The sequence below is a fragment of the Microcoleus sp. S13C4 genome (assembly GCF_036700865.1).
Classification (GTDB): Bacteria; Cyanobacteriota; Cyanobacteriia; order Cyanobacteriales; family Microcoleaceae; genus Microcoleus.
This window is the reverse complement of record NZ_JAUBPS010000056.1, coordinates 1-42071: the sequence shown is the minus strand read 5'-3', so window position 1 is coordinate 42071 and position 42071 is coordinate 1. Positions and strand designations below refer to the sequence as shown.

The 42071-nt window shown below is 45.4% G+C and carries 44 protein-coding genes and 1 tRNA gene; 32 read left to right on the top strand and 13 right to left on the bottom strand.

All coding sequences use genetic code 11. The annotated features are described in order from the left end of the window. The first annotated feature begins 143 nt into the window (after positions 1-143). Positions 144-548, top strand: a complete 405-nt coding sequence (mutT, locus tag QT996_RS21150) for an 8-oxo-dGTP diphosphatase MutT (RefSeq protein WP_333048713.1) — start codon at positions 144-146, stop codon at positions 546-548. A 54-nt stretch (positions 549-602) separates the two neighbouring features. On the opposite strand, the gene QT996_RS21145 is transcribed toward mutT, so the two are convergent. Continuing rightward, positions 603-1841, bottom strand: a complete 1239-nt coding sequence (locus QT996_RS21145) for a histidine kinase (protein ID WP_333048712.1) — start codon at positions 1839-1841, stop codon at positions 603-605. 88 nt (positions 1842-1929) lie between these two features. On the opposite strand from QT996_RS21145, the gene QT996_RS21140 reads away from it, so the two are divergent. The 3 genes from QT996_RS21140 (at position 1930) to QT996_RS21130 (ending at position 6459) form a co-directional block, all read left to right on the top strand. Beyond that, entirely contained in the window at positions 1930-3618 is a 1689-nt protein-coding gene (locus QT996_RS21140) for a DUF2079 domain-containing protein (protein WP_333048711.1), read from the top strand. Positions 3619-3868: 250 nt separating this feature from the next. Beyond that, positions 3869-5056 carry a glycosyltransferase family 4 protein gene (locus QT996_RS21135; RefSeq protein WP_333048710.1) on the top strand — a complete coding sequence of 396 codons (1188 nt, stop codon included), beginning with the start codon at positions 3869-3871 and terminating at the stop codon, positions 5054-5056. A 158-nt stretch (positions 5057-5214) separates the two neighbouring features. Further along, positions 5215-6459, top strand: a complete 1245-nt coding sequence (locus QT996_RS21130; protein WP_333048709.1) for an MFS transporter — start codon at positions 5215-5217, stop codon at positions 6457-6459. 149 nt (positions 6460-6608) lie between these two features. On the opposite strand, the gene QT996_RS21125 is transcribed toward QT996_RS21130, so the two are convergent. Next, positions 6609-6682: transfer RNA gene (locus QT996_RS21125), tRNA-Arg, on the bottom strand. Positions 6683-6760: 78 nt separating this feature from the next. On the opposite strand from QT996_RS21125, the gene moaC reads away from it, so the two are divergent. The 3 genes from moaC (at position 6761) to QT996_RS21110 (ending at position 7995) form a co-directional block, all read left to right on the top strand. Next, positions 6761-7282, top strand: coding sequence for a cyclic pyranopterin monophosphate synthase MoaC (moaC, locus tag QT996_RS21120; protein WP_333048708.1), 522 nt, complete (start codon positions 6761-6763; stop codon positions 7280-7282). An 88-nt stretch (positions 7283-7370) separates the two neighbouring features. Continuing rightward, positions 7371-7628 (top strand): 2TM domain-containing protein, encoded by a 258-nt coding sequence (locus QT996_RS21115; protein ID WP_006633890.1) that lies wholly within the window; start codon positions 7371-7373, stop codon positions 7626-7628. A 64-nt stretch (positions 7629-7692) separates the two neighbouring features. Further along, complete coding sequence (locus QT996_RS21110; RefSeq protein WP_333048707.1) at positions 7693-7995, top strand: DUF3181 family protein; 303 nt, start codon at positions 7693-7695, stop codon at positions 7993-7995. 74 nt (positions 7996-8069) lie between these two features. Here QT996_RS21110 and murJ read toward each other — a convergent pair whose 3' ends face one another. Next, positions 8070-9683, bottom strand: coding sequence for a murein biosynthesis integral membrane protein MurJ (gene murJ / locus QT996_RS21105; protein WP_333048706.1), 1614 nt, complete (start codon positions 9681-9683; stop codon positions 8070-8072). A 67-nt stretch (positions 9684-9750) separates the two neighbouring features. On the opposite strand from murJ, the gene QT996_RS21100 reads away from it, so the two are divergent. Both QT996_RS21100 and sfsA read left to right on the top strand, forming a co-directional pair. Then, on the top strand, positions 9751-10923 hold the full coding sequence (locus QT996_RS21100; RefSeq protein WP_333048705.1) for a DUF3095 domain-containing protein: 1173 nt from the start codon (positions 9751-9753) through the stop codon (positions 10921-10923). 74 nt (positions 10924-10997) lie between these two features. Then, positions 10998-11720: a DNA/RNA nuclease SfsA gene (gene sfsA, locus QT996_RS21095; RefSeq protein WP_333048704.1), complete on the top strand. Its 723-nt coding sequence runs from the start codon at positions 10998-11000 to the stop codon at positions 11718-11720. A gap of 84 nt (positions 11721-11804) precedes the next feature. Here the strand turns inward: sfsA and QT996_RS21090 are convergent, their stop codons facing one another. Continuing rightward, on the bottom strand, positions 11805-12635 hold the full coding sequence (locus QT996_RS21090) for a PEP-CTERM sorting domain-containing protein (protein WP_333048703.1): 831 nt from the start codon (positions 12633-12635) through the stop codon (positions 11805-11807). Positions 12636-12970: 335 nt separating this feature from the next. Between QT996_RS21090 and QT996_RS21085 the strand changes: the two genes are divergently transcribed. The 4 genes from QT996_RS21085 (at position 12971) to QT996_RS21070 (ending at position 16705) form a co-directional block, all read left to right on the top strand. After that, positions 12971-14293: a 3-isopropylmalate dehydratase large subunit gene (locus QT996_RS21085; protein ID WP_333048702.1), complete on the top strand. Its 1323-nt coding sequence runs from the start codon at positions 12971-12973 to the stop codon at positions 14291-14293. Positions 14294-14327: 34 nt separating this feature from the next. Then, a complete protein-coding gene (locus QT996_RS21080; RefSeq protein WP_333048701.1) occupies positions 14328-15236 on the top strand; it encodes a hypothetical protein in 909 nt (302 codons plus the stop codon). After that, complete coding sequence (locus QT996_RS21075) at positions 15233-15994, top strand: HIRAN domain-containing protein (RefSeq protein ID WP_333048700.1); 762 nt, start codon at positions 15233-15235, stop codon at positions 15992-15994. The genes QT996_RS21080 and QT996_RS21075 overlap by 4 nt, the downstream gene beginning before the upstream one ends. 222 nt (positions 15995-16216) lie before the next feature. Beyond that, positions 16217-16705 carry a gluconokinase gene (locus QT996_RS21070; protein ID WP_333048699.1) on the top strand — a complete coding sequence of 163 codons (489 nt, stop codon included), beginning with the start codon at positions 16217-16219 and terminating at the stop codon, positions 16703-16705. Positions 16706-16931: 226 nt separating this feature from the next. Here QT996_RS21070 and QT996_RS21065 read toward each other — a convergent pair whose 3' ends face one another. After that, positions 16932-17909, bottom strand: coding sequence for a carbohydrate kinase (locus QT996_RS21065; protein WP_333048698.1), 978 nt, complete (start codon positions 17907-17909; stop codon positions 16932-16934). Positions 17910-18353: 444 nt separating this feature from the next. On the opposite strand from QT996_RS21065, the gene QT996_RS21060 reads away from it, so the two are divergent. The 4 genes from QT996_RS21060 (at position 18354) to QT996_RS21045 (ending at position 21463) form a co-directional block, all read left to right on the top strand. Beyond that, a complete protein-coding gene (locus QT996_RS21060) occupies positions 18354-18629 on the top strand; it encodes a photosynthetic electron transport-dependent transcriptional regulator PedR (protein WP_006633901.1) in 276 nt (91 codons plus the stop codon). A gap of 34 nt (positions 18630-18663) precedes the next feature. Beyond that, complete coding sequence (locus tag QT996_RS21055; RefSeq protein ID WP_333048714.1) at positions 18664-18945, top strand: hypothetical protein; 282 nt, start codon at positions 18664-18666, stop codon at positions 18943-18945. A 137-nt stretch (positions 18946-19082) separates the two neighbouring features. Then, positions 19083-20357, top strand: a complete 1275-nt coding sequence (gene hisS / locus QT996_RS21050) for a histidine--tRNA ligase (RefSeq protein WP_333048697.1) — start codon at positions 19083-19085, stop codon at positions 20355-20357. Between the two features lie 956 nt (positions 20358-21313). Beyond that, positions 21314-21463: a hypothetical protein gene (locus tag QT996_RS21045; RefSeq protein WP_333048696.1), complete on the top strand. Its 150-nt coding sequence runs from the start codon at positions 21314-21316 to the stop codon at positions 21461-21463. 23 nt (positions 21464-21486) lie between these two features. On the opposite strand, the gene ald is transcribed toward QT996_RS21045, so the two are convergent. Beyond that, positions 21487-22575, bottom strand: coding sequence for an alanine dehydrogenase (gene ald / locus QT996_RS21040; RefSeq protein ID WP_333048695.1), 1089 nt, complete (start codon positions 22573-22575; stop codon positions 21487-21489). A 103-nt stretch (positions 22576-22678) separates the two neighbouring features. Beyond that, complete coding sequence (locus QT996_RS21035; RefSeq protein WP_333048694.1) at positions 22679-23524, bottom strand: class I SAM-dependent methyltransferase; 846 nt, start codon at positions 23522-23524, stop codon at positions 22679-22681. Between the two features lie 437 nt (positions 23525-23961). Between QT996_RS21035 and QT996_RS21030 the strand changes: the two genes are divergently transcribed. From QT996_RS21030 to QT996_RS21000, 7 genes are all read left to right on the top strand, one after another. Then, entirely contained in the window at positions 23962-25500 is a 1539-nt protein-coding gene (locus QT996_RS21030) for a DEAD/DEAH box helicase family protein (RefSeq protein ID WP_333048693.1), read from the top strand. 93 nt (positions 25501-25593) lie between these two features. Then, on the top strand, positions 25594-25770 hold the full coding sequence (locus QT996_RS21025) for a hypothetical protein (RefSeq protein ID WP_333048692.1): 177 nt from the start codon (positions 25594-25596) through the stop codon (positions 25768-25770). Between the two features lie 54 nt (positions 25771-25824). Continuing rightward, positions 25825-26286 (top strand): DUF3598 family protein, encoded by a 462-nt coding sequence (locus QT996_RS21020; RefSeq protein WP_333048691.1) that lies wholly within the window; start codon positions 25825-25827, stop codon positions 26284-26286. Between the two features lie 15 nt (positions 26287-26301). Next, positions 26302-27516 carry a DUF790 family protein gene (locus QT996_RS21015; protein WP_333048690.1) on the top strand — a complete coding sequence of 405 codons (1215 nt, stop codon included), beginning with the start codon at positions 26302-26304 and terminating at the stop codon, positions 27514-27516. Between the two features lie 177 nt (positions 27517-27693). Continuing rightward, on the top strand, positions 27694-28413 hold the full coding sequence (locus QT996_RS21010; RefSeq protein WP_333048689.1) for a DUF2786 domain-containing protein: 720 nt from the start codon (positions 27694-27696) through the stop codon (positions 28411-28413). Between the two features lie 70 nt (positions 28414-28483). After that, positions 28484-28690: a DUF433 domain-containing protein gene (locus QT996_RS21005; protein WP_333048688.1), complete on the top strand. Its 207-nt coding sequence runs from the start codon at positions 28484-28486 to the stop codon at positions 28688-28690. Positions 28691-28740: 50 nt separating this feature from the next. Next, positions 28741-28941, top strand: a complete 201-nt coding sequence (locus QT996_RS21000; protein WP_333048687.1) for a DUF2281 domain-containing protein — start codon at positions 28741-28743, stop codon at positions 28939-28941. Positions 28942-28996: 55 nt separating this feature from the next. On the opposite strand, the gene QT996_RS20995 is transcribed toward QT996_RS21000, so the two are convergent. Together QT996_RS20995 and QT996_RS20990 are read right to left on the bottom strand one after the other, a co-directional pair. Continuing rightward, positions 28997-30031, bottom strand: a complete 1035-nt coding sequence (locus QT996_RS20995) for a tetratricopeptide repeat protein (RefSeq protein ID WP_333048686.1) — start codon at positions 30029-30031, stop codon at positions 28997-28999. A 2-nt stretch (positions 30032-30033) separates the two neighbouring features. Further along, entirely contained in the window at positions 30034-31428 is a 1395-nt protein-coding gene (locus tag QT996_RS20990; RefSeq protein WP_333048685.1) for an ATP-binding protein, read from the bottom strand. A gap of 252 nt (positions 31429-31680) precedes the next feature. Between QT996_RS20990 and QT996_RS20985 the strand changes: the two genes are divergently transcribed. Next, positions 31681-31869, top strand: coding sequence for a hypothetical protein (locus tag QT996_RS20985; protein ID WP_333048684.1), 189 nt, complete (start codon positions 31681-31683; stop codon positions 31867-31869). Positions 31870-31928: 59 nt separating this feature from the next. Here QT996_RS20985 and QT996_RS20980 read toward each other — a convergent pair whose 3' ends face one another. Further along, the gene (locus QT996_RS20980) at positions 31929-32489 is read right to left on the bottom strand and encodes a Uma2 family endonuclease (protein WP_333048683.1); all 561 of its coding nucleotides are present in this window, start codon (positions 32487-32489) and stop codon (positions 31929-31931) included. Between the two features lie 229 nt (positions 32490-32718). After that, positions 32719-33435 (bottom strand): GUN4 N-terminal ARM-like repeat domain-containing protein, encoded by a 717-nt coding sequence (locus tag QT996_RS20975; RefSeq protein WP_333048682.1) that lies wholly within the window; start codon positions 33433-33435, stop codon positions 32719-32721. On the opposite strand from QT996_RS20975, the gene QT996_RS20970 reads away from it, so the two are divergent. Beyond that, a complete protein-coding gene (locus QT996_RS20970; protein ID WP_333048681.1) occupies positions 33434-33607 on the top strand; it encodes a hypothetical protein in 174 nt (57 codons plus the stop codon). The genes QT996_RS20975 and QT996_RS20970 overlap by 2 nt on opposite strands. Before the next feature lie 60 nt (positions 33608-33667). Here QT996_RS20970 and QT996_RS20965 read toward each other — a convergent pair whose 3' ends face one another. After that, a complete protein-coding gene (locus tag QT996_RS20965; RefSeq protein WP_333048680.1) occupies positions 33668-34240 on the bottom strand; it encodes a hypothetical protein in 573 nt (190 codons plus the stop codon). Between the two features lie 266 nt (positions 34241-34506). After that, positions 34507-34716, bottom strand: a complete 210-nt coding sequence (locus tag QT996_RS20960) for a hypothetical protein (protein ID WP_333037644.1) — start codon at positions 34714-34716, stop codon at positions 34507-34509. 1076 nt (positions 34717-35792) lie between these two features. Here QT996_RS20960 and QT996_RS20955 point away from each other — a divergent pair. The 6 genes from QT996_RS20955 (at position 35793) to aroF (ending at position 41850) form a co-directional block, all read left to right on the top strand. Continuing rightward, positions 35793-38429 carry an AAA-like domain-containing protein gene (locus QT996_RS20955; protein WP_333048679.1) on the top strand — a complete coding sequence of 879 codons (2637 nt, stop codon included), beginning with the start codon at positions 35793-35795 and terminating at the stop codon, positions 38427-38429. 66 nt (positions 38430-38495) lie between these two features. Then, positions 38496-38753 carry a type II toxin-antitoxin system RelN family antitoxin gene (locus QT996_RS20950; RefSeq protein WP_333048678.1) on the top strand — a complete coding sequence of 86 codons (258 nt, stop codon included), beginning with the start codon at positions 38496-38498 and terminating at the stop codon, positions 38751-38753. Between the two features lie 211 nt (positions 38754-38964). After that, on the top strand, positions 38965-39588 hold the full coding sequence (gene ruvA, locus QT996_RS20945; RefSeq protein ID WP_333048677.1) for a Holliday junction branch migration protein RuvA: 624 nt from the start codon (positions 38965-38967) through the stop codon (positions 39586-39588). Positions 39589-39737: 149 nt separating this feature from the next. Then, complete coding sequence (rpsO, locus tag QT996_RS20940; protein ID WP_190742031.1) at positions 39738-40007, top strand: 30S ribosomal protein S15; 270 nt, start codon at positions 39738-39740, stop codon at positions 40005-40007. A 95-nt stretch (positions 40008-40102) separates the two neighbouring features. Then, positions 40103-40576 carry a PAM68 family protein gene (locus QT996_RS20935; protein WP_333048676.1) on the top strand — a complete coding sequence of 158 codons (474 nt, stop codon included), beginning with the start codon at positions 40103-40105 and terminating at the stop codon, positions 40574-40576. A 212-nt stretch (positions 40577-40788) separates the two neighbouring features. Next, positions 40789-41850: a 3-deoxy-7-phosphoheptulonate synthase gene (gene aroF / locus QT996_RS20930; RefSeq protein ID WP_333048675.1), complete on the top strand. Its 1062-nt coding sequence runs from the start codon at positions 40789-40791 to the stop codon at positions 41848-41850. Positions 41851-42071: the final 221 nt, after the last annotated feature.

The following is a 42071-nucleotide window of genomic DNA, read 5'->3' as shown; positions in this document are numbered from 1 at the left end:
TTAGATTTTAGATTTTAGATTTTAGATTTTAGATTTTAGATTTTAGATTTTAGATTTTAGATTTTAGATTTTAGATTAAATAATTATTGATATTATTCTTAAATTCCCCCTACCCAATTCCCAATACCCACTTCCCAATTAATATGTCTCTTTCTCCTTTGGCCCACAAAGTTATCGGCGTTGCTGCAATCTGGAACGATCGCCAACAAATTTTGATTGACAAGCGCCGACAACATGGACTGCACGGGGGTTTCTGGGAGTTTCCGGGCGGAAAAGTAGAGCCTGGGGAAACAATCGAAGCTTGCATAAAACGGGAAATTATGGAGGAGTTGGGGATTGTCGTAGAAGTTGGCGATCGCTTGATTACAATTGACCACGATTACACTAAATTTACAGTTAGACTATACGTGCACCACTGCCGCTACGTCAGTGGGGAACCGCAAACGATCGAATGCGATGAAATTCGCTGGGTGACACTCGACGAAATTGACCAATTTACTTTTCCCAAGGCAAACGCACAGATTATTGCTGCACTGCGGAAAAGTTGAGCTGTAATATCAAATTCGGTTGCTACGGACAACTGACAAATCTACAGCTAAGTTTTATTTTTGAACCGGCAGAGTAAAGTGAAAACAACTGCCTCTATCGGGTACAGAATCTACCCAAATTTGACCGTAGTGGGCGCGGATGATGCCTTGACACAGAGACAGTCCAATGCCGTAACCGTCTGTGGATTTATCTCGCTGCAAGCGAAAGCTGTCTTCAAAAATGCTCGCACAATCTTCTTCAGGAATTCCCGGGCCGCTGTTGCAAATGCTGACTTGAACTTTGTAAGCGGTGCGGTGGAGAATTGAAAGATTAACAGTTCCTCGGTCTGGGGTGTACTTGCTGGCGTTGTCAAGCAGGTTGACTATGACTTGTTTGATGCGATCGGGATCTGCATAAACCAAGGGCAAATCTGCGGGAATGTCTGTTTCTAAGTTCAGACTTTTCGCCTGAAATTTGTCTTGAAACTGCAAGATTACATCTTGACAAATCGCCCCCAGTTCGATTCTTTTTGGTTCAATGTGGAGTTGAGCGTTTGTACCCCGGGCTGCTTGCAGGATATCTGTAATCATACGATCGACAATTCGGATTTGGCGGCGGGCTTGTTTCATCAAATGAGCCGCCAGACTCGGTGTCAAACGCGACTTTTCCCCCTCTTTCACCTTCTGACTTGACTCCAAAGTCTCCAAAGCCAAAGATGCTGCCGTCAAGGGATTACGCAAGTCGTGAGCTAGCATCGCAATAATCCGGTCTTTCAACTGCAACTGCTCTTGCAGGTGTTCTTTTTCCTGTTTGAGGCGAAAAACTTCATCAGAAAGCTGCACAATTTCGGCGGCGCAAGCCACGGAATAGATGGTTTTTGGGTTAGTCAGGCTTTCCGCAAGTGCTGGGGCTGACTGCTGCTGAGCTGCGTATTCTTCTACAGAACGCTTCCAGCGGGGCCACCAGTGTTCTAGTTGGGCGATCAAATTGCTGCCGGCGAGAGTTTGTCGCGGCTCAGGATGAATTTTGAGCAGCGAGGGAGTGGCTACAAGTTTAAAGTGTTCGGCTAAATCGGGCTGTTCTCCTACGTCGATGATTTGAAGCTCAAAGTCGCACTCTGCCTTCAAATCCTTTAGGGACTTGCGGATGTGTCTGGTCTGTTCCCGGGAAGAGGAACGCTTGTCTACAAACAGCAAAAGCTGTAAAAGCGGTGCGGAATTGACCTGCTGTTCGGGAGAACAGTCAGTGCCGCTGGTGTCGAGTGTGGGATGGACGCTGTTGAGCTTTTCGATCGGGTGAAAATAATTGAGCATTGCCGAGCCGAGTTATTTCACTTCTACTTTAATTTAATACTTACTTTAGATTTATGCTATTGTCCGATAATTTCATTACGGCGGGCCGATGATATTTTTGAGATGGAAGAAAAATGAGTCGCTGCGGGTGGTGGTTCAAGTGGCGGCCGCCTTTTTTGTGCTGTGCCTGTTGCTGACGCTGCACCGCTACTACAGCTTTTACGCTACTTACGACCAAGGCATTTTCAATCAACTTTTTTGGAATGGCACTCGGGGTCACTTGTTTGAGAGTTCCCTCTCTTCGGCTTTGTCCACTAATGTGGTTCACCAAAATCAGCTCCCGTCCGTATCTTACTATCGGTTGGGGCAGCATTTTACCCCGGCGCTGATGCTGTGGCTGCCAATTTACTCCCTGTTTCCCTCGCCCGTCACTTTGACTGTGTTGCAGGTGACTTTAATTACGGCGGCTGGAGGAGTGCTCTATGCTCTCGCCAGACACTATCTGGAACCGAGGCTGTCGGCGACAATTGTTGTGAGCTATTACTGCGCTAACGCGGTTATCGGCCCGACTTTGGGCAATTTTCACGATATTTGTCAAATGCCGCTGTATGTCTTCGGCTTGCTGCTGGCGATGGAGAAGCGCTGGTGGTGGCTGTTTGGGATTCTGGCAACTTTAATTTTGGCCGTGCGAGAAGATGGGGGAGTTGTTTTATTTGGCGTTGGAGTTTACCTGATTTTGAGCCGGCGCTACCCTTGGACTGGTTTAGCTGTCTGCATACTCAGTTTTGGTTATATGATCGTCCTGACTAATCTGATTATGCCTTTGTTTTCTGCTGACATATCGCAGCGGTTTATGATGGAGCGCTTCGGTCAATATGCCGATGGAGATGAAGCTTCGACTCTTGAAATTATTTGGGGAATGGTGAGCAATCCCGGACGGTTGGTGGCTCAGTTATTTACGCCGTTTTTTGCTAAGATTAGATACCTGGTTGGCCAGTGGTTGCCATTAGCTTTGGTTCCTGCTTTCGCGCCTGCGTCTTGGATGATAGCTGGATTTCCGCTGCTGAAGCTATTTTTAGCGAAAGGAGAGTCGGTGCTGGCGATTAATATTCGCTATGCGATGACTGTGGTTCCAGGGCTTTTTTATGGGGCTATTCTGTGGTGGGCCGATCGCCAAAAGGAAGAAGATCAAATTAGAAGCGGACAAAAAACAATCTTGCGCTTTCCTTCTGCAATGTTTCCTTTCCCTTCTTCTTCAAAGTTTCGCCGCTTTTGGGCGTTTTGCATCTGTTTGTCGCTATTTTTTACCTTCACTTCTAACCCAAATCGGACTTTTTCTTTGATTTTGCCCGATGCGATCGACCCTTGGGTGCAGGTTCCTCTCGTCAGACAATGGCAGCACGTTTTGCAAGTGCGGCCGCTGTTGGCTCAAATTCCTGCTGATGCTAGCGTGGCAGCGACGAATACTATTGTGCCGATTTTGTCAAGCAGGCGGGAAATTCTCAGGTTTCCGATGTTTGAACTCCGCAATGATGCGGGGAAGGCAGTGAAGATGCAATATGTAATTGCCGATCTCTGGCAGTTACAGCAATATCAGGCTGCGTTTCGCGGGGAACGGGGACAGTTGCAGGAGATTGTACCGGCGATCGATCGAATGTCCAAATCTGGAGAGTACGGAATTGTTGGCTTTGAAGATGGCACGATTTTGATGCGTCAGGGTGCTGTTTCTAATTCTGCATCTGCTGCTGCTTGGACCCGTTTTCGCGGCGAATTAGAGCCGATTTTGAAGAAACCGTAAGCGGGTAGGCGCGATCGCCATTGCTTCCCTCAGTGGCTCAAATCTTGAGGAAACCTGTTTTTTTCAGGTAATGGCGATCAAGCAATTTCCTGCAAAAACGAGGTTTAGGCATGATTTTCCGTCTTTGTTGCTGTCAACAGTCAGGCATTGGGCCTAAACTTGCGAACCACTCAAATTTGAGGCTGGTTATTATACAATAAATCTGTTAATCCTAAACATTAAGATATATAAATTATTTGGAGGGAGAAAGATGAAAATTTTGGTATTGGCATGGGAGTTTCCTCCCAGAATCGTAGGCGGTATCGCCCGCCACGTATCGGAACTGTATCCTGAATTGGTAAAGCTGCGCCACGAAATACACTTAATTACAGTAGAGTTCGGCCACGCGCCTATGTACGAAGTGGTGGAAGGAATACGGGTGCATCGGGTGGTAGTGGGGCACGCCAGGGACTTTTTTCACTGGGTGGCGAACCTCAACCAAAGCATGGGCCACCAAGGTGGCAAACTGATGCTTGAGGAAGGCCCCTTTGATATCATCCACGCTCATGATTGGTTGGTGGGAGATGCGGCGATCGCCCTCAAGCATACCTTTAAAATACCGCTAATTGCCACCATCCACGCCACCGAATACGGCCGCTTCAACGGCATCCACAATGAAGGGCAGCGCTATATTAACGCCAAGGAAAACGACCTCGCTTACAACGCTTGGCGAGTAATTGTTTGCAGTGATTATATGCGGCGGGAAGCCGAACGGGTACTATCAACTCCGTGGAACAAAATAGATGTAATTTACAACGGAATTAGACCAGACAAAAAGCCCCGGTGGCACGAATTTGACGCGATGGATTTCCGCCGCAGGTTTGCTGCTGATGATGAGAAAATTGTCTATTATGTAGGAAGAATTAGCTATGAAAAAGGCATTGGTGTATTTCTAAATGCTGCACCTAAAGTAATTTGGGAAATGGGGGGTAAAGCAAAAATTGTAATTGTTGGTGGCGGCAATACAGACCATCTAAAACATTTAGCTTGGCATTTAGGAATTTGGAATAAGTGTTATTTTACTGGGTTCATGTTTGAGGAACATCTTGACAAATTCCAGACGGTGGCTGACTGCGCGGTTTTTCCCAGTCTTTACGAACCTTTTGGGATTGTAGCGTTAGAAAGCTTTGCTGCAAGAGTGCCTGTGGTCGTTTCGGATGCGGGCGGACTTCCAGAAGTGGTGCTGCACACTAAAACTGGCGTTGTTACTGAGGCAAACAATCGGGATTCTTTGGCCTGGGGAATTTTGGAGGTTTTGAAAAATCCAGGTTACGCGCAGTGGTTGCTTGACAATGCTTATCAGGATTTGGAACGCCGATTTAGTTGGCCGAAGTTGGCGATAGAAACCGAGTGGGTTTATGAACGGGTGCTGAAGGAAAGGGCTGAGGTTGATTGGTAAGAATGTTGACGGTTGACGGTTGACAGTTGACGGTTGACAGTTGACAGTGAGTCGAATATCAACTTTTTTGGTCCAAAGCTTAAGAATTTGTAACACAATGATAGAGACACTCGAACTTACTTTGAGTGCACTCGGAAGATTTAAAGGGAATTGGCATCTTGAATATTTTTAGGGACATCGATCCCCAACCCAGACGCAGCTTGCTGACTTTATTCACCGCAGGTCTGCTATTCTGGTCGAGTTTGGCTTCGCTGCTGCCAACTTTGCCGTTGTACGTTCAATCTGTGGGCGGCACAAAACAGCAAATTGGCTTTGTGATGGGTGCATTTGCGATCGGACTTTTGCTATCGAGGCCGCAGTTGGGTAAAATAGCCGACAGCAGGGGACGAAAACAAGTTTTGCTTCTAGGTGCATCAGTCGCTGCGATCGCCCCTTTGGGCTACCTGTTAGCTCAATCTATCCCCTTACTGTTACTTATCCGGGCTTTTCACGGCATTAGCATAGCCGCTTTTACCACAGCTTATAGCGCTTTGGTAACAGATTTTTCGCCACCAGGAAAGCGGGGCGAATTAATCGGTTACATGAGCTTGGTGAGTCCTATTGGTCTAGCAGTTGGGCCGGCTATTGGCGGATTTGTGCAAGTTTGGGTAGGTTACACTCCTTTGTTTGCGATGTCGGCGGCTTTCGCTGTAAGTGCTGTATTTTTCACCTGCAAAATTGCGGAACCTAATTTTGCAGATTTAACAAAATCGGACTCGCTATCGGAGGACAAAAATAGCCAAAAATACTGGAAAATGCTGTGGAATCCTAGAGTACGGATTCCGGCTTTAGTGTTATTGGTGGTTGGTTTAGTATTTGGAACTTTGAGCACTTTTATGCCTTTGTTTATCCAAGAAACCAAGGCTAATTTGAATCCGGGATTATTTTATTCTACGGCGGCTATCGCCAGTTTCGGTATGCGGTTAGTTACGGGACGGGCTTCGGACAAATACGGCCGCGGCTTGTTTATTTCTGGCGGCTTAATCTGTTATGCCGTATCTATGTTATTGTTGTATTTTGCTAACAACAGCAATGCTTTTTTAATAGCAGCTTTGGTTGAAGGTTGCGCCGGCGGTACTGTTTTGCCGATGATGGTAACGCTGATGTCGGACAGGTGCGAACCTCATGAAAGGGGTCGCTTGTTTTCCCTTTGTATTGGCGGATTTGATTTGGGGATTGCGATTGCTGGGCCGACTTTAGGCTTTGTTGCTGAACAAGTTGGCTACAGAAATATGTTTGGTTTTGCGGCTGGCCTCGCTGGCTTGGCTTTGCTGATTTTTATTACTCAGTCTAGCAAGGGCTTATCTAATTCGATGAAATTTGCGATCGGTCGAGGCAAAGATATTTATGCTTTGAATCGATGAGTTAGCAGAAAAACAGGCTTTCGGGCCTGTTGCACACACAGTGAGGTTGGTTGTAAAATACAAATTAAAAAAGTTATGAGTCTTGAATCGCGGGTTGAATTAATTTCTTAATTCAAAACTCCTAACTCAAAATTCATAACTTTTAGTAGTGGGCTTGGAGGGATTCGAACCCCCGACCTCATGGTTCGTAGCCATGCACTCTATCCAACTAAGCTACAAGCCCCTGTTGAGTTGAGATTTAATCTAAAATTGATTAAGTTCTTTTCTCACAGAATCTAACAGTAACACCATTACAAAAATAATGCAAGACCTTTCGCAAACTTTTTCTAAATTGCCCGATGTGGCACAGCTAACTCACCTCGACAACAGCGGTGAAGCCCAAATGGTGGACGTTTCAGCGAAGGTGCCGACTGTGCGGCAAGCTGTAGCGGCTGGCAGGGTGCGGATGTTACCGGAGACGTTTGCGGCGATTGAAGCGGGGAATGCGCCGAAAGGTGATGTGTTGGGCACTGCAAGGCTGGCTGGAATTATGGCGGCGAAACAGACTGCACATTTGATTCCTCTGTGTCACCCTCTGCCGCTGAGTAGCGTGGAGGTGCAGGTGATAGCGGATGCTGGGTTGCCGGGGTATCAAATTCGGGCGACGGTGAAAATTAAGGCGGAAACAGGGGTGGAAATGGAGGCGCTGACGGCGGTTTCGGTGGCGGCGCTGACTTTGTATGATATGGCGAAAGGATTGGAAAAGTCGATCGCCATTGAGTCAATTCGCCTGGTGAGTAAAAGTGGCGGCAAGTCTGGAGACTATGAAAATGTAGAGGCATAAGTTTCATGCCGAAAGAGGGATGCAGCATTCAAAAAGCTGCACTTATGATTAAAATAGGCACAGAACTACTAATATCAAGTGAAAAACTATGCCTCCTCGTTGGCCCCGCAAACCCGATCGCAATGATCCAGAGTACCGCCGCTTAGATGACCGGATGAATTTTGCTATCCACGTCGGTCTTTTTTCTGCTACCAATTCTGGTTTGTGGTTTGTTCACAATTTGCAAAAGGCGGATTGGCCTTGGGCAATTTCGGTAACGGGTGGATGGGCTCTAGTAGTTTTGGCCCACGCGATTTACCATTTTGCGATCGCCGATTATTCGCCCCTCACCAAAGATTCTGGCTGAAGGCAGTTGGCGGCGATTTGTTAAGTCTTTTGATTGATAACAAATAACTTTCGGCTTTTTTGATATGGCTAATACTACACAGGCGATCGAATCCTTAGCAGCCGAAATCGGCGAAAATGTCTACATTGACATTGCCAAGTGGCATTTGTATCTGAGAGATGCCCACCTGCATACCGTTGTTGCCCAACAACTTTATTCCATGCTGGAAGATGGCAATTTAGATACTGACAAAGTTGGACAAGTTTTGCAAGGAATTCCAGTCAAGTTGGGCGGTGGCAAGCGGGAAGTGCCACTGGCAGATTTGATTCCGATGCAGTGTCAAGTTCAATTGATGGATGTTCTTGAGGAATTTCAGAAGAAAATGTAAAGTAAAGGGCGGGTTTTGTACGCAGATTGTGGGCGTTGTGCCTGGTATTTCGCCTTTAACCCGCCCCGACAATTTTATTTGCGAAAACGCCCCCGAATGCGATCGACAAACATATCAACTTCCGGCAACTTCATCTGGCTGACAAACACGGCAAAAACTCCTAACCCTACAAAACTTGCCACACTCAACTGCACTAATTGAATTACCAAACCTTCAGTACCCAAAACTCTTTGACAGGCTTGCAGAGTAGCCAAGGTAACGAAAGCAGTTAGACAACTGCCTGAAGTTAACCCCAGAAAAGGTAAACTCCACTCCCCCCAAGGCAGGCCACCTAGCTTTTTATCTAATAAGTACAAAAGCATAACCATCGAAAGACAATTCACTCCCACCGTCGCCAAGACTAATCCGGGCGCGCCAAAAGCTCCTACTAACAAATAATCCAGCAGTCCGTTCAAAAAGATATTGATAATACTGACACGAAAAGGAGTTTCTCCGTCTCCCAAAGCGTAAAATACCCGTACCACAACGTCGCGTCCCAAATACACAAACATTCCAATACTGTAAGCCATCAATATCGGCGTGACAAACTGCGATGCTGACCGATCAAAAGCATAGCGTTCGTAAACCACGCGGACGATCGGCCCAGCCAGCGTTACCATTAAAGCGCTCAGTGGCAGCATCGTAATCCCGGTCAAAACTAAAGATTGACGAATTTTATCTTTTAATTCCGGCCAGTCTTTGGGTTCGGTGAGGCGAGAAAATATCGGCAAAAATGGCACTAAAATTACATTAGAAATGATGCCTAAAGGCGTCATAACTAACAAGCCGCTGTAACCCATTGCAGAGGCAGCTTGAGGGATGTAGGATGCGAAAAATAGGTCAGTATAAACATTAATTTGCAGCATTCCTGATGATAAGGTAGCAGGAACCATCACCTTAATTACTTCTTGAACTCCGGGGCGTTTAAAATTAAACCGCAAGCGCAATGTTCCCAAGCCGGCGCGCCACTGCGCTACCAGTTGCACCAACCACTGCAAAACAGCACCCGCTAAAGTTCCCCAAGCTAAAACTAAGCCGCCAATTAGTGCGGATTCTGGCTGAATAATTTTGTCTCCGAGTTGCAGTGCGAGAATCCCCAAACCGCCGACAAGTGCAACGCTGGAAAATAAAGGACTAATTGATGGCAACCAGTACATATCGGCCGCGTTGAGAGTGCCGAAACCAATGCCGATTAAGCCTGAAAGTAATGCCATCGGTGCCATAATCCGGAATTGCTGGACGGCAATTGCTTTTATTTGTAAACCTTCTGCTGTTCTATTTAATCCCGGTGCTACCAAATCGATCAGGGGATCGGCAAAAATAATTAAAGCTACTGTTACCAACAGCAGCAAGCCGCCGACTAAGGTGGTGATAGTCTCGACTAAGGGTGCTGCTTCTTTTTTATCCCGGCGGGCTAAAACGCTGACTATGGCACTGTGAAATGGCCCGTTAATCCCTCCGAGCAAAATAAATAAGAAACCGGGGATGACGTAGGCATAGTTGTAGGCATCGACGGCGATACCGACTCCAAAGGCTGCGGCGATCGCAATTTGGCGCACCAATCCAAAGACTTTGCTAATGAGAGTGGCGACTGCGACAATGCCCGCAATGCCTGCTAGGGAACGAGAGGGCTTCTGTAATTCTGCCACAAATGGTTACAAACGCTAATGCTAAAAGGATTCACTTATTTTAATAGCGAATCGGGAGAATCATATCATGAATTCAGAAAACTTCTATTCCGAATTGCGTTTAGTGGACAATTTTATCGATATTACTGACTTGGGGAATTTTGTTGATGTACCCGATGACTGGTACATTATTGTCACAGATATTCGCGGTTCTACCAAAGCGATTGAAGCTGGACGCTACAAAGAAGTTAACTTATTGGGAGCTAGTTCGATCGTTGCTGTTTTGAATGTAGCAGGCAAAACGGAGATTCCCTTTGTCTTTGGTGGCGACGGCGCTACTCTTTTAATGGGGCCATCGCTTCTACCCGCTGCTAAGATTGCTTTGCTCGCCACTCAACAAATGGCTAAAACTCAATTTGACATGGATTTGCGAGTTGGAGCTGTGTCGGTTAAGGTTGTGGTTGCAGCTAATTATCCGGTTAAAATAGCTAAGTTTAAAGTTTCCGAAAATTACAGCCAAGCTGTTTTTATTGGCGGCGGATTAACCCGTGCTACTGAACTTATTAAAGACCCTGCGGCGGGTAATATTTACAGTATTAAAAATAATGGCAGTTCTGAAACTGCCGATTTTTCGGGGTTGGAATGCCGATGGCAGGATATTCCCAGCAAGTACGGGGAAATAGTAACGCTGCTGGTAATGGTTCATTCAGATTGGACTCAGCAGAACCATCAACGTTATAGAAAAATTTTAGAAAAAATCGAATCAATTTACGGCAAAGAAGATTGCTTGAATCCTATTAATGGTAAAAATCTTAATTTGACATTGAATAGCGAAAAACTGATTAAAGAAATTCAAGTTAAAGCGTACAATGCTAGTTGGTTTGACCGCCAGATAGATTTATCAAAAATACAGTTAGAGACGGCACTTGGCTCCCTGCTAATGAATTTAAAAGTTAAGACAGAAGAGTTAGATTGGGGAGTTTATAAAGATATTGCGATCGCCGCTACGGATTACCGCAAATTTGATGATATGTTGAGAATGGTAATTTCGGGGAATGGGTGGCAGCGAAAAAAATTGACGGCGTACTTGGAAAATAATTACCGAGAAGGCAAGCTGGTGTACGGTTTGCACGTTGCTGACAGAGCGTTGATGACTTGTTTGGTGTTTGAACGCAACGGTCGCCAAGTACATTTTGTAGATGGCGCTGATGGAGGTTATACTTTAGCTGCAAAGGATATGAAACAAAGAATGAAGGAATAAGTAAGCCTGGCTAAACTACCAACCGTCCTTTCATGCTATGATGCCTCAATCTAAAATCTAAAATCTAAAATCTAATGACTGGCTTAATTTACAAATATCCCCCTCTTTTATCAGGCCTTTTAATCAAGCGGTACAAGCGATTTTTTGCCGAAATAGAACTAGATTCGGGAGAAATAATCACCGCGCACTGTCCGAATACTGGCCCGATGACTGGTGTTTACATTCCCGGCAATCCAGTGCTGGTATCTCCCAGCGACAATCCTAAACGCAAGTTAGCTTATACTTGGGAATTAATTAAAGTTTGCGACACTGTGCCAACTTGGGTGGGAGTTAATACTGGGCTGCCAAATCGAGTAGTTAAATTAGCTTTGGAATTGAACTTGTTTCCAGAGTTGGGCAATTACAGTTTAATTCAACCGGAGGTTGTTTACGGCACTGATAAAAAAAGTAGAGTGGATTTTTGGCTAACTGGTGAGGAAAAACCGATTTTTCTGGAAGTTAAAAATACAACTTGGGTAAAAGAGGAGTTGGCTCTATTTCCCGATACAGTGACGGAGAGAGGACAGAAACATTTGAGAGAATTGATAGAAGTGGTGCGGCAGGGATCGAGGGCTGTAATGCTGTATTTTATTAATCGCGGGGATTGTACTGATTTTGCTCCGGGGGATAGTGCCGATCGCCTTTATGGAGAATTGTTCAGACAGGCGAGGGGTGAGGGTGTCGAAGTTTTGCCTTGCCGCTTTGACGTGACGCCCGAAGGGATTCGCTATTTGGGATTGGCAAAGCTTGATGTGTGAGGCCACGAGCGTCTTATATTATTAAATTTTTTGCCTCCATAATTAAAACCCGATCGCCATCAACAACCGGGTCTGGTAAAACTATCATTTAACCAAGAGCGATCGCCTCTTAATTTTGACGACCAACAATCCCAATCCTGCAACAATCATGGCAGCCATATTGCTGGGTTCTGGCACTGCTTCGGCAATGCTGAGGGCATTAATCCCCAACGCGCGAGATCCCTCAGAACTGGTATAGACGAGCCGCGAAATGTTGGCAGCATCGCTGCGAACGCCGAGAAATTGGGCCGAATTATCCAGTGCTAATGAGGATGTTCCTTGTGTTGAGAAACTGCCTAACAAATTATTATTACTGTCAAATGCCGAGATCAATGCAGTGAATAAAAAAGTATCATCTACCGCTATTTGCGTCCCGGCGGCCGCTACGGGGCGATCGAAGGTAATTGTCAGTGGGCCTGGGTTTCCTACTGCTGGCGGCGGGCCTGGTCTTAAACCTGTAAACAAAATGAAATCACCGCTGGCAAAGCTGGTGGGAATACCCGGTGACGGTAAGGTTTGAAACAGTAAGGGAGGTGTCACTCCTGGGGCTGCTGCGGGGGGAATGCTGACATTAATTCCGAGTCCTTGTTCCGAGGTGACTGAGAAGAAGTTGGGCAATACTTGGAACGGGGGCGGGACTGGCCCTAAAATCGACCAATCAACGCGATCTGTACCTCCCAAGGCCGCGCGATCGCTCACGAAGGTAAGATTAACAGCTTTAACCGGCGGTGCGAATAGGATTAGCAGAGTGCCGATCGCGGTTGCCGCAGCGGATATTTTTAGCGATCGGGTTTTGGGGGCGATCGCTACGAATTCCGAAGTGCGATCGCTTTGTAATAGCTGCACTTTGAAATGTTGAACTTTTTCGCCAATCATAGTAATTTCTCCCTTCGACCTCTCGATAAATTATTACCAAATTTGGGTCATGCCAAAACTGAATGTTTAAATTAAGTTACGATCCAATATACTTTAGATTTTGATAATAGACCCTAATTATTTAACAACACATAACATTACGCATAATTTCTTAAGGTGGGGATTTCCCGCCCTACAATTAATATTCAATGCAATTGAAAACTGCTATAAAGCTGGACAGTTCCCTAAAGTTGGAAGTACATCAGAGACATTTTCTTGCCTCAGTATCCTCGGTAACAGGGAATGTTTCGCTTACAATACACTTGTAGCATCTCACAAAAAAGAGCGATCGAACTATGGGAATGACTCTGACCGAAAAAATATTAGCCAAAGCATCAGGCCGCACTAAAGTCGAGCCCGGAGAAAATATCTGGGTAGAAACAGATGTGTTGATGACCCACGATGTCTGCGGACCCGGCACCATCGGCGTTTTCAAACGCGAATTCGGTGAGAATGCTAAAGTCTGGAATCCAGACAAAATCGTCCTAATTCCCGACCACTACATTTTCACCAACGACGAACGCGCTAACCGCAACGTCGATATTCTCCGCGATTTTGCCAAAGAACAAGGGATAAAATACTTTTACGACATCACGGATCGATCGGACTTCAAAGCAAATCCCGACTACAAAGGAGTTTGCCACATCGCGCTAGCACAAGAAGGCCACACCAGACCAGGCGAAGTGCTCTTCGGCACAGATTCCCACACCTGCAATGCCGGCGCTTTCGGACAATTTGCCACTGGTATCGGCAATACAGACGCGGCTTTTATCATGGGAACCGGCAAACTGTTAATCAAGGTTCCGGCAACCATGCGGTTTGTGTTCAACGGCGAACTGCCGGATTATTTGTTAGCAAAAGACCTGATTTTGCAGATTATTGGTGACATTAGCGTTGCTGGTGCTAACTACCGGACAATGGAATTTGCCGGCGATACAGTTGAGCGTTTGACGATGGAAGAACGGATGACGCTGTGCAATATGGTAATCGAAGCTGGCGGTAAAAATGGCACGGTTGCGCCCGACAAAACTACGTTTGATTACGTTACTTCTCGGACTGACAAACCCTTCGATTCATTTTACAGCGATGGGGATGCTAAATTTTATAGCGATCGCACCTACGATGTCACCAAATTAGAACCAGTCGTCGCCAAACCGCACTCCCCCGACAACCGCGACTTAGCCCGCAATTGCCGCGATGTCAAGATCGATCGAGTTTACATCGGTTCCTGCACCGGCGGCAAAACCTCCGACTTTCTGAATGCCGCCCGCATTCTCAAAGGAAATCAAGTCAAAGTTCCGACTTATTTAGTACCAGCAACTCAGAAAGTTTACGAAGATTTGTTTGTCACAAAATACGACGGTCAAACGCTTTCGGAAATCTTCTTAGCAGCAGGATGTATCGAACCGGCAGCGCCTTCTTGCGCCGCTTGTTTGGGCGGCCCGAAAGATACTTTCGGGCGGATGAACGAACCAGAAATTTGCGTGTCTACAACTAACCGCAATTTCCCCGGTCGGATGGGGAACAAAGAAGCGCAAGTTTATCTAGCTTCGCCTTACACGGCGGCGGCGTCTGCGCTGACTGGGTATGTCACCGATCCGCGCGAATTCCTGTGTTAAATAGTTGCTTTTAGCATTCTGTAAAGTTGACACAATGGCTGAAAAGTTCCCTATTATTGTAGTTCCAGAAGCAGCCTATGAGCTATCTGAAACCGAGACTATGGGAACTAAGTACAAGTTCTGGTTTGACGATCCAAATTTAGGGCGTTGCTTGTACAAACAGTCTCGACAAAATACAGGTGAAGATTGGGCGGAAAAAGTTGCAGCCGAGTTGTGCAAATTGCTCGGACTGCCCCATGCTCAATATGAACTGGCAACTTGGAGAAGTCAACGCGGAACTGTCTCACCATCATTTTTGCCCGATGGTGGCAGTTTCATTCCGGGGAATCAAGTTTTGTCTGCGAACGCACCGCACAGAGTTAATATTGTGTTGAATGCGATCGCAGACAATTCTGTTAATTTGCCCCTCGATTGGGTTCCGCCAGTCGGGATAGAAACAGCAGTAGAAACTTTGGTCGGATATTTGCTATTAGATGCCTGGATTGGCAATACAGACCGTCACTCAGAGAATTGGGGTGTATTAGATAAACCCGAAAGCGCTCCTACTTTAAATATCGCCAGATATCTAGCACCAACTCACGACCATGCCTCTAGTTTGGGAGTGCGGATATCTGATGAAGAACGCCAAAATAGACTGATTACAAAAGATACTGGCTATTCTGTCCAAGCTTATGCTAAAAGAGGCTCTTCTCAGTTGTATGCTAGCGATAATAGACCAAAACCTCTCAAGACTTTTGAGGCATTCCGCTCCGCAGCGCTAGACTATCCCGAAGCAGCCGAAATTTGGCTTAATTGCCTTGAGAAGATTTCAGCTAATGATACGCTCGCCATTTTTAAGCGGATACCGCGCGATCGAATTTCACAAATTACCATTGACTTTTCTCAACAAATACTTGAATTTAACAGAGAAAGGCTACTTGAATTCACTGGAGATTTGCTTTGAAAACACTATTTTTGGCTTGGGAAGAGTCAGGCAGCGGTTCTTGGTTTCCGATTGGTCGATTAACATTTAACGGTAAAGAATACCAGTTCAATTATACAAAGGGTGTTCTAGAAGCTAAACTTAAGTGCTGGTTTGAAGCCTTGCCATCTTTCCCTGATTTCAATAAGGTTTATACTTCACAGAAACTGTTTCCCTTGTTTTCCAATCGAGTGATGCCGCGATCGCGCCCTGACTACCCTGAATTTGTAAAGTGGTTGAATATCCCTAAACACGAAGATGACCCAATTGCTTTATTGGCCCGCAGCGGAGGGAAACGGGTAACTGATAAATTTGAGGTATTCCCCTGTCCCGAACCGGATGAAAATGGACGTTACCGCATCCATTTTTTTGCACATGGACTGCGACACCTTCCCAAGCTGGCAATTGAACGGATTAACCGGCTTAAAGTGGGCGAACTTTTGTATTTATCCCACGAATTTCAAAATTCGCACGATTCCTCTGCTTTGCTTCTGTGTACGAAAGATCGCGGGATTGTAGGCTATTGTCCGCGCTATCTTTTGGAGGACATTTTTCAAATTATCTCGCAGGATCGAGAACTGGTGCGCGTAGAAGTCGATCGCCTCAACCAACCCCCAACGCCGCTACAGTTCCGGTTGCTGTGCAAGATGACGGGCGATTGGCGAGACTTCCGCCCTTTCCAAAGCCCGATGTACCAGCCGGTTAGCAGTGATGTTTTGGCTGCAAGTGCGATCGGATAATCAGCAACAAGAAGTAAAATTATCATCACAAAGTTAGGGCAGAACCCAAGTTAATTATTGTGAATTCATTAGACCCACTCTGGAATAAAATTGCTCTATAATTAGAAATAGACTGGGTTGGTGGAATTGTTTATAATTGTATCATTCATCGGGTAACTAAAGAAACCCGGTTTCTCGATCGCATAACTCGATCAAATTGCAAGTATTCGGTAAATAGGCGCCATGATTACGATCGTGATGGGAGTCTCAGGTTCTGGCAAAACTACTGTTGGCAAGTTGCTGGCGCAATCTCTCAATTGGGATTTCAGCGATGCCGACGATTTTCACCCATCCGCTAATATCGAGAAAATGAGTCTGGGCATTCCTTTAGAAGATGCGGATCGCCTTCCTTGGCTGTTACAATTGCAAGCTGCAATAGACAGGTGGCTGTTAGAAAATAAAAATGTGGTTTTGGCCTGTTCTGCTTTAAAAGCATCTTACCGCGAAATGCTCTGCCGCGACCCACAGCGGGTGAAAATAGTTTATCTGAAATGTTCTTTTGAGATATTGGCAGCCCGCTTAACAAGTCGGGAAAATCACTACATGAAAACCGACTTGTTGTTAAGTCAGTTAGACACTCTCGAAGAACCAGAAGATGCAATTATCATAGATGCTTCGCAGCCGCTAGAGGTAATCTTGCGCCAAATTAGAAATCATCTCATGTACAGTTAATTGCCCCGAATAAAACCTCTAATCCCCCAGATGGCTTAACTTAAATACCTCTTTATTTCTGAGTTTCTCTCAGCTAGGAGGATAGTTTGTATAGTACCGATTTCAATCGCCTAGTCCGAGGTTTTTTAAGGCGGATTTAGTATAAGAGTTATTTTTTTTCTGATTAACCGAGTTCCTGAACCAAATTTAGCCCCCTCTCCGTTTCCATGCTGATAGGTTTGCCGTCCTAATTTTTGTACAAATACAAGAAAGCTTCTACTTCAGGGGCGGTTGGTTGAGCCGCAATTGCACCCGGTTTCATCGCTGTCATCGAACCTACCGCACTCGCATAAGTTACCACTTTTTTTGTTATTTCTGGAGTGGCTAAACTCTTAATTCCCACCTTGCACAATTGGCTGACAAAACCAGCCAGGAAACTGTCGCCTGCACCTGTTGTATCCTCAACATCTACTTTAAATGCGGGGATTTTTCCTTCATTTTCCGAGATACAATAGGCGCAACCTTTCTCGCCCGCCGTCACCAAAACGCCTTCTACAGTATCGAGGCGGTAGGTAATAGCTCCTGCGTCGCTAGTGTCAAACAACCATTCGGCTTCATCGTCAGATAACTTGACAAAATCAACTTTTTTTAAGATTTTTCTAATGTGCGCTTTTGCTTCGTCTGGATTTGGCCAAAACACCGGACGCCAATTGATGTCAAGTATAATTTTAACGTCATACTGTTCTGCTAGTTCGATCGCTCTGGCGATCGCCTCTCGACTTTCAGGATAAGCTAATTCTAAAGTGCCTAGCACTAAATATTCGGCATTTTCAAACAACACCTCCGGTAGTTGTGCAGCGAGGAGGTGGGTGTCTGCAAAGTCCGCAGTATCAAATTTGCCAAAACCGGCAAAATTTCGATCGCCCGCTTCATTCCGCAAGACATAAACTTGCCGCGTTGGCGCACTTGTATGTCGCTGAACTCCAGCGATATCAACCCCTACTTCTTGCAATACCTGCACTAGGGAATTCCCCAATTCATCCCCACCTACAGCACCGATAAATCCCGCCGCCGTCCCCAATTTAACCAAAGCACAGGCAACATTAGCAGGAGCTCCGCCGGGATATTCCGTCCAAGATTCTACCTCTTGGAGAGATACTCCGGGTTTGTCTGCTAAACAATCAAATAAAACTTCACCCAGACACAGAACGCGAGGATAAGTCATAGAAATTTTAGATTTGAGATTTGAGATTTTAGACCAGAAGTAGACAGGTCAATAATGATTTTTAACCCATCCCAGAAAAATTGCAAGCTATTTTTTTATGGCTGCTCCTATAATATCAGACTTACTGAAACTGGCAGTTACTCCCTAAAGGTTGAAATATAGTGCGGGCTTATCATTTAATTGTTTTACGCGCAAACATCTGGAGGTTGGGCCCGGATGTCAGATGGGCGTAGGTAAAGGCAGCACACGGCAAGACGCACAGCCACTTGCACTGCTTGTGCGTCTTGCCGTGTGCGCGCTGGGTTTGCACTCCTGGCGATTCTGCAAGCGAGTTGGTGCTTCGGATCCGAAAGAGTAGCACAACAAATTTAATTTTCTCTTCATACTCGATCCCTCATCCTTTAGAATTGTAGATAGGTAAATATGCAGACATAGGAAAAATTTATGAGTGGGATTGTCTCTGGAACCCCTGTCACCCTGTCGGACAGAGAATTGCAAGTGGTAGAGTTAGTAGCGGCGGGATTGACTAATGAGAAAATTGCCGAAAAGTTAGAGATTAGCAAGCGTACAGTTGACAACCACATTAGCAATATCTTGAACAAGACGCGCGCTGACAATCGAGTTACGCTTGTACGCTGGGCGTTGCAGTGGGGAAAGGTATGTTTGGACAATATTAACTGCTGCCCTTTACCGCGGCCGATCGATAAAGAAGTATCTTAAGTAGGGATTCTGGTTGGGGACAGGCAAAGAAATGATGCAAACGGCACAAGAAAAACAACTCCGCTATCAAATTCAAAGCCCTGGATTGCCGCTGGCGGTGTATCGCGAAGTGGCGATCCATTTGCGTCAAGTTGAAGGGGTGCAAACCGGTTTAATTCCGCAGCAGTCGCAGCGGTTTGATTACTGCGACAGCCAAGTTGGGGGTTTGTGGATACAGTATCCTGAAGGGTTCGATTTGGCAGGTCGCGAGCGGGTCGATCGCATTTTGGCTTATTATGGCGATCGTTACGGAGCGTGGGAATTATTAAGTCATTAGTTATTGTTAAGTGTTGACTGTTGACTGTTGACTGTTGACTGTTGACTGTTGACTAACAACTAATAACCGTTAACTAATGACTAATGACTAATGACTAATGACTAATGACTAATGACTACTGACTACTGACTAACAAAATGAGTGCAATTAAAACTTTACCGGGAACGCGGGATATTTTGCCCGCAGAAATTCAATATTGGCAAAATATAGAAGAAGTCGCTAGAACCATTTTAAAAAAAGCGGTTTATCGAGAAATTCGGACGCCAATTTTTGAACAGACATCTTTATTTGAACGTGGCATCGGCGAAGCTACCGATGTTGTGGGCAAAGAAATGTACACTTTTAAGGATAAGGGCGATCGATCGACTACTTTGCGCCCAGAAGGCACCGCCGGAGTAGTTCGAGCTTTTATTCAAAACAGTTTGTACGCCGCAGGAGACGTACAGCGTCTGTGGTATGCGGGGCCGATGTTTCGCTACGAACGCGCGCAAGAAGGAAGACAACGGCAGTTTAATCAAATTGGCGTGGAAGTCTTGGGAAGTGCGAATCCTCGTGCGGATGTCGAGGTAATTGCGATCGCCTGCGACATCCTGCAAACCCTGGGTTTAAAAAATTTGCGCCTCGATATTAATTCTGTGGGAAATAAGCAAGACAGACAAAATTATCGGCAAGCATTGATAGATTATTTTACACCGCACAAAGACGAATTAGACGCCGATTCTCAAGACCGCTTAACTCGCAATCCGCTGCGGATATTGGACAGCAAAAATCAGCGCACTCAAGAAATTGTAAGTGGTGCGCCTAGCATTTTAGAATATTTGGGAGAGGAATCGCGATCGCACTTCGAGCAAGTGCAGCTTATGCTCACAAATTTAGGAATTAGCTATCACTTAAATCCCAGATTAGTGCGCGGTTTAGATTACTATACCTACACCGCATTTGAAATTATCTCCGACGATTTGGGAGCGCAAGCAACAGTTTGCGGAGGCGGCCGCTACGACGGTTTAGTTAAGGAATTGGGCGGCCCAGATACGGCAGCAGTTGGCTGGGCAATGGGTATCGAAAGGTTAATTATCCTGCTGCAAAAGTTGCAACCTTTGCCTGTACCCAAGTTGGATTTTTATTTGGTATCCAGGGGGGAAAAAGCAGAACAGCAATCGGTATTGTTAGCTCAAAAATTGCGAAGTGCCGGGTTTAGCGTCGAGATAGATTTGAGCGGCAGTGCGTTCGGGAAACAGTTTAAAAGAGCCGACAGAAGTGGTGCTGTTGCGTGTTTAGTTTTGGGAGATGCGGAAGCTGAAAACCAGACTGTACAATTGAAGTGGTTGGCGAGTGGTGAACAAAGTGCGATCGGGCAATCGGAACTACTAGCAATGACAAACGAGCTACAGCAGAGGATTAACAACCCTTAGAACGATCGCTTGTAGGCTAGTCTCGATCCCCCTTAATAAGCGGGATGGATTAATTGTCAAGAGAACAAACCAATATCAGAGGCTATTTGCTGACGCTCGCGTGAAGGATGTAACTGGTTCGTCTCGGTTAGAGAAACCCAAAAACAACTGACTAAGATTGTCAATTTGATTAGCCATCAATCTTAAAGCTTGTGGAAGAGTATTCGTACCACTCATCCTCGCCAAAGATACTAAAAATTGTCACCCCCCTTGCCCAATTAGCTGCTGCGTTGCCGCGACCATGAATACAGTTATCCTCCTTTAACGTCACATCTTTAACCCCATGCACTCGATTCTCAATTAGCCAGTGTCCTGGAATTGCCTCGGCTTGCTTGACTAGCTGACCAGTCCAGACTACTTAAATAATAGTGTGATTCATGAAAATTAACTAATCGACGCCGACTTTTTTTACCTTTCCATCTGCTGCCACTTCTGAGGATTGCAATTATGTGCTTAGCCCCCGCCCACAAAGGTAATAATTGAGAACTCATGGCATAAATTGTGGTTCTTCGAGCTGTACTGCGTCCATGTAGGTGTTCATCAGCTTGATGTGACTCGATCGCACCTACAAAATTTACTACTTTCTGAGCTGTTTTACAGCAATTTGAGCTCAAACCCGGCACAAAGAGGGTAAACTTTCAAGATGTAAAAAAGGAGATAATTTAGAAATGGCAACATATTCTCTAGCAAGTCTATTTGAGTCATGAATGTAGACCAACCTGAAACGCTTGTGATGATTGAATAGATTGTTTACAAATCAAATGGTTTTGCTATATTCGAGCTATTTCCTCAGAGCGACATCAACGCTTACTAAAAACTCTGAGTGATTATCTGGTGAATTAGGGAGAAGGGCGATCGCTCTTTTTACGAATCGCGTGAGCGATATGGAGTCAACTTTTCCATAGTACAATGGAATTATGTGGCCTAATATTTTACCTGATGACCTCGATCACATCGAGCAAGCCCTTCAACTCTCCTCACTCAAAGTCCTCGTTATTAATGGGGATTTAGGGGGAACGATACAGTTGTTTCTACCCGCACCAAAATACTATTTAGATGCGGGATAGCTTACTTTAAAAAAAGTGGGAATTTAATCGACCAAATCGGGGAAAACCTCGCGCACGGCCGGATGCACCAATCGGTGATTCTGCACGTTCAATCCCTTCGCCAAACTTGGATTCATTTCCAAAGCTTTAATCCCGCTATTTGCCAACTGCAAAACATAAGGCAAAGTGCTGTTATTCAAAGCTTGAGTCGCAGTCCAAGGCACGGCACCGGGCATATTCGGCACGCCGTAATGCACGACTCCTTCCTCAACATAAGTAGGATTTGTGTGAGAAGTTACCCGCAAAGTTTCCACGCAGCCGCCTTGGTCAACGGCTACGTCAACAATCACAGAACCGGGGTGCATCTTCGCAACAAATTCGCGAGAAACAAGCACGGGAGCTTTTTTACCTAAGACCAAAACCGCACCGATTAACAAATCAGCATCGGGAACAACTGCTTCAATTTGTAAAGGACTGCTGTAGAGGTATTCTACTCTGGAACCGAACAAAGTTTCTAAATAGGCTAGGCGATCGACATTTACGTCTAAAATCTGCACTCTCGCGCCCATTCCTACAGCAATTCGCGCTGCTTCTGTGCCAACGATTCCGCCGCCCAAAATCACAACTTTACCCGGTCTTACCCCTGGTACACCGCCCAAAAGTACGCCGCGGCCACCTTGCTGCCGTTCCAGAAACCGAGCTCCGAACTGCACAGCCAAACGCCCTGCAATAATACTCATCGGCGTCAGCAGCGGCAATTTTCTGTCCGGGAGTTCGACGGTTTCGTAGGCGATGGCCTGGACTCCGCTGTTGATTAAGTGCTCGGTTAATGTGCGATCGGCTGCCAAGTGCAAATATGTAAACAGCAACTGCTCTTTTTGAATCAGCGGATACTCAGCAGGCAGCGGTTCTTTAACTTTAACAATTAGTTCGCGATTCCAGACATCTGATGCTTTTAAGACAATCTTAGCCCCTGCTTCAACGTAGTCCTCGTCCGCAAAACCGGCCCCAGCGCCTGCATTCGTTTCGACGAAAACTGTGTGGCCTTTGTCCGAACAAGCCCGGACACTTGTGGGACTGAGCCCGACTCGAAACTCTAAATCCTTGATTTCCTTGGGGACGCCTATTTCCATCTATAACCTCTAATTTCAGGCATACGTAGATCGAATCTAACTTAAAAACCATCCCCAGCGGGACAATACCATTGTAGATTTTAGATTTGGCAATCCGGCTGGGCTAAGATAATTTTTGTTGGATTTTTCGCCAGATCGATCGCAATTTCCCAAATTGATCGTATTCCATCAAGTCGATCGTCTTTTTAGCTTGTTCCAACTGTAACTGTAGCTGTTGAATTTGATATTGGTAATTCTGCAATTCGGACTTGGCTTCCTGCAACGGAATTCGCACTGCCGTTTCCCCAGTATTTTTCCTTATTGCAACATCGTGATAGCCTAGGGACTGAAAGGCAAAAAATACGAGTTCCCAGTTATTCGCAATACAAAACTCATTGACTGCTTTCGCCACACCGTAAGGCATCACCTCGCCTACCGACCAATTCGTGTAATCGTTAAACACCATCATTCCTTCGGCTTTAACTTTTGTGTAACCTTGCTGAATATCTTTGCATACACCTTGATATTCGTGGTCGGCATCGATATATATCCAGTCAAAATACTCGTCAGGAAAGCTTTTTAAAATTGTCGAAGAATCCCCTTCGTGAAGCTCTACCGTTCCATTTTCTATCCCTTCTTTAACTAGACTTTTTTGTTTTGTGCTGATTTCTGCTTTGAATAAATCAAAATTATAATCGATCAAATGCAGCTTTTTGGGCTTGGCAATAGCAAGAATTTTTTCCGCAAAGCGCCCGTATTGAGTTCCTACCTCGGCCACCACACTATTTTTAGGCAGATATTCCAATATCTTTAATCGACTTTGAACAAATCGACAATTCTTAACGTGACAATCTTGAAGCATGGGGGCCGAAAGTAGGAATGGATTGTCATCCAAATTATTCCACTTCTCGTTATTCCAGTCCTTAGTCGCTTGTAAAAATCTTTTTTTGTATTCGATAAAATCAAACATATTATTCCGATGATAATTGAACTCGAAGCCGTGGGGGAAAGATCTAATCAATATCAAGCATTTTGTAGTCAGTGCCTACGTTTTTTTGCCAATTCAAAAACATTGACTCAAGTCCCTACTACATTTTTTTAACATTTTCGACATTAGTGCAATTTGGTCGGCTACAAAAAATGCTATGGTAATCCTATTGGATTTGTGTACGAGATTTTTTGTATAGGAAACCCTGATGCTGTATAGAAGAAAAAAATAAAGAAATATTGACTTTGACAAATCCTAAAAAGATTACTATTTAATTTTAATTTAACCCTATTTTAGATTAAAATACATTAGGGTCTAAGAGATGTGATTAAATAATAGCTGATAGAGACTCTGCTGTCAATATATTTGATCTGTCACTTATAATTTAACAGGCATAACTCGCCCCCCTATCTAAACAAATGCCACGGATACCTACCTTAACATTCGATCGCGGAACTCTCCTGTTGCACCCGCCGCCCAAAGGCAGAGACTGGGTGGACTTTGCGACATGGGACGATCGCGTGGAAAAATACCGCATTCGAGCCATTCACTACCGCCCGCTGGTAGAATGCCTCCAAGCCGAGTGCATTCACTTCACCGACGAAGCTAGGGGATACGAACTACTCGAACTCGTACCCAGCGTGGAAATGCAGCCTTACCCACATCAAGAACAGGCCCTCGCAGCTTGGCAGGAAGCAGGAAGCCAGGGAGTAGTCGTCCTCCCCACCGCTTCCGGCAAAACTTATCTGGCACAATTAGCCATGCAAGTCACTGGTCGCACTACATTAATTGTAGTACCAACTCTTGATTTAATGCACCAGTGGTATGCTAATTTAAAAGCAGCTTTTCCCGACCTCGAAATCGGATTGTTGGGCGGAGGTTCGCGGGACAAAACGCCAATTTTAGTCGCAACCTACGATAGTGCAAGTATTCATGCAGAAACCTTGGGCAATAAATACGGTTTGCTGGTTTTTGACGAATGCCACCATTTGCCAACGGACTTTTATCGAGTAATTTCCGAATATGCGATCGCGCCTTTTCGACTCGGACTGACAGCTACACCCGATCGCACAGATGGTCGCCACAGCGATTTACATTTTCTTATCGGCCCCACAGTATTTAGCAAAAGACCCGAAGATTTGGCAGGCGATGCTTTAGCCGACCATAAAATAGTTCAAATTATGGTAAAACTGTCAACAGAAGAAACCGATCGCTACGCCGAATTAATCAACATTCGCAACGACTTCTTAAAACAGTCAAACATCAAAATATCCAGCCTCGAAGGATGGAAACAATTTATCATGGCAAGCGCGCGATCGCCCCTGGGACGGCGCGCCATGCTAGCCCACCGCCAAGCCAAAGAAATCGCCCTTTGTACCGAAGGCAAACTGCGAATTTTAGCTCAAATTCTAGCAGAACACTCTCCCCAGCGCACCCTAATTTTTACCGGAGACAACGCCACAGTTTACCGAATTTCCCAAGAATTTCTCATCCCCACAATTACCCACCAAACCCCAGTCAAAGAACGCCACGAAATCCTCGATCGCTTTCGCAGCGGCGAATACAAAACCCTCGTCGCCTCCCACGTCCTCAACGAAGGAGTGGACGTTCCCGACGCCAGAATTGCTATCATATTGTCAGGTACCGGCAGCGAACGCGAGTACATTCAGCGATTGGGTCGAGTTCTCCGCAAAAGCAGCGATGTTAATAAGTTAGCAATTCTCTACGAAGTCGTCACCGAAGACACCAGCGAAGAAAGAACATCCCAACGCCGCCGAGGAGGAATGCAGCCTCACAAAGCCCAACCACAAACACAAATAGAACCGCCAAAGCCAGAATATCAAAAATTAGAAATTGTCAAACCGACACCCATTTACGGAGTCAACCGAGAGACAACCAAAAAAGCAGCAGAATCACCCGCCAAATGGGGAGAAGACAATGATGAAATTCCCTGGTAGTAAGCTTAAACTATTTCTGAACACTCTCTTTCTTTCTCTCTCTTCCCTTCGCGTTCTTCGCGACGAAGAAAATCCCAACGCCGCTGAGGAGGAATGCAGCCTCAAAAACCCCAACCACAAACACAAATAGAACCGCCAAAGCCCGAATATCAGAAATTAGAAACTATCAAACCAACACCCATTTACGGAGTCAACCAGGAGGCGACTAAAAAAGCAGCCGAATCACCAGCTAAATGGGGAGAAGATAATGATAATACTAAGGATGATTGAAGATTACCCAATTAGTGTATAATCTCAATATTAACTAATTCACATTACCTAAAAATGAGCGAAAATGCACAACTAACTAACTTTAAAAGTTTCCCCAAACATACAGGAGTTTGGGAGGGAGACTGGACAATACTCGATGCCGACTGCAAAGAAACCAGGCGTTTTACAGCAGTAGTAACCCAGAAAATAGTTGATAACGAGTGGAGGCAAACTAACCTTCAAACTTATGCCAATGGCAAGAGTGAAACCCAAAATTTTGTGGGTTATGTTGTCGGCGAAGGGCAAGTGCAAATTGAAGGTCGCGACTCGGTTTTTCCCAACTACAATACATTAGCGACAGAAGTGGGAGATGATTTGATAATTTTCCAAGTATGGGACAAAGCAACTGGCATTCTGAGGGCTGTGGAAACCATCCATCTTGTCAGTTCTGATCGGCGAATTCGGACTACCCAAAGCTTGACAGAAGAGGGAAAACTGAGGGGAGTTATGGTAATTGTTGAACAAAAAATTGAGTAAAAGTTTTCACTGCTTATGCTACCAACTGATTTATTAAGTCACCGCCAAAACGGAGAATCAATCATCCCTCTCCGCCTCAAGATAGATGCTAAAAACTTAGAAGCAGCTAAAGAAATGATCGACTGCTTCCAAGAGTCGATCGGCAAAACCCAAGGCGAACTCGACGGACGCTTGCTAGAATTAGAAGGCGACAGCCCGGATTATCGGCTGAAACGGGGATTAGCGCACCTGCTGAAAGGCGGTTACTCCACCTTGGAAGTCATCAGTCCCCTAGAACCCTCAGAGTTGAGACAGCGGGTTTTTGCATTGTCTGCGCGATCGACTCCCAGCCCTGAATCCACCCAATTAACCCTGGAAAAAGTAGCAAGTGAACTCAGCCAAGAGTTAAACAGAGAAGTTTTGCCACACGAAATCACTACAGGTTTATACGCCGATTTAAACGAAAACAAAATCCTCACTGAGTTTAATGCACCAACACCAGAAAACTTGCTTCACAAATACAATCTTTCTCAAGTTCAAGGCATATTTTACCGAGCAAGTCAAGTCCAATTAACCGCCCACCGCAACGATCCGGGAGAATACAAACTCTTATTTCGCTATCTGAAACTATTTCAATTAATGACTTACATCGAAGGCGATGCAGACCACGGTTTTACCCTTACAATAGACGGCCCTACAAGCTTATTCAAACCCAGCACCCGCTACGGCTTAGCCCTCGCGAAAATGCTGCCCGCACTGCTGCACGTCACCAAATGGAGTATGCACTCGACACTGCACACAAAAGACCCTTTTAGTGGCGTTTTGAAAACAGGTAAATTTACCCTAAATTCCGACTGCGGTTTAGTCAGCCACTATCCCCCTGGCAAGCCTTATGATAGTATGTTAGAAGCCGCCTTTGCTGAAAGATGGAATTCCACAAAAACCGAGTGGCAACTAGAGCGAGAAGTTGATTTAATTCCGATACCAGGTAGTGTGATGATTCCCGACTTTCGGTTGGTGCATCCCGACGGGCGAGTATTTTTATTAGAAATAGTTGGCTATTGGCGGCCGGAGTATTTGCAAAAGAAATTTGCACAAGTACAGAAGTCTGAATGCGATCACTTGATTTTAGCTATTTCCGAACGGCTGAATTTAGAAAAAGCCGGGGTGAATGTAAATGACGTGCCAGCAAAAGTAGTCTGGTTTAAAGATAAATTGTTGCCCAAATCCGTCCTGGAAGTCCTCGAATAGTAACCAATCCGCGCATCAGTTGCAAACTTCTTTCTTTCTCTCTCTCTGCGCCCTCTGCGCCGTCTGCGGTTCAAAAAAATTCTCCTCAAAAAACATCGCACATTCCCAGCTATACTAAAATGGGAATTCACCCCAATCCTTGCCACCGCGTAGTCTCACCCTAGAACCGATTGAAAAATGGCAGACACAAGTATTGTCGAAAGAATCAAAAAGCTTTTAGCCCTCGCCACCTCATCCAATGAAAACGAATCGACTGCTGCAGCCGAAAAAGCTTCCGTTTTACTGGCACAGTACAATCTCAGCCTCGCGGATTTAGGGCCAAATCACCAAGAAGAGATTGACGAAAACTCTGTTGAAACAACATCGAAATTTGTCACTTGGAAAATGATGCTGCTTTCGGGAATTGCCGACGCTAACGGTTGCAATGCCATGCGAAACACTTATAATGGCAATATGTTTTTGGTGGGAACTTCTACAAACCTGATTGTTTGCAAACACCTGTACGAGTATTTGAGTTCTGCGATTGAAAAAAGGGCTAAATACCGCAAAGGAAACGGCAGGGGATTGGCGTATCTGAATGCTTTTCGGGTTGGATGCGCGACAAGGTTGAGACAAAGATTGTTAGAACAAAAACAGGAAATGGAAGAGTCGGGGATTCCGGGTTCGGGGGATGCGGCGGCGACTCCAGGGATTGTAGTGCGATCGATGTTTGAGAAAAATCAACAGGCGATCGCCGATTATCTAGAGGGCCGAGGGGTTAAAATTAGAACTAGAACAGATTCTCAAGTCAGCAGCGCGGCGGGTTTTAATTCGGGGTATGAAGTGGGCGACAAAATTAGTTTGCACAAGCAAGTGCAGCAGCAAGGGGATATGAAACAACTTAATGAATGTCTTTGAGGAGGAGGTGCGATCGTGAAAATCAGCTTCCTAGGTTAGAATTAAAAACAGAAACTAACAGAAGAGAGCCATGTCAGACCAAGATATCGCTAATATAATTACGATCGAACCGGGTAAACGAGGTGGTAAACCTTGTATTCGAGGCATGAGAATTACAGTCTATGACGTGCTGGAATATCTTGCTTCTGGGATGACTTATCAAGAAATTCTCGATGATTTTCCCTATCTCACCCAACAGGATATTTTGGCTTGCTTGAGTTTCGCGGCTAAACGGTAATTGGATCGAGAGCGTTATAGTTAAGTGAATAAGATACATAGGGTAAAAACATGACAGTTTACAATCTAACTATTGCTAAAATTAGCCAACTGCCGGAGTCACTTGTTCAAGAGGTGAATGATTTTATAGACTTTTTGCTCCTCAAATACAACAGTAAATTGCCACAGCTTACTGAATCAGACTTTTCTGACTATTTAAAGAATTTAGAAGCCTACGAAGAAAAGTTGGCCCGTGGAGAGATTCAATGGTAGCCGCTTCATCAGTAAATTCAACATATACAAGAGCAGATGTTGTGTACGTCACAGTTTATGTTTGTTTGCTCAGTAATTGTTCCTTCAATTCCTGACACTCTTTTGCTAGCGGGATGCCTAATTCTGTAGCGATGGATAAAGCGAGATTGCAAGACTCAATAGCTAGAGGGAGGTTGCCTAAATCCGCTTGGAAGCTCGCCAAATTGTAAAAAATTAGAGCCTCAGAGCGACGATCGCCAATTTGTATAAAAATTTCGTATGCTTTCAAAAAATTTTTATGAGCTTCTAAATGATGACCAAGTTTAAATAGCGCATTTCCCAAATTAGTTAATGCTATCCCTATGCCCTGTAAATTGCCTATTTTTTCTGCAATTATGAAATGTTGTTCAGCATAATCAATAGCTATATCGTATTTCTTTAGGGCAAAGTATATATTCCCTAAATTGCCCAATGTTGATCCAATACTTTCTGGATTGTTTGTTTTTCGAGAAATAACCAAACATTCTTCATAGCAACTAATCGCTCGATCGTACTCTCTTATAGCAAGGTAAGTGTTAGCCATACTGCCCAAAACTTTCCCAACACCTAAACTATAGCCTATCTTCAACATTCTGGATAAACTTTCCTTATAATAAAAAATAGCTTCGTCGTAGTTTCCTAAGTAATGATATGCCTTACCCAGACCCAAGAAGCAAACAGCATCACTGGCTGGGTCTAAGTTTCCCAATAGTCTACTGTATAAATCAATTACTTCACGATAGTAGCCCCAAGTTATTAGCGGATTGTGTAATTCTGTATTATTAGGTGTATCAAGGTTAATCTCAAGGATTTTGCTAGCTCTTTCCCAGTCTTTCACTTCGCAGAGATGGTGAAATGCTTCCAAGTATCCCCGCACTTTCTCAAGATTGGAAGCATCTGACTTAGGTTTATCATCAGTTAGCCACTGTACAACTGCTCTGTACTGAAGCCGCTGCTCGCGAGTTGGAAATTGGGCCGGGAGATTATGAAGATTGATACCTAACTTTTCCAAAATCAACTCACCAGATGGGAGCGGGTTATTTTGCAGAGTAAATTTGTCCGAGTTTTTCATTTTTAGGGAAGGATTAATCGGTGAGCGATCGCCACACTACGAATCAAATTATGTTGTCCCACCAGGCGATTATCTTCATCGTCGATTCCTCCATCTTCAACTAAATAGCGATTACGCAGAGTTTGCATTGCATCCTGTTGCTGCTTCTTACTGTAACCCTCGTCTTCTAAATTAATCAGCCACCACTTTTCTTTTACTTCGCAGCGATATATTGAGGCAGTGCAAAGCAAAAGATAGGCATCATAAACATCATTTTTTAACCGTTTAAATGTCTTATCAATCCGTTCCTTAACTTTTCTTCGCAAGACTTTCGTGTATGATGCTAACTGCCACCTATCCTCATCGCCTTTAACTACTCCTTGGTTACGCGCTTCATCAATAGCCTTTTTTACCTCCTCAATGTAACCACTGTTCTCTTTCCAGTAAGCCCTGACTATCCCCTTATATGAACCCTTAATTTCTCCAACGATCGTCCGCAATGCTAAAGGATGCCCGTCATAAACTTCTCCAATTACTCGCAGGGGACTATGTGGTAATTCCCAATTAGCCTCTAGTTCAGCTTTTTGAAATAACGCCACCTGCTCAGGTACTTCTAATCCTTTCAAAACTTGACAATACCAGAGATTTTTATAGCGGTCGCATTCTGATGTCTCAAACTTAGTTGGCAAATCCTGAGAGGTAAGAATGAAACGACTTTGACAAGATGATTCTGCCAAGAAACTCACAAAAAACTTACCCCACCACTCATCAGCAAAATCACCCCAGCCATCCTCTTCATTTCCTGTCAATAGGTACTCAAGAGAATCCATGAGGATTAAATAGCGATTTTCGCGCAAGCGTTTGACTAATCGCCGTGACAGTTGCTCTGGTTTGCGATCGTCCTTTGGGACAATTTCCCCCCACTTTTCCAGCCATTGCAGCGCGACACTGGCAAAGTCTGAAGTTTTATTTTCATCTTCAAAATTCTCCCTGTGTTCCCTCCAATCTCCTCGCAATTCCTGTACTAGCCTTTCAGCCAAAGCAGTTTTACCAATACCTGTCATGCCAACCAATAGCAAGACACGAGTAGAAGAATTTACGCGATCGCTCAACTCTTGAATCAGACTTTCTCGCCCAACCCACGCATCGTCATAGACGCTAAACTCCATATAGGATGTAGGTTGCTGGGGTGGGGTTTTGTCAATAATTTCTTCCCAGTTCTCTATGCCAACCGCTTTACAAATAGCAATAAATACATCTCGGTCAATTGGTATCCCCCGCCTAAACCGCTTTAAGGTTGCTACTGAAGTATGAGCCTCACTATACCAAGCCGTTGCTGTTGCTTCCCAGCCTTTATTTTTTCTTTTTTCATCGACGATTTTCAGCCCTTGTTTAGAAGCTCTGAGAGAAAGTGCCATAAGGTTGCATATTAATGTTGGCCCAGATACGCCACGACGTGCTTAATCAAGTGACAGCTATTCCATTTACTTGTTCAATATATTAACAAAACCAAGATGCTTTTCCCTGACCCCTACTCTACTGGGGTTTTGCTATGGGTTCAATTTTAGCTCACTTTTAAAATATGTGGTGAGCTGAGCCAAAAGTGGTGATTTTTGCCCTCGATATCTCGCTGAAACTTGAAATATCAACAGCAAGGGAGCAATAACCCAATGTCTCAGATCAAACCCATAACTGCCACTACCAGCGAACCCACTATCCACGTACCCGGTACTCAACCGAGCCCACCCCAGTCCTTGGGTGGAGTAACTGAAACGATTCTTACAGTGGCTGTCCTAGTTCGATCGATCGCACTTCTGATTCAAGCTCTAGACCCAATAGTACGCAAATCTGGTAAATAAGCCAATTCAATGATGGGGCGAGCATCCACGCCCCACTTTCCCCAAAACATCGCCCTCAATCAATCAATCAATTCGGCTTCTTCAAAAATCTGTCTAGTCGTCAACTCCAAACCAGGCCGAAACTCATCCACAATCGGTGTATTATCCGTATAAACTTGACTCAAACCATCGGTCAAAAAACTTCTAATTAAAATAGCCTCTGGATCAATCACCCAAACTCGCGGAACGCCCGCCGCCAAATAATCTTTCGCCTTCTCTTCAAATTCCTTCATACTTTGATCCGGCGATATAATCTCAATCACCAGTTCAGGAATTGCGGGACAAGCTTCATTTGGTCGCCAACTTTTCGGCAGACGTTCATAAGAAATGTACGTTAAATCGGGAACAGGTACCCAATCTTTATCCTGACGTTTTAACAAAATTGCCCATTCTGGAAGCACTCGCCCCAGTCCTTTACACCATACACGAATCAGGCGACACAAAGCTCCCTGTAAACTGGAATGAAAAAATTTTGGAGACACTTTAGGGACTGCTTCACCATCTACAAACTCACAATATATATCTCCGTCGGGCAAAGCTAGAAATTCTGCTAAAGTGAGTTTGGTTCCGATGCCTACCATGACCCCCAGCCCTCTCGCTAATTAACTCAAATATCAATTATACAAAATTTTCCAACATTCCTAGAAGTGCGATCGCCCCTCAGCCTCTATGCCAAAAGTGGAACAGGCGTCCCGCCTCTGAATCTCTGTGAATTTCTGCGCCTCAAAAATCAAAATCCCAATTCGCCAAAAACAATAGCGGGGCAGGCTATCCAGCCTGCCCCACATTCTCTAAAAGCCTCAAAATCATTCACTTCAACCAGGCAGGATGAGCCATCAAAGCTGCAAACGGCTGCACTCCTCGCAACTGATTTGACAGCGGCAAATGCCCTCTCGGCGCGCTCAAATCCCAGATAAACTCTTGCGGGTAGCGCGTCCAATTATTCCCCTTCTTCCAGCCAATTAGCGGCCACAATTTATCCCAATTCTTGCCCGAGCTCAGCCAAATTTCCCGCTGCACTGAAAAGCCAAATTTGCCTTCGGAATGAACTTTCCACAGCGTATTAATTGTTTGCAAATCCGCCACCGGCAAACTCTCAACTTGCGTAAAATACAGCCACTTTCTCACTGAAGCTGTATCACCAGCCAATTCACAAAGCTTGTCTAAAGTCAAGCGATCGGCTTCTTGAAATTCCTGTAACGCCAATAATTGTTGCAGTGGAGTGTAATCAATGTTAGAGTCCGATCGCAGCGGCACAACCCCACTTGGAAAATTCGCTTGCAAAAACTCCCTCGCTCTCGGAGAATTAGCACTGTAAAGAATTTGGTAAGCCTTACCCATTACCGCAGTCGGTGCATCTGACTTGCGCTCTAATAAAAATTCCATCAATACATCCCAACCGGAATCTGCTATTTGTTGTTGCAGCAGTTGCAGTTGAGTTTTTTCCGAACCCGACCTCAACTGAGAGCGGAGTTCGGCTGTATCGGCCGCCGAGTCTAGAGGAGAAGTAGAAATCGAGTCAGTCATGAGAAACTATCAGCTATCAGCTATCAGCTATCAGCGATTAGCTGAAGCCCTGGTTTTCCCCCATTGTACAATGGTACTGACTCCGATTCACCTCTCTGTACTCGGATGCCTGCGCGCAACGCCACCTGGTTTAGCCTATCGCCCCCACCCTCTTCGCCAATGGCAGCAATAGCAAATAAGTCTACCATCTGAATTTTACGATCGATGCCATGTCAAAGAGTTTTTCTTGAACCTAGTCGTCCACGATCGAAACCCATGCAGGGAACGAAGGCGGAAAAAAGTTTATGTCATATTCCGAGTCTTCCCACTCTTTGACCCAAAGCGGCACGGCGCCGGGGCTAGGAGTTGCAGAAAAGGTGCGTTCTTTGACTTCGATCGAGTGAAATAGCTGTTTTAAAGTATCTCCCCGATCCAAAGCTTCGCTGAGGATGTCGTCCAACTCAGGATCGACCCGTTTGACGCGGTTTTTGTCCTCCTCCAGCCACAGAAGTTTCAAAGACTTCAGATCTCTCGGACTGAGGATGCTCTTGTAGTACACGCGCTTAAGGGTCGCTACGGGTTCCAATGAGCGTTCGATCCGGCGAATTTGCTGAACTCGCAGGTAGTGCCATTCCGCTAAACGCTTGCGTTCCGAAGGCGGGATGGTTCCTTTCCCTGCTGCGTGTTTGTAGTCGTATTTAATCAAACTGCAAGCCATATTGGCTAGCAGGTGAATCAACTGTTTTTCTTTGGGTGTCGCCTGACGCCGTTCCTGGGTTCTTGTCAATACGCGCTGTCTGCGGGTAGTTTCGAGAGTATTTTCCATTGGGTTTTTACTAGATGAAATACGATTGTGCCAGATCCGAATCCCGAACATCAGAAGGTAAGGAAGTTGATAGGCGGGGAAACTCCACCGACAGACTCGCCTTACCTGTTATTTTCCCATTCACCGTTCTCTGAAACTGACCCCCCCCGGGATTAGGTAAACTGAATATTGGGATCGAGTTTTAACCGCCTCGATCAGAGGCGGTTGCGACAACAAATGCCACCACAACCACAACCGCACAAGAGCAAACCACACAAGAGCGCCAATTATTTCCTGCCTTTACCCGTTTTTACCTCTTCTTGGTCCCCATCCTCATTCGTTCCAGTGTAGTTAAAGTCGGGACGACTCTCCCAAGCCGTCAAACTGCTGGCTGATGAATGTTGTGGGGCGATCGCTGAAGCGCTGGCGCTGCCTGCCTGGAAAAAGCCGAAGCCAGCCGAGGCAATTACCCCTAATACTAAGATGCTGTTTTTCATGTTCGATGACCCTGATTTCCGTAGATTGACACTTTTTGGCTAACCCGATCTGTCAGAAATGGGTTGATGCAATAGCCCACTTGTCTTCTGATAAATCTGCCTGCCATAATCAATTCAGACAGGCACACCCGCTTGCGATCGGAAACGCCGGAAGTGACGTGTTACTAACGTCCACGATCATCCACCAACCCGATTTTTTTGGGTAGTGGAGCGAAAGCCATCAGGGCGTCGATCCATCAGGGAGTTAAGCCATCAGGGTGCTAATCCATCGGGTAGTTAAGCCATCAGGGCGCATCTTCTATAATTAGCCACAGACTTAACTTTTATAGTTGAGCCAGTGGTCAGCCGGGCACTGACAACGCCTTTAAGAATTAAACTTTTTTTGGATTCATCCCCAAAAGTTTGTCCTTAAGAATCCCCGCGCTTGCGGAAGTCCGGGGAGTGTCAGCAGCATGGAATTCCATGCACTCTAAGTCAACTAAAAAAACGCAGATTAACGATATCTCCCACTCAAGCAGTCCTCAGCCAAACGCTGGGGTTTTTTATTGGCAGCTATTGCTGAGCCTTTTCCTCCGGCACAAGGCAGCCGGCTCTCAAGGCAGAAGGTTGACAGCACTGCGGTTAGGAGTTTCCCTGGCAACATCATACCACCGGGTGAATTTTAAAGTAAAATTGTAAATAAATGTGAATTAAATGGCATTTTTGCCTTTGCAATCCGAGCGAGTGAAAATTAACATACTTCTCTAAACGAGTGTGAAGAACAAGGGGGGTGGGGTACGATAGTTCGCAGGATTTGGCGCCAACGGTTGCAAAGATACGGTAAAGATTGAGAAGGAGAAAGGTGAGTTAGTAGACAATAGAGAAAGACAAACAAAAATTTTCAACCATAGTAAGGCCGGTTCAAAAAAAACAATGCAAATGCCAGGATAGGCAAACTCCAAACCCTCATTGAATAAATCGTTCCCTAATCTAAAATCTAAAATCTAAAATCTAAAATGGTATAAGCTGGCAATAATTCCAATTTGTAACCTTTCGATCGCACAACATAGGGGCGCAACATCTTGATGAATTCTCAGATGACAGCAGAAGTCAACTCCACGTACCAATATCAAGTCGGAGGATATTTGCCTGCCGGTGCGCCCACCTATGTCAGGCGATCGGCTGACAGCGAACTCTACGAAGGACTCAAAGCCGGAGACTTCTGCTACGTGTTGAGTTCGCCGCAAATGGGAAAGTCCAGCCTGCTAGTGCAAACAGCCAAAAGGTTGCAAGCAGAAGGTACAGTTTTTGCCGCCATCAACTTCAGAAGCATCAGCAGCCCAAATGTCTCCCCCCAAAAGTGGTATGCCGCAATCATGTACCGCATGGCAAGCAGTTTGCAACTCACAAACAGGTTTGATGCCATCAAGTGGTGGAACGATCGCGAACTGCTATCGCCGATGCAGCGATTGGAGATATTTATCGAAAAAGTTTTGCTCAAGTCACTTCAGCAAAATCTGGTAATTTTCATAGATGACATTGACAGCATCAGCAGCCTAAATTTCAGTACCAGCGATTTTTTTGCTTTGATCCGGGCTTGTTACTCCAAGCGGGCAGAGCAACCGGAATACGATCGCCTGACTTTTGCTGTTATGGGAGTAGCAGTCCCCTCAGAATTGATCCGAGATCCCAGATGCAACCCTTTTAATATTGGACGGCAGATTCATTTAAGTCGATTCCAACTGCACGAAAGTTTGCCGCTAGCAAAAGGATTGGCCCTCAAAGCTTTTCGCCCCCAAAAAGTGCTGCAAGAAATATTAGCTTGGACGGGTGGGCAACCGTTTCTGACTCATAAAGTTTGCCACTTGGTACTTGAATACGGGCCTTTCATTGGCAGAAATTCCGAAGCTCAGCAGGTTGAAAAACTGGTCAAACACAGAATTATTAAAAATTGGGAAGAAGAAGACGAACCCCAACATTTGATACCCATACGCGATCGCATTTTCCATAGCCACTGCGACCTCACGCGGCTGTTAACGCTGTACCAGCAAGCTTTGGAGCCGATCAAGGCAACAAAACCGGGGGAATCGCCGGGAGTACCAGCCGATTACTCTCTTGAAAAACTCGAATTGCAACTATCAGGACTGGTTGTTAAATCTCACGGTAGATTAATAGTTTCCAACCTAATTTATCAGTCAGTTTTTAATCGCTTCTGGGTGGAAAAAGAGCTGGGCAAATTGGCTCCCTACCACTCCGCGCTAGCAGCATGGCTGGCTTCAGACCGCGAAGATGAATCGCTGTTATTGACAGGAGAAAGTTTACAGTTAGCATTGGATTGGGCTGCGGACAAACAATTAAGCCAAGAACACTATTGGTTCTTGAATCCCGATCGAACTTTTGGGGAACAACCGACAGTCGTTGTCGCAGAAGTTGCAGACAGCAGCGTAGACACCGATGCAGACAGCCGCATCCTCACCCCGCCCTCAGATAGTGTTCCAACAGGCAGCAACGAACAGAGATTGTACGATCACATCGTCTCCTGCGTGGAAACGGAATCCCCCGCACAGGTGATCGAGCGGTTCCGAAAGCTATTTATCGACGGCATGGGCTATCCCGAGCGAGAGATTGAAGCAACTTTGTACAGTATAGTCTCCGTCAAGCGATCGGATCAGCACTTTAAATATATCCTACACCGCTGCTGCTACATCCCGATCAACCGCTGGCAACTGCAATCGCACAACCAGTTCGCGATCGCCAAGTTGGTAGCTTTATTTAAGCAGGCTTCTCCCCGATTTGGGACGGAATTTTACATAGTCAAGCGCTTGCAAGAACAAATAGCTTTCTTTTCTAAAAGTGAAGAATTTCAGACCCTAGAGCGCTTAGTAAAAGCCTTAGATAGAGAGTCGGAACCGCAGCAACAAGATACAGATTCTCCTTTGGGCGAATTGATCTGTCGGTATCCTTATTTGTACGGCTATTCTCTCCTGAGCAAGGGCAGCATTGAGGAAGACCAACAAACCATCAAAAAACTGGCATTTCAAAGACAGCGACAATTTGAAACACATTTGTCTCAATATTTAAATTATTTGGTTGAGCCGAGAAATACAGAAATAGGAATTGTGCAACGGGCGCCTAATCCCACACTTTTGAACGATGCAGAACTGCACTTAGCAATCATGGAATTTGCCGGAAAAGTAGCAGGCGATCGCAGCTACAAAGAAGAGGCTCAATTTTTCCTGAGAGATGCCAGACAAACTCCATCTTACGCCTCATTTAAAGTGGATTTGTATGAATATTTAATATCCTCGGTTGAACCCGAATACGGGGGGCGTCAATTTAATGACCGTTTGTACAAACAAATCAAAAATACATTGCGAGAAAATGACTCGGTGAAATTCAATAATATATTGTTAGTTGGGACTTGCCACCAGTTGTTCAACTTCTTAGTAGTGGAAAATGCCCAACATCCCAGCCACTACGTTTTTTACGATTTGGTGTACAACCTCGGTGCCAGCAGGACAATGGGTTTATTGCTGAAACTTGTACTGCTTTCGGGCAAAGTTAAACCTGAGTTGGAAAAGCGATTTTCTATTCTGTTTAATCACTATGAAGGTAAAGCTTCTAATGAAATTATGTGGTTTGTCAAATCCTTGGAAAATTTTAATGTGGCTTTGGTTGTGAATTTTGGTAAGACGGATTTGTCTTTGGTTAAACAGCAGCTTATTTTGACTTGAAAATAACAAAATCGCTCGGGCGGCTTTATATAATACTATTAACTCAAAAAAATTAAGTAAACACCAATGAAAGCTTTAGTAGTCACAGGAACGACCGACGAAAAAGGTCAATTAATTCTCGATCGACCTTTAACACTAGACACTCCCGACCCCGTGCGAATCATTCGGGTTCTTCCGGAACCTAAAGATGAAGCTGAAGACGACCCCGACGATACTCTGGTTGCAGAAATAACAGCCAGTGTCAGAAAAGCATGGCCGCCAGGCCAAGCCGGACAAACCCTATTAATCTTGGAAGTGTGGGAGAGAATCGATTTTAGATTTTAGATTTTAGATTTTAGACGATCGCACGATCGATCAAGTGGAATAGCCGTTGATCGTACTTTTGTTAACCATTTACTCAAAATCCGTGAAGCGAAGCTATCTTCCCGCAGGGGTTCGGTGAAGGGTAGGGAATCGCGCAGATATCAGCCTCAACTCCATCCGCAGCATCATCGCCGATTTTGATGAAAGCCAATAGCGGTGTATTATTAATTTTATGATTAGCTATCTCAAAGGCACAGTCGCCGATATCGCCAAAGGCAGCAACCGCGTCATATTGACTCTGGAAGTCAATCAAATCGGCTATGAAATCCAAATTTTGCCCCGTGTGACCGGTCAATTGCCAGCATCCGGCGAAGTCGCCCAAATTTTTACCCACCAGCAAGTTAAGGAAGACCAAATCGTATTGTACGGTTTTGGCAGCGCGGCCGAACGCGATTTGTTTCGGCAGTTAACGAGTGTTAGCGGTGTGGGAGCTCAACTGGCGATCGCACTTCTGGATACTTTAGGATTGCAAGATTTAGTCCAGGCGATCGTGGGCGGTAACACCCGCATCCTCGCCAAAACCCCGGGCGTCGGTACAAAAACCGCAGAACGCCTCGCCCTGGAACTCAAAAGCAAACTCTCGGAATGGCGACAACAAGCAGGTTTGACAACTTCAGTCGCCGCCGGAGTTCCCCCAGCTATTCAAGAAGAAGTCGAGATGATCCTGCTGGCGATGGGATACACTGGGGCTGAAGTCTTGCAGGCGCTGCAAACCCTCAGTCAAGACAGCACTTTGTCCGCCAAAGGTAATGCCGATGATTGGATACGTGAGGCGATCGCCTATTTGAGCCGATAATTCCCTACCCGAGCCCGAAACCGGGAATAAAAACCAAATTCGGCCGGGCCAAAAAACCCATCCCTGGCAAAAATTTTATCGTTGTTATGCTTCCCCTGTGATAACATAGGAGATTGTGACAATCGTACAAAAAAAACTAAAATCAATTCATGGCTCTTACACAACAGCGCAAACAAGAAATCATGGGCGACTTCCAAACCCATGAAACCGATACCGGTTCAGCAGATGTCCAAGTCGCCATGCTGACCGATCGCATCACAAAACTCAGCGCCCACCTGAAAATCAACCAAAAAGACTTCGCCTCCCGGCGCGGTTTGATGATGATGATCAGCCGCCGCAAGCGCCTGCTAGCATACATCCAAAAGGAAAATGTCGATCGCTACAAAGCATTGATTGCCCGTCTAGGCATTCGCGGCTAAACACCAAAGCCAAAATTTGCGACAATATTCTTTAATCTTGGACAAACACCAAGACTTATTGAAAAATGTTCGAGATTTCAGGTTAGAGATAAAATATGTCCTCCGAACCACCCCGCAAGCGCTTGCCCTTTGAACCGGCAACAAATCGTAAAAAAACGCCTAAAAAGCCCCCAGAACCTCAAGCAAGCGTAGCCTTAGAGTCGGATTCTGCCGACAAGCAGCCGAAAGCTAACAAAACCGGAAAACAGTCGCAATCCATCCCAGAAGTAGTGAGCCAACGCATGATATCTCGCATAGCGGTATTCTGCGGCATACCTACCCTATTGGGAATTTGCACATTTTTTGTAAGCTATTTGGTAGTCAGCAAGGGCTTGTTTGATTTGCCCAACACAGCAGTATTGCTGGTAAGCATGGGCTGTTTTGGTCTAGGTGTTCTGGGATTAAGCTACGGAGTCCTCTCGGCTTCCTGGGATGAAGAAATTTCAGGAAGCACTCTGGGGTGGGAAGAATTTAATACCAATTTTGGACGGATGCGAGAAGCGTGGCGCGCCGCGAAGCCAAAAAGTTAGTCATTAGTTATTAGTTATTAGTCATTAGTCATTAGCTAACAACTAAAATGTTAACCATCTAGAATTTGTTTTTGGGGAGGGAACAAGAACCCGCCCCACAACAATGCTAATAATACTGATATAAATAGATTCTCGATCGCCATTGCATCTATTTTTCTCAGTGCATCAGAGTCATCATCCGTTTCTAGCCCAACTAAAAAGGCAAAAAAAATATGATTATTGTAATGAAAGCCGGCACTCCAGAAGCCGAGATCGATCGAGTAGACGAAGAGCTCCGCACTAACTGGGGTTTGATACCAGAAAAAATCGTCGGCCGTTACAAAGTTGTTATGGGTTTGGTAGGCGAAACCGCCGAGCTCGAACCGATGCAACTGCGCGAAATGAGCACCTGGATTGAGGAAGTGCTGCGCGTGGAAAAACCCTACAAACGCGCTTCTCTGGAGTACCGCCAAGGAGAAGCCAGCGAAGTAGCGGTTGCTACTCCTTTAGGAACTGTAATGATCGGCTTGCATCACCCGATCGCGATCGTAGCAGGCCCTTGCTCGGTCGAAAACGAAGAAATGATTGTCGAAACGGCAATGCGCGTCAAAGCTGCTGGCGCTCACTTTCTCCGTGGTGGCGCATACAAACCGAGAACTTCCCCCTACGCTTTCCAAGGCCACGGCGAGAGTGCTTTGGGATTGCTAGCTGCGGCCCGGGAAGCTAGCGGTTTGGGAATTATCACGGAAGTTATGGATGCGGCGGACTTAAGTGCGATCGTGGAAGTAGCCGACGTAATCCAAGTCGGGGCGAGAAATATGCAGAATTTCTCACTGTTGAAGAAAGTCGGAGCTCAAGACAAACCGATTTTGCTGAAGCGCGGCATCTCGGCCACCATTGAAGAATGGTTGATGGCTGCTGAGTATATCATGGCTTCTGGCAATCCGAACGTGATTTTGTGCGAGCGCGGAATTCGCGGGTATGACAGGCAATATACACGCAATACGCTTGATTTGTCGGCAGTACCAGTATTGCGGACTCTGACTCACTTACCGATTATGGTTGACCCTAGTCACGGCACCGGTTGGGCGCAGTTTGTACCCTCAATGGCGTTTGCTTCGATCGCCTCTGGTACTGATTCGCTGATGATTGAAGTGCACCCGAATCCGAAAAAAGCTTTGTCTGACGGGCCGCAATCTTTAACACCGGATCAGTTCGACAAGTTGATGGAAGAATTGGCGGTGATTGGTAAAGTCATGGGACGTTGGCCGCAACCCGTGCCTGTTTTGGCATAAAAACAGGCGAAACGCCTAACCTAAAATGCGATCGGGGTTAAATCCCCGACTTCTTAAAGAAGTCGGGGATTTTGTTATAGCCTTTCTCAGAAAGATGAGGTACAATAACAGCAGTGTGTAAACCAGTTAAAAATATTTGATGACGTAACTTGACTGAACGCCCACTCTATGGATTTGGCTAATTCTTGATAATTAGTAGTCTTGATAGAACGGAGAATGAT

What these genes read in the sequence shown, in the direction of transcription:
- mutT (WP_333048713.1), top strand. Translation starts at nt 144, where the DNA reads ATGTCTCTTTCTCCTTTGGCCCACAAAGTTATCGGCGTTGCTGCAATC.
- QT996_RS21145 (WP_333048712.1), bottom strand. Translation starts at nt 1,841, where the DNA reads ATGCTCAATTATTTTCACCCGATCGAAAAGCTCAACAGCGTCCATCCC.
- QT996_RS21140 (WP_333048711.1), top strand. Translation starts at nt 1,930, where the DNA reads ATGATATTTTTGAGATGGAAGAAAAATGAGTCGCTGCGGGTGGTGGTT.
- QT996_RS21135 (WP_333048710.1), top strand. Translation starts at nt 3,869, where the DNA reads ATGAAAATTTTGGTATTGGCATGGGAGTTTCCTCCCAGAATCGTAGGC.
- moaC (WP_333048708.1), top strand. Translation starts at nt 6,761, where the DNA reads ATGCAAGACCTTTCGCAAACTTTTTCTAAATTGCCCGATGTGGCACAG.
- QT996_RS21115 (WP_006633890.1), top strand. Translation starts at nt 7,371, where the DNA reads ATGCCTCCTCGTTGGCCCCGCAAACCCGATCGCAATGATCCAGAGTAC.
- QT996_RS21110 (WP_333048707.1), top strand. Translation starts at nt 7,693, where the DNA reads ATGGCTAATACTACACAGGCGATCGAATCCTTAGCAGCCGAAATCGGC.
- QT996_RS21100 (WP_333048705.1), top strand. Translation starts at nt 9,751, where the DNA reads ATGAATTCAGAAAACTTCTATTCCGAATTGCGTTTAGTGGACAATTTT.
- sfsA (WP_333048704.1), top strand. Translation starts at nt 10,998, where the DNA reads ATGACTGGCTTAATTTACAAATATCCCCCTCTTTTATCAGGCCTTTTA.
- QT996_RS21090 (WP_333048703.1), bottom strand. Translation starts at nt 12,635, where the DNA reads ATGATTGGCGAAAAAGTTCAACATTTCAAAGTGCAGCTATTACAAAGC.
- QT996_RS21085 (WP_333048702.1), top strand. Translation starts at nt 12,971, where the DNA reads ATGGGAATGACTCTGACCGAAAAAATATTAGCCAAAGCATCAGGCCGC.
- QT996_RS21080 (WP_333048701.1), top strand. Translation starts at nt 14,328, where the DNA reads ATGGCTGAAAAGTTCCCTATTATTGTAGTTCCAGAAGCAGCCTATGAG.
- QT996_RS21070 (WP_333048699.1), top strand. Translation starts at nt 16,217, where the DNA reads ATGATTACGATCGTGATGGGAGTCTCAGGTTCTGGCAAAACTACTGTT.
- QT996_RS21065 (WP_333048698.1), bottom strand. Translation starts at nt 17,909, where the DNA reads ATGACTTATCCTCGCGTTCTGTGTCTGGGTGAAGTTTTATTTGATTGT.
- QT996_RS21060 (WP_006633901.1), top strand. Translation starts at nt 18,354, where the DNA reads ATGAGTGGGATTGTCTCTGGAACCCCTGTCACCCTGTCGGACAGAGAA.
- QT996_RS21055 (WP_333048714.1), top strand. Translation starts at nt 18,664, where the DNA reads ATGCAAACGGCACAAGAAAAACAACTCCGCTATCAAATTCAAAGCCCT.
- hisS (WP_333048697.1), top strand. Translation starts at nt 19,083, where the DNA reads ATGAGTGCAATTAAAACTTTACCGGGAACGCGGGATATTTTGCCCGCA.
- QT996_RS21045 (WP_333048696.1), top strand. Translation starts at nt 21,314, where the DNA reads ATGTGGCCTAATATTTTACCTGATGACCTCGATCACATCGAGCAAGCC.
- ald (WP_333048695.1), bottom strand. Translation starts at nt 22,575, where the DNA reads ATGGAAATAGGCGTCCCCAAGGAAATCAAGGATTTAGAGTTTCGAGTC.
- QT996_RS21035 (WP_333048694.1), bottom strand. Translation starts at nt 23,524, where the DNA reads ATGTTTGATTTTATCGAATACAAAAAAAGATTTTTACAAGCGACTAAG.
- QT996_RS21030 (WP_333048693.1), top strand. Translation starts at nt 23,962, where the DNA reads ATGCCACGGATACCTACCTTAACATTCGATCGCGGAACTCTCCTGTTG.
- QT996_RS21025 (WP_333048692.1), top strand. Translation starts at nt 25,594, where the DNA reads ATGCAGCCTCAAAAACCCCAACCACAAACACAAATAGAACCGCCAAAG.
- QT996_RS21020 (WP_333048691.1), top strand. Translation starts at nt 25,825, where the DNA reads ATGAGCGAAAATGCACAACTAACTAACTTTAAAAGTTTCCCCAAACAT.
- QT996_RS21015 (WP_333048690.1), top strand. Translation starts at nt 26,302, where the DNA reads ATGCTACCAACTGATTTATTAAGTCACCGCCAAAACGGAGAATCAATC.
- QT996_RS21010 (WP_333048689.1), top strand. Translation starts at nt 27,694, where the DNA reads ATGGCAGACACAAGTATTGTCGAAAGAATCAAAAAGCTTTTAGCCCTC.
- QT996_RS21005 (WP_333048688.1), top strand. Translation starts at nt 28,484, where the DNA reads ATGTCAGACCAAGATATCGCTAATATAATTACGATCGAACCGGGTAAA.
- QT996_RS21000 (WP_333048687.1), top strand. Translation starts at nt 28,741, where the DNA reads ATGACAGTTTACAATCTAACTATTGCTAAAATTAGCCAACTGCCGGAG.
- QT996_RS20995 (WP_333048686.1), bottom strand. Translation starts at nt 30,031, where the DNA reads ATGAAAAACTCGGACAAATTTACTCTGCAAAATAACCCGCTCCCATCT.
- QT996_RS20990 (WP_333048685.1), bottom strand. Translation starts at nt 31,428, where the DNA reads ATGGCACTTTCTCTCAGAGCTTCTAAACAAGGGCTGAAAATCGTCGAT.
- QT996_RS20985 (WP_333048684.1), top strand. Translation starts at nt 31,681, where the DNA reads ATGTCTCAGATCAAACCCATAACTGCCACTACCAGCGAACCCACTATC.
- QT996_RS20980 (WP_333048683.1), bottom strand. Translation starts at nt 32,489, where the DNA reads ATGGTAGGCATCGGAACCAAACTCACTTTAGCAGAATTTCTAGCTTTG.
- QT996_RS20970 (WP_333048681.1), top strand. Translation starts at nt 33,434, where the DNA reads ATGAGAAACTATCAGCTATCAGCTATCAGCTATCAGCGATTAGCTGAA.
- QT996_RS20975 (WP_333048682.1), bottom strand. Translation starts at nt 33,435, where the DNA reads ATGACTGACTCGATTTCTACTTCTCCTCTAGACTCGGCGGCCGATACA.
- QT996_RS20965 (WP_333048680.1), bottom strand. Translation starts at nt 34,240, where the DNA reads ATGGAAAATACTCTCGAAACTACCCGCAGACAGCGCGTATTGACAAGA.
- QT996_RS20960 (WP_333037644.1), bottom strand. Translation starts at nt 34,716, where the DNA reads ATGAAAAACAGCATCTTAGTATTAGGGGTAATTGCCTCGGCTGGCTTC.
- QT996_RS20955 (WP_333048679.1), top strand. Translation starts at nt 35,793, where the DNA reads ATGACAGCAGAAGTCAACTCCACGTACCAATATCAAGTCGGAGGATAT.
- QT996_RS20950 (WP_333048678.1), top strand. Translation starts at nt 38,496, where the DNA reads ATGAAAGCTTTAGTAGTCACAGGAACGACCGACGAAAAAGGTCAATTA.
- ruvA (WP_333048677.1), top strand. Translation starts at nt 38,965, where the DNA reads ATGATTAGCTATCTCAAAGGCACAGTCGCCGATATCGCCAAAGGCAGC.
- rpsO (WP_190742031.1), top strand. Translation starts at nt 39,738, where the DNA reads ATGGCTCTTACACAACAGCGCAAACAAGAAATCATGGGCGACTTCCAA.
- QT996_RS20935 (WP_333048676.1), top strand. Translation starts at nt 40,103, where the DNA reads ATGTCCTCCGAACCACCCCGCAAGCGCTTGCCCTTTGAACCGGCAACA.
- aroF (WP_333048675.1), top strand. Translation starts at nt 40,789, where the DNA reads ATGATTATTGTAATGAAAGCCGGCACTCCAGAAGCCGAGATCGATCGA.